Annotated in this window: 55 protein-coding genes (1 of these 55 running past the window's edge); 36 read left to right on the top strand and 19 right to left on the bottom strand. The window is 59.8% G+C overall.

Annotated elements, in window-relative coordinates; genetic code table 11:
• Window positions 1–485: 485 nt before the first annotated feature.
• From ACO54Z_RS04410 to ACO54Z_RS04430, 5 genes are all read right to left on the bottom strand, one after another.
• Entirely contained in the window at window positions 486–1,121 is a 636-nt protein-coding gene (locus tag ACO54Z_RS04410; protein ID WP_485995930.1) for a hypothetical protein, read from the bottom strand.
• A 56-nt stretch (window positions 1,122–1,177) separates the two neighbouring features.
• Complete coding sequence (locus ACO54Z_RS04415) at window positions 1,178–2,413, bottom strand: DUF819 family protein (RefSeq protein WP_485995931.1); 1,236 nt, start codon at window positions 2,411–2,413, stop codon at window positions 1,178–1,180.
• Window positions 2,410–2,991 (bottom strand): RdgB/HAM1 family non-canonical purine NTP pyrophosphatase, encoded by a 582-nt coding sequence (rdgB, locus tag ACO54Z_RS04420; protein ID WP_485995932.1) that lies wholly within the window; start codon window positions 2,989–2,991, stop codon window positions 2,410–2,412. Before rdgB ends, ACO54Z_RS04415 begins: the two co-directional genes overlap by 4 nt.
• A 100-nt stretch (window positions 2,992–3,091) precedes the next feature.
• Entirely contained in the window at window positions 3,092–3,805 is a 714-nt protein-coding gene (dnaQ, locus tag ACO54Z_RS04425; RefSeq protein WP_485995933.1) for a DNA polymerase III subunit epsilon, read from the bottom strand.
• Window positions 3,806–3,815: 10 nt separating this feature from the next.
• Window positions 3,816–4,265, bottom strand: coding sequence for a tetratricopeptide repeat protein (locus tag ACO54Z_RS04430; RefSeq protein ID WP_485995934.1), 450 nt, complete (start codon window positions 4,263–4,265; stop codon window positions 3,816–3,818).
• Between the two features lie 126 nt (window positions 4,266–4,391).
• Between ACO54Z_RS04430 and ACO54Z_RS04435 the strand changes: the two genes are divergently transcribed.
• Complete coding sequence (locus ACO54Z_RS04435) at window positions 4,392–4,652, top strand: type II toxin-antitoxin system RelB/DinJ family antitoxin (protein WP_485995935.1); 261 nt, start codon at window positions 4,392–4,394, stop codon at window positions 4,650–4,652.
• On the top strand, window positions 4,645–4,929 hold the full coding sequence (locus ACO54Z_RS04440) for a type II toxin-antitoxin system RelE/ParE family toxin (RefSeq protein ID WP_485996009.1): 285 nt from the start codon (window positions 4,645–4,647) through the stop codon (window positions 4,927–4,929). The genes ACO54Z_RS04435 and ACO54Z_RS04440 overlap by 8 nt, the downstream gene beginning before the upstream one ends.
• A gap of 82 nt (window positions 4,930–5,011) precedes the next feature.
• On the opposite strand, the gene ACO54Z_RS04445 is transcribed toward ACO54Z_RS04440, so the two are convergent.
• The 5 genes from ACO54Z_RS04445 to ACO54Z_RS04465 are packed head-to-tail and all read right to left on the bottom strand — an operon-like array spanning window position 5,012 to window position 9,615.
• A complete protein-coding gene (locus ACO54Z_RS04445) occupies window positions 5,012–5,383 on the bottom strand; it encodes a hypothetical protein (RefSeq protein ID WP_485995936.1) in 372 nt (123 codons plus the stop codon).
• Between the two features lie 15 nt (window positions 5,384–5,398).
• On the bottom strand, window positions 5,399–7,099 hold the full coding sequence (locus tag ACO54Z_RS04450) for a hypothetical protein (RefSeq protein WP_485995937.1): 1,701 nt from the start codon (window positions 7,097–7,099) through the stop codon (window positions 5,399–5,401).
• 51 nt (window positions 7,100–7,150) lie between these two features.
• Window positions 7,151–8,947 (bottom strand): aspartate--tRNA ligase, encoded by a 1,797-nt coding sequence (aspS, locus tag ACO54Z_RS04455; RefSeq protein ID WP_485995938.1) that lies wholly within the window; start codon window positions 8,945–8,947, stop codon window positions 7,151–7,153.
• Window positions 8,917–9,243 carry a hypothetical protein gene (locus tag ACO54Z_RS04460; protein WP_485995939.1) on the bottom strand — a complete coding sequence of 109 codons (327 nt, stop codon included), beginning with the start codon at window positions 9,241–9,243 and terminating at the stop codon, window positions 8,917–8,919. Before ACO54Z_RS04460 ends, aspS begins: the two co-directional genes overlap by 31 nt.
• A 9-nt stretch (window positions 9,244–9,252) precedes the next feature.
• The gene (locus tag ACO54Z_RS04465) at window positions 9,253–9,615 is read right to left on the bottom strand and encodes a dihydroneopterin aldolase (protein ID WP_298079217.1); all 363 of its coding nucleotides are present in this window, start codon (window positions 9,613–9,615) and stop codon (window positions 9,253–9,255) included.
• Window positions 9,616–9,661: 46 nt separating this feature from the next.
• Between ACO54Z_RS04465 and plsY the strand changes: the two genes are divergently transcribed.
• Window positions 9,662–10,330, top strand: coding sequence for a glycerol-3-phosphate 1-O-acyltransferase PlsY (gene plsY, locus ACO54Z_RS04470; RefSeq protein WP_485995940.1), 669 nt, complete (start codon window positions 9,662–9,664; stop codon window positions 10,328–10,330).
• Window positions 10,331–10,375: 45 nt separating this feature from the next.
• Here the strand turns inward: plsY and ACO54Z_RS04475 are convergent, their stop codons facing one another.
• Window positions 10,376–10,561: a (2Fe-2S)-binding protein gene (locus tag ACO54Z_RS04475; RefSeq protein ID WP_298079215.1), complete on the bottom strand. Its 186-nt coding sequence runs from the start codon at window positions 10,559–10,561 to the stop codon at window positions 10,376–10,378.
• A 122-nt stretch (window positions 10,562–10,683) separates the two neighbouring features.
• Here ACO54Z_RS04475 and ACO54Z_RS04480 point away from each other — a divergent pair, with 122 nt between their 5' ends.
• Complete coding sequence (locus ACO54Z_RS04480) at window positions 10,684–11,271, top strand: RNA pyrophosphohydrolase (protein WP_366916254.1); 588 nt, start codon at window positions 10,684–10,686, stop codon at window positions 11,269–11,271.
• Window positions 11,272–11,314: 43 nt separating this feature from the next.
• Here the strand turns inward: ACO54Z_RS04480 and mnmC2 are convergent, their stop codons facing one another.
• Window positions 11,315–13,129, bottom strand: a complete 1,815-nt coding sequence (mnmC2, locus tag ACO54Z_RS04485) for a tRNA (5-methylaminomethyl-2-thiouridine)(34)-methyltransferase MnmC2 (RefSeq protein WP_485995941.1) — start codon at window positions 13,127–13,129, stop codon at window positions 11,315–11,317.
• Window positions 13,130–13,381: 252 nt separating this feature from the next.
• A complete protein-coding gene (locus ACO54Z_RS04490) occupies window positions 13,382–14,398 on the bottom strand; it encodes a nitronate monooxygenase (RefSeq protein ID WP_485995942.1) in 1,017 nt (338 codons plus the stop codon).
• A gap of 62 nt (window positions 14,399–14,460) precedes the next feature.
• Between ACO54Z_RS04490 and ACO54Z_RS04495 the strand changes: the two genes are divergently transcribed.
• From ACO54Z_RS04495 to ACO54Z_RS04505, 3 genes are all read left to right on the top strand, one after another.
• A complete protein-coding gene (locus ACO54Z_RS04495) occupies window positions 14,461–15,111 on the top strand; it encodes a hypothetical protein (RefSeq protein WP_485995943.1) in 651 nt (216 codons plus the stop codon).
• A gap of 33 nt (window positions 15,112–15,144) precedes the next feature.
• Window positions 15,145–16,773, top strand: a complete 1,629-nt coding sequence (locus ACO54Z_RS04500; RefSeq protein ID WP_485995944.1) for an NAD(P)-binding protein — start codon at window positions 15,145–15,147, stop codon at window positions 16,771–16,773.
• 523 nt (window positions 16,774–17,296) lie between these two features.
• The gene (locus ACO54Z_RS04505) at window positions 17,297–18,049 is read left to right on the top strand and encodes a DUF6636 domain-containing protein (protein ID WP_485995945.1); all 753 of its coding nucleotides are present in this window, start codon (window positions 17,297–17,299) and stop codon (window positions 18,047–18,049) included.
• Window positions 18,050–18,116: 67 nt separating this feature from the next.
• Here ACO54Z_RS04505 and ACO54Z_RS04510 read toward each other — a convergent pair whose 3' ends face one another.
• Window positions 18,117–19,463, bottom strand: a complete 1,347-nt coding sequence (locus ACO54Z_RS04510) for an anaerobic C4-dicarboxylate transporter (RefSeq protein ID WP_485995946.1) — start codon at window positions 19,461–19,463, stop codon at window positions 18,117–18,119.
• Window positions 19,464–19,991: 528 nt separating this feature from the next.
• Between ACO54Z_RS04510 and ACO54Z_RS04515 the strand changes: the two genes are divergently transcribed.
• The 15 genes from ACO54Z_RS04515 to ACO54Z_RS04585 all read left to right on the top strand — a co-directional run bounded on the left by ACO54Z_RS04515 (window position 19,992) and on the right by ACO54Z_RS04585 (window position 32,632).
• A complete protein-coding gene (locus tag ACO54Z_RS04515) occupies window positions 19,992–20,861 on the top strand; it encodes a serine hydrolase (RefSeq protein WP_485995947.1) in 870 nt (289 codons plus the stop codon).
• Window positions 20,862–20,905: 44 nt separating this feature from the next.
• Window positions 20,906–21,451 carry a YceD family protein gene (locus ACO54Z_RS04520; RefSeq protein WP_485995948.1) on the top strand — a complete coding sequence of 182 codons (546 nt, stop codon included), beginning with the start codon at window positions 20,906–20,908 and terminating at the stop codon, window positions 21,449–21,451.
• On the top strand, window positions 21,429–21,632 hold the full coding sequence (gene rpmF / locus ACO54Z_RS04525; RefSeq protein ID WP_298079201.1) for a 50S ribosomal protein L32: 204 nt from the start codon (window positions 21,429–21,431) through the stop codon (window positions 21,630–21,632). The genes ACO54Z_RS04520 and rpmF overlap by 23 nt, the downstream gene beginning before the upstream one ends.
• 13 nt (window positions 21,633–21,645) lie before the next feature.
• Window positions 21,646–22,692: a phosphate acyltransferase PlsX gene (gene plsX / locus ACO54Z_RS04530; protein ID WP_298079199.1), complete on the top strand. Its 1,047-nt coding sequence runs from the start codon at window positions 21,646–21,648 to the stop codon at window positions 22,690–22,692.
• Complete coding sequence (locus ACO54Z_RS04535) at window positions 22,689–23,657, top strand: beta-ketoacyl-ACP synthase III (protein ID WP_485995949.1); 969 nt, start codon at window positions 22,689–22,691, stop codon at window positions 23,655–23,657. Before plsX ends, ACO54Z_RS04535 begins: the two co-directional genes overlap by 4 nt.
• Before the next feature lie 12 nt (window positions 23,658–23,669).
• Window positions 23,670–24,608, top strand: coding sequence for an ACP S-malonyltransferase (gene fabD, locus ACO54Z_RS04540; RefSeq protein ID WP_485995950.1), 939 nt, complete (start codon window positions 23,670–23,672; stop codon window positions 24,606–24,608).
• The gene (fabG, locus tag ACO54Z_RS04545; protein WP_485995951.1) at window positions 24,605–25,342 is read left to right on the top strand and encodes a 3-oxoacyl-ACP reductase FabG; all 738 of its coding nucleotides are present in this window, start codon (window positions 24,605–24,607) and stop codon (window positions 25,340–25,342) included. Before fabD ends, fabG begins: the two co-directional genes overlap by 4 nt.
• A gap of 86 nt (window positions 25,343–25,428) precedes the next feature.
• Window positions 25,429–25,671, top strand: a complete 243-nt coding sequence (gene acpP / locus ACO54Z_RS04550) for an acyl carrier protein (protein WP_004143495.1) — start codon at window positions 25,429–25,431, stop codon at window positions 25,669–25,671.
• 96 nt (window positions 25,672–25,767) lie between these two features.
• Complete coding sequence (gene fabF, locus ACO54Z_RS04555) at window positions 25,768–27,036, top strand: beta-ketoacyl-ACP synthase II (RefSeq protein WP_485995952.1); 1,269 nt, start codon at window positions 25,768–25,770, stop codon at window positions 27,034–27,036.
• On the top strand, window positions 27,033–28,046 hold the full coding sequence (gene mltG / locus ACO54Z_RS04560; RefSeq protein WP_485995953.1) for an endolytic transglycosylase MltG: 1,014 nt from the start codon (window positions 27,033–27,035) through the stop codon (window positions 28,044–28,046). Before fabF ends, mltG begins: the two co-directional genes overlap by 4 nt.
• Complete coding sequence (gene tmk / locus ACO54Z_RS04565) at window positions 28,043–28,660, top strand: dTMP kinase (protein ID WP_485995954.1); 618 nt, start codon at window positions 28,043–28,045, stop codon at window positions 28,658–28,660. Before mltG ends, tmk begins: the two co-directional genes overlap by 4 nt.
• A gap of 9 nt (window positions 28,661–28,669) precedes the next feature.
• A complete protein-coding gene (locus ACO54Z_RS04570) occupies window positions 28,670–29,608 on the top strand; it encodes a DNA polymerase III subunit delta' (RefSeq protein WP_485995955.1) in 939 nt (312 codons plus the stop codon).
• A 2-nt stretch (window positions 29,609–29,610) separates the two neighbouring features.
• Window positions 29,611–29,976 (top strand): PilZ domain-containing protein, encoded by a 366-nt coding sequence (locus tag ACO54Z_RS04575; RefSeq protein WP_298079191.1) that lies wholly within the window; start codon window positions 29,611–29,613, stop codon window positions 29,974–29,976.
• 197 nt (window positions 29,977–30,173) lie between these two features.
• A complete protein-coding gene (gene agp / locus ACO54Z_RS04580; protein ID WP_485995956.1) occupies window positions 30,174–31,469 on the top strand; it encodes a bifunctional glucose-1-phosphatase/inositol phosphatase in 1,296 nt (431 codons plus the stop codon).
• Window positions 31,470–31,720: 251 nt separating this feature from the next.
• Window positions 31,721–32,632 (top strand): hypothetical protein, encoded by a 912-nt coding sequence (locus ACO54Z_RS04585; RefSeq protein ID WP_485995957.1) that lies wholly within the window; start codon window positions 31,721–31,723, stop codon window positions 32,630–32,632.
• Window positions 32,633–33,105: 473 nt separating this feature from the next.
• Here the strand turns inward: ACO54Z_RS04585 and ACO54Z_RS04590 are convergent, their stop codons facing one another.
• Window positions 33,106–33,498, bottom strand: a complete 393-nt coding sequence (locus ACO54Z_RS04590) for a diacylglycerol kinase (RefSeq protein WP_485995958.1) — start codon at window positions 33,496–33,498, stop codon at window positions 33,106–33,108.
• 65 nt (window positions 33,499–33,563) lie between these two features.
• The gene (gene rpsT / locus ACO54Z_RS04595; RefSeq protein ID WP_298081174.1) at window positions 33,564–33,833 is read right to left on the bottom strand and encodes a 30S ribosomal protein S20; all 270 of its coding nucleotides are present in this window, start codon (window positions 33,831–33,833) and stop codon (window positions 33,564–33,566) included.
• 170 nt (window positions 33,834–34,003) lie between these two features.
• Here rpsT and hemL point away from each other — a divergent pair, with 170 nt between their 5' ends.
• From hemL to ACO54Z_RS04660, 13 genes are all read left to right on the top strand, one after another.
• Complete coding sequence (gene hemL / locus ACO54Z_RS04600; RefSeq protein ID WP_485995959.1) at window positions 34,004–35,296, top strand: glutamate-1-semialdehyde 2,1-aminomutase; 1,293 nt, start codon at window positions 34,004–34,006, stop codon at window positions 35,294–35,296.
• Complete coding sequence (pdxH, locus tag ACO54Z_RS04605) at window positions 35,296–35,934, top strand: pyridoxamine 5'-phosphate oxidase (RefSeq protein WP_485995960.1); 639 nt, start codon at window positions 35,296–35,298, stop codon at window positions 35,932–35,934. The genes hemL and pdxH overlap by 1 nt, the downstream gene beginning before the upstream one ends.
• Window positions 35,931–36,818 carry a methylenetetrahydrofolate reductase gene (locus ACO54Z_RS04610; protein ID WP_485995961.1) on the top strand — a complete coding sequence of 296 codons (888 nt, stop codon included), beginning with the start codon at window positions 35,931–35,933 and terminating at the stop codon, window positions 36,816–36,818. The genes pdxH and ACO54Z_RS04610 overlap by 4 nt, the downstream gene beginning before the upstream one ends.
• A 151-nt stretch (window positions 36,819–36,969) precedes the next feature.
• Window positions 36,970–37,116 carry a hypothetical protein gene (locus ACO54Z_RS04615; protein WP_485995962.1) on the top strand — a complete coding sequence of 49 codons (147 nt, stop codon included), beginning with the start codon at window positions 36,970–36,972 and terminating at the stop codon, window positions 37,114–37,116.
• Window positions 37,113–37,574 carry an addiction module antidote protein gene (locus ACO54Z_RS04620; RefSeq protein ID WP_485995963.1) on the top strand — a complete coding sequence of 154 codons (462 nt, stop codon included), beginning with the start codon at window positions 37,113–37,115 and terminating at the stop codon, window positions 37,572–37,574. The genes ACO54Z_RS04615 and ACO54Z_RS04620 overlap by 4 nt, the downstream gene beginning before the upstream one ends.
• Window positions 37,575–37,599: 25 nt before the next feature.
• Window positions 37,600–37,965, top strand: coding sequence for a hypothetical protein (locus tag ACO54Z_RS04625; RefSeq protein ID WP_485995964.1), 366 nt, complete (start codon window positions 37,600–37,602; stop codon window positions 37,963–37,965).
• 164 nt (window positions 37,966–38,129) lie between these two features.
• Entirely contained in the window at window positions 38,130–38,483 is a 354-nt protein-coding gene (gene rpoZ / locus ACO54Z_RS04630) for a DNA-directed RNA polymerase subunit omega (protein ID WP_485995965.1), read from the top strand.
• 2 nt (window positions 38,484–38,485) lie between these two features.
• Window positions 38,486–40,696, top strand: coding sequence for a RelA/SpoT family protein (locus tag ACO54Z_RS04635; protein WP_298081159.1), 2,211 nt, complete (start codon window positions 38,486–38,488; stop codon window positions 40,694–40,696).
• Complete coding sequence (locus ACO54Z_RS04640) at window positions 40,693–41,070, top strand: RidA family protein (protein WP_485995966.1); 378 nt, start codon at window positions 40,693–40,695, stop codon at window positions 41,068–41,070. Before ACO54Z_RS04635 ends, ACO54Z_RS04640 begins: the two co-directional genes overlap by 4 nt.
• A 92-nt stretch (window positions 41,071–41,162) precedes the next feature.
• Complete coding sequence (gene dcuC, locus ACO54Z_RS04645; RefSeq protein WP_485995967.1) at window positions 41,163–42,542, top strand: anaerobic C4-dicarboxylate transporter DcuC; 1,380 nt, start codon at window positions 41,163–41,165, stop codon at window positions 42,540–42,542.
• Window positions 42,543–43,219: 677 nt separating this feature from the next.
• Window positions 43,220–44,269 carry a hypothetical protein gene (locus tag ACO54Z_RS04650; protein ID WP_485995968.1) on the top strand — a complete coding sequence of 350 codons (1,050 nt, stop codon included), beginning with the start codon at window positions 43,220–43,222 and terminating at the stop codon, window positions 44,267–44,269.
• A gap of 162 nt (window positions 44,270–44,431) precedes the next feature.
• Complete coding sequence (gene recG / locus ACO54Z_RS04655) at window positions 44,432–46,492, top strand: ATP-dependent DNA helicase RecG (protein WP_485995969.1); 2,061 nt, start codon at window positions 44,432–44,434, stop codon at window positions 46,490–46,492.
• Window positions 46,493–46,928: 436 nt separating this feature from the next.
• Entirely contained in the window at window positions 46,929–49,244 is a 2,316-nt protein-coding gene (locus tag ACO54Z_RS04660; protein WP_485995970.1) for a transferrin-binding protein-like solute binding protein, read from the top strand.
• A 475-nt stretch (window positions 49,245–49,719) separates the two neighbouring features.
• On the opposite strand, the gene ACO54Z_RS04665 is transcribed toward ACO54Z_RS04660, so the two are convergent.
• The 3 genes from ACO54Z_RS04665 to ACO54Z_RS04675 all read right to left on the bottom strand — a co-directional run bounded on the left by ACO54Z_RS04665 (window position 49,720) and on the right by ACO54Z_RS04675 (window position 55,653).
• Window positions 49,720–51,033: a replication-associated recombination protein A gene (locus ACO54Z_RS04665; protein ID WP_485995971.1), complete on the bottom strand. Its 1,314-nt coding sequence runs from the start codon at window positions 51,031–51,033 to the stop codon at window positions 49,720–49,722.
• A 660-nt stretch (window positions 51,034–51,693) separates the two neighbouring features.
• Window positions 51,694–52,626 (bottom strand): outer membrane lipoprotein periplasmic chaperone LolA, encoded by a 933-nt coding sequence (gene lolA, locus ACO54Z_RS04670; RefSeq protein ID WP_485995972.1) that lies wholly within the window; start codon window positions 52,624–52,626, stop codon window positions 51,694–51,696.
• 204 nt (window positions 52,627–52,830) lie between these two features.
• Complete coding sequence (locus ACO54Z_RS04675) at window positions 52,831–55,653, bottom strand: DNA translocase FtsK (RefSeq protein ID WP_485995973.1); 2,823 nt, start codon at window positions 55,651–55,653, stop codon at window positions 52,831–52,833.
• 179 nt (window positions 55,654–55,832) lie between these two features.
• On the opposite strand from ACO54Z_RS04675, the gene ACO54Z_RS04680 reads away from it, so the two are divergent.
• On the top strand, window positions 55,833–56,342 hold the 5' portion of the coding sequence (locus tag ACO54Z_RS04680) for a hypothetical protein (RefSeq protein ID WP_485995974.1). Its footprint extends 186 nt past the window's final position; the window shows 510 of its 696 coding nt (coding positions 1–510); the start codon lies at window positions 55,833–55,835; its stop codon lies off the right edge, out of view.

Raw genomic sequence — 56,342 nt, forward strand, 5'->3', positions numbered from 1 at the left:
TCCGTTGCTTTTTGTTTGCCCGCCGTTTATCAGCATACATTTTAGGACACCACCTCAGATTGTTGGGTCTCTCTCGCTGCGCGAACAATACTTGTCGCTGCGCGAGCTGTTCCAGTCGCTCGTCCCTCGCTCACCCAACCTACGAACAAAATCATCGTGTTATGACCCATTATAGCCATCCACCGAAAGCCTCATACTGTGTTGCGTCGCCTCGCCGTACAAATGCGTACTGCCTTCGGCGACGCGCCTTGTCTGAAACTTTCGGTGGATGGCTATACTATCGTTCGGGCGGTTACGGACTTCGTCCTAACCGCCCCTACGGGCTTTGCCCTGCAGAAAACACCGCTGCAAGCGGCGTTTTTGTAGATGGTGCGTAGGGTGTGTGGCGGCGTAGCCGACACGCACGCGGGAATTTGACATCGGCAAACGCGTGCGTGCCTGCGGCACACACCCATAAGGTGCGCCGCGGTGGAGAGAAACACCCCCTAACCCTCAAAGCGGCGGATGCCGCGCGACTGCCCGGCGAAGGTGCGTACAGTCTGGCGCAGCGCTTCGCGCGCTTCGAGGATTTCTTTGTCGCGGTCGTGGCTGAAGAGGTTGAGCAGGACGTGGTTGAGTAGGGCGATCAGAAAAAATGACATCCCGATCAGCACCATAACCGCGCGCGGTTTCCACAGTCCCAGTTTGAGGACGAGCGCCAGCGAGAGAATCAGCCAGAGAAACCAGAGCAGGCTGCAAAAGGTGACGAGCGCCACCGGTTTGTGGATTTGCAGCGCTGCCGGTAGCTGGTTTTCCGCCCAGATTTCTTCGCCGAGGCTGTAGTTGTAGATGGCGACCGGGCGCGCGTCCGCTTCTTTTCGGCCCTGTATCCAGACGATGGCGACGTCGTGTCCTTCGCGCAGCGACAGGTTCCAGTTTTCCAGCTCAATCGCTTCTTCTTTGCCGCTGGCCTTGTCACGCAGGAAAAATTCGTTGTGGATACGGGTGTGGCTGCTCGCCGCCTCGCCGCTGATGTGGGTGTGGACGGTGCGGTTTTTCTGGGTGCTGATGACCGTGCCGCGAAAGACGGTGATGGTGCAGCGATAGCGTTTTTTGTACTGGAACGGCAGGGTGCGGCGCATGGTGTTGTGAATATTCAGACGGGCGGTTGCGGCTTCGCCTAACCGCCCCTACTTTTTTAGGTGCCGACGATATGCCGCAGGATTTCGGCGGTGATGTAGCCGCCGATGGTGCCCAAGGTGTAGCCAAGGATGCCGAGCAGCACGCCGACCGGGGCGAGTGCCGGGTGGAAGGCGGTGGCGACGATGGCGGCGGAGGAGGCGCCGCCGGTGTTGGCGTTCGAGCCGACGCAGAGGTAAAACAGCGGCGCGCGGATGAGGCGGGCGACGGCGAAGACGATGGCGATATGGATGCCCATCCACAGCGCGCCGACCAGCAGCAGCCGCCATTGTTCGTGGATGCCGTTCAGGCGGATTTGCATACCGATGGCGGCGATGAGGATATAGATGAGCGCGGTGCCGAGTTTGGAGGCGCCCGCGTGGTCGAGTTTGCGCGCCGGGGTGAAGGAGAGGGCGAGGCCGATGAGGGTGACGAGCAGCACTTGCCAGAAGAAAGCACTGTTCAGGCTGTATTCGGCGGCGAGCGGGTACTGGCCGAACCAGGCGGCGAGCGCGTTGCCGAGGCTGTAGCTCACGCCGACCACGGCAAAGGTCAGGCCGAGCATTTGCATGATGTCCGCCAGGGTGGTGATGCGCGCGTGTTCGCGTTCGTAGGTTTCCACGGTTTTGATGACTTGTTCGATGCCGCTGGTGTCCGCTTTCAGCCAGCGGTCGATGCGCGGCGCGTGGCGCGCCATGGCCAGTATCGCAAAGAGCCAAACGGAGGCGAGTGTCGCGTCAATCAGCAGCATGGTGCCGAACAGTTCGCCATCGACGTGGTACAGCTCTTTCATCGCCGCCTGATTTGCCGCGCCACCAATCCAGCTGCCGGCAATGGTGGCAAAGCCGCGCCAGATGCGGTCGCCATCGACCCATTCCGGCGCGATGAGGTGGAAGATGGTGAGGCTCAGCACGCCGCCGATGATGATGGCGAGGCTGGCGGTCAGGAACATCGCCAGCACTTTCCAGCCGAGGCCGAGCAGTTTCGGCACATCCATCGAGAGGGTCATGAGGAAGAGGCTCGCCGGGAGGAGGTAGGTAGCGGCGAAGCGGTAGATTTGCCCGCCGAGGTCAGGGGCGAAGACGCCGGCGCTGTTCAGCCCTGCCGGGATGAAGCAGCATAGGACGATGCCGGGGAGGATGGTGTAGAAGCGTCGCCAAAAGGGATGGGCGCTGTTGCCGGTGTAGAAGATGGCGCCGACGACGCCCATGATGAGGCCGAAGGCGGCAGGCAGGGTGGTGATGAGCGGGTTCATGCGAGGTCTGTATAAAGTTCGGCAAAGGTCGCGAGGGCGCGGGCGCGGTGGCTGACGGCATTTTTTTCGTCCGCCGTGTATTCGGCGGCGGTGCGCGTGTCGCAGGCGGGGATAAAAATCGGGTCGTAGCCAAAACCGCCGTTGCCACGCGCATCAAGGGCAATGGTGCCGTGCCACAGGCCTTGCGCGACAAGCGGCAACGGGTCGTCGGCGTGGCGCAGGTAAACGATGAGGCAGACGTAATACGCGCGGCGGTCGGCGACGTTTTCCAGCGCGGCGAGCAGTTTGCGGTTGTTGCCATCGTCGCCCGCGCCGCTGTAGCGGGCGGAGTAGATGCCGGGCGCACCGCCGAGCGCGGGGACGCACAGGCCGGAATCGTCGGCAATCGCGGGCAGACCGCTTTGTTTGGCGGCATGGCGCGCCTTGATGAGGGCGTTTTCAACGAAGGTCAGCCCGGTTTCGGCGACTTCGTCAATGCCGTAATCGCGCTGCGGCCGGATGGTGATGCCGAAGCGGGCAAGGATGGGGGTGAGTTCGGCGATTTTTTTCGCGTTGTTGCTGGCGAGGATGGTGTGCATGGGTTGTGCTCAAGTGAGAAAACAGGATACCGCCCTCCCCTGCCCTCCGCGTCAGATACAGTCAGCATCAGCGAAGCGGGAAATGCGGCAATGAAGACGACTATTTGCGTAGGCCGGCCATGATGGCGCGGTGGGCGGCGGCTTCCTCTTCCGGCACTTCAACCGTCTGCCAGTCGGCGGGACTGCCCGCTGCGGCGGAGACGGGCGCAGCGGTGGTGGCGTTTTCCGCCGGTTGCGGCGCGGGGGCAGGTTCGGGCGCGGCAAAGTTGAAGCCGGACTGTTCGGTGGTGAGCTTCAGATAGACTTCGGCCAGCAGTTGCGAGTCAAGCAGCGCGCCGTGCAGGGTGCGGCTGCTGTTGTCGATGCCGTAGTATTTGCAGAGGTTGTCGAGGCTGAAACGGCTGATACCGCTGATTTTTTTGCGCGCCAGCTCCAGCGTGTCGAGCAGGCGGAAGCGGTCTTCCAGCTTGTAGCCGACCCCGGCGAGGTCAAATTCGCGGTTAAAAAACGACTGGTCGAACGGCATATTGTGGGCGATGAGTTCGTCCGCGCCGTCGAGGTATTCCAGCAATTCCGGCAGGACGGCGGCGAAGGTCGGCTCCTTGGCGACGCGCTCATTGGTAATGCCATGGACGCGCATCGCATCCGGATCAATCGCCTGCTCCGGGTTGAGAAAGCGGTGGAAATAACGCTCGGTCGGGCGGCGGTCAATCAGCTCAACGCAGCCGATTTCAATGATGCGGTGGCCTTCGGATTTGTCGCGGCCATTAAAATTCATGCCGGTGGTTTCAGTATCGAAGATGATTTGGCGCATGGGGTTTCCTTTATTGCAGCGGATGGGAGATTTCGATGTCGTCGGCAACGGTGCCGAGGTATTGCAGATATTTCGGCGCTTCTCCAACGAATATTTCTGCCCCGGCGCCCATATAGGCACGCATCAATTCATCGGCGGCACGGTCTTTGTTATCCAGTTCAAATTGGGTTTGGCCGAGGCGCAAATGGATAAAAGGATTGCCAATGGCATCGGGGCAGCGCATCGCCTGCTCCAGCGCGGTCAGCGCGGCTGCGTAATTGCCGTTGAGAAAATGGGCATCGCCAATGGCGGTCTGTATCCATGTTGCCGCTTCCCAGTTTTCTTTGGGGTCGGGCAGCAGGTTCCAGGCGTACTGGTAAGCGGCGACGGCATCGCTGTATTTGCCTTCTGCGGCGAGGGTATCGCCAATTTCGCAGAAACGGTTGATACGGGTGTGCAGGTGCGGTTCGAGTTCGGTCATGGGGTTGCTTGTATTGGAAAAGGTGCGAATTGTAGCAGCATGGCTGCGGGCGTGCGCGGGCGCGTGGACAGGGCGGCAGTGCGATGGGATAATCGCCCCGTTTTCGGTATCCAACGGAGTATTTTTATGGCAAACAGCGTGATACAAACCAGCATTGATGAAAAAATCAATGCGGAAGCCGCCTCGGTATTGGCAGAGATGGGAATGACGGTATCGCAGGCGATTCGCCTGATGTTGACCCGCGTCGCGCAGGAAAAACGTCTGCCGTTTGATCCGGTACTGACGCCACGGGAAGAAACACTGGCGGCCTTGCAGGAAGCGCGTTCGGAATCGTTAAAAAGCTATGCCAATATGGCAGAGTTATTGCAGGATTTGGATGATGCGTAGGGTAGTGCCAACATCGCGTTTCAAGCGGGATTTGAAACGCGAGTTAAAAGGGCAATACCGGCAGCTTCTGCTGGCGGATGAATTTAATGCCGTGCTGGAAACATTGCAGAAAGATGAGGCATTGGCGGAAAAATACCGCGACCATAATATGAGCGGCGATTTTGCCGGTTGCCGCAACTGCCATATTCGCCCTGATTTGGTGCTGCTTTATGAAAAAACGGAGGCGGACAAACTGTTGCTTGTCCGCCTCGGTTCTCATGCGGTGTTGGGAATTTAGCCACGTTTTGCTATAATCCGCCGCATCAATCCCCCCGGTTTTGCCTGATATGCGTATCAGGAGTTCAAGGCCGGGGGCTCTTTTATTTCATCAAGCGCAAAAACTGCGGATTTTTCATTTTTATCTGCAAACGCTCGTTATATTCTTCAATTTTTCCTCTAGCACAGAATTTTGCACCAATATAATTTTCCAGTTTACCTAACCGTTCTTCAAAAGGTAGATAATCACTGTCAAAAATAACAATGGTTAGTGTCTGCTCCGGATACCTTTTGTCAAAATTCAGGAAATGGATGCTCTCCTGATGGCTGACTTCTGCCAATATCCCGCAAGCCATAACAGTCTTGCCAACATGGAAGGGAGCTTTGCCTGCATCAATGCGCGGTTCTCCATCGGCAAGAGCGGGGGAGCAAAGGATGACTGCCAGCAAACTGGCAATAAAGGTTTTTCTTTTCATGGTGTACTCCAAAAATTAGGGGTTAATTTGAGATGCAGATTTGATGATTATTTGCGGCTTCTTGCGGTATTCTTCGATTTTGCCAGAAACACAAATGTATTCATCGCTAAATTGTACAGACTGGCGGGCAAGAGTTTTGTTACTTTTCCAAATAACAGCAGTAAAAGGTTGGTTTGGATATTTATCTTCAAAATTAAGATAAAAGCCTTTATTAAATTCTTTAACTTCTGCAATATTGCCACAAACTTTATGATTTTCGCCGATGTGGCCTTTTGCATCATAAGGCGTAATATAGTCTATGGCAGGTTGTGTAACATATGCTGTTTGCGTAGATGCGGTTCGTATGGGAGCAGGCTGCTGTTGTTGTACTGCTACCGGTCTTGGTACGGATGTTGTAGAAGTGGTAGTAGCGGTAGCCGGGGTAGATATTGTTGCTGCTGGCACAGGTACAGATTGCGGCGCGATTTGCTGAGGTGCAGTATTCATCCTGTCGCTGTTTGTGTTTTGTGCAATACGGGGGAGCGTGGGTGCAGGCTGTCTATCGAAGAAATACACTATTGCCGCCGTAATGGATATTCCGGCAAAGAGAAAACATCCTGCGTATAGCCATTTATTGTTATTAGAAGGTCTGTCGTAAAGTTCATCCTCAAGGTTTTCTTCTATTAGTTCTCTTCTTCTTTTCTCTTCATTATATTTTTGTTCTGCTTCCATCGCAATAAGTGTGGCTTCTCGCCATTCGGTTTCTGCTGCAAGTTGCTTTTGTAGTGCCTCTTGCCTTTCTCGTTCTACTCTCTGTCGTTCACGTTCAACTTCTTTCTGTTTATGTTCAGCTGCTATGCGTTTTTCTTGCTCTTCTCGCAATTTTTCTTGATGATTACGCTCTTTTTCTTCAAATATTTTTATTTGTTTTTCGTGGTTTTCAATTATCTTTATAATCTTTTTATCGCTTTCTTGTTTTGTCTTGGCTAAAAACTGCTTAAGCTTTTCTATCTCTTCATTAAGCCGCTCAATAGCGGGTCTGGATATAATTTTTCCTTGCTGTTGTAGTATTAGAGTTTCTTTAATCTCTCTAATTACTAAAGTTGGGTAATCACGGAATTTGTTATTACTATATCGTAAAACTATACTAAAACGTTTAATTAGTGCATTTTGACGAACAAGAAAATCATCAAACTTTTCATATCCCATTTGCATTTTTGAATAACCATCCAGCTCAATAGGTAAAAGCCAATTCTTGGATTTATTCTCTATGACAAAATCTATATATCTATTCTTGCCACTGTCATCACAAAAATGATATTGAGAGATAACATCTGCTGGCTGGATTTCACCAATTTGCATAAGCACCATATTAACGAACATTTCTTCATAGCCATAAGGATGTTCATTCAGTTTTGCACGATTGCGCTGTTTCCATTCATTCCACGCATTCATTTTCTTTGTCTCCGGTCCATTTTTATTTCCATAACGTGATGCTTTATTGTTTATTTCTATTTGCGTTATACCTTCTCGTTCTGCCTGTCTTTTTCTTGCCCATTCAGAAACGTTTTTTTCCATTTCTGATGCAGCTTGATTCATTCCTGATGCAATTTTTTCAAGGGTATCTAAAACATCGTTGGTTATCTTGCCTGCCTTAGAGTTGTTAAATTTATCTGTTGCCCAAGAGATAAAAGACAAAAACAGAGATAAAATAATTATAAAGATGAATACTTCCATTATTAAGCTCACATTTTTTAGGGCGGTTTACACCGCCCTTTATTTTTGGCTTTACTCGCTCTTTTCCACTTGCCGTTTACGGATATGCAATTCGCGCAGTTGGGCTTCGGAGGCTTCGGACGGCGCTTCGGTGAGCGGGTCGTAGGCGGTTTGGGTTTTCGGGAATGCCATGACGTCACGGATGGATTTGGCGCCCGCCATCAGCATGATGAGGCGGTCAAGGCCGAAGGCGATGCCGCCGTGCGGCGGGCAGCCGTATTTGAGCGCGCTCAGCAGGAAGCCGAATTTTTCTTGTGCTTCGGCTTCGCCGATGCCGAGGCTTTTGAAGACGCGCTGTTGCATATCGTCGCGGTGAATGCGGATGGAGCCGCCGCCAACTTCGGTGCCGTTCAGCACCATGTCGTAGGCGCGCGAGAGGACGTCGCCGGGGTTGGTGTCCAGTTCGTCAAGGTTCGCGGTTTTCGGCTGGGTGAAGGGGTGGTGCATGGAGTACCAGCGGCCGTCTTTTTCGTCGTATTCAAACATCGGGAAGTCCACCACCCACAGCGGTGCCCAGTCGCAGGTGAGCATTTTGAGGTCATGGCCGATTTTGATGCGCAGCGCGCCGATGGCGTCGTTGACGATGCTGGCTTTGTCTGCGCCGAAGAAGATGAGGTCGCCGTTTTGCGCGTCCACCCGTTTGATGATGTCCAGCGCAATCGCGCCTTCTGCGCCGCCTGCGGCGGTGAGGAATTTGACGATGGGCGATTGCAGGCCTTCGACGCTCGTGGCGTCGTTGACTTTGATGTAGGCGAGGCCTTTGGCGCCGTAGCGGGCAACGTAGGCGGTGTAGTCGTCAATTTCTTTGCGGGTGAGTTTGGCGCCGCCGGGGATTTTCAGGGCGACGACGCGGCCATTGTCTTGCGCGGCGACGCTGGCAAAGACTTTGAAGCCGCTGTTTTTGACGAGGTCGTCAATGTCCACCAGTTCGAGCGGGATGCGCAGGTCGGGTTTGTCGGAGGCGTAGCGGCGCATGGCTTCGCGATAGGTCATGCGCGGGAAGGGGTCGGCGAGTTCGACGCCGAGGTGTTGTTTGAAGATGCCGCGCACCATTGGCTCCATGATTTGCAGGATGTCTTCTTCGTCAAGGAAGGAGGTTTCGATGTCAAGCTGGGTAAATTCGGGCTGGCGGTCGGCGCGCAGGTCTTCGTCGCGGAAGCAGCGCACGATTTGGTAGTAGCGGTCGAAGCCGCTCATCATCAGCATTTGTTTGAAGAGTTGCGGCGATTGCGGCAGCGCGAAGAATTTGCCGGGGTGGGTGCGCGAGGGGACGAGGTAGTCGCGCGCGCCTTCGGGGGTGGCTTTGGTCAGCATCGGCGTTTCGATGTCCATGAAGCCGTGCTCGTCAAGGTAGCGGCGCAGGCTGGCCGCGACTTTGCTGCGCAGGATGAGGTTTTTTTGCATCACTTCGCGGCGCAGGTCGATGGTGCGGTATTTGAGGCGGATTTCTTCGGAGACGTTGTCTTCGTCAAGCTGGAACGGCAGCGGTTCGGATTTGGAGAGGACGGTGAGCTGTTTGCCGAGGATTTCGATTTTGCCGCTGGCGAGGTCGGGGTTTTCGGTGCCAGCGGGGCGCAGGCGGACGCGGCCTTCGATGGCGAGGCAGTATTCGTTGCGCACTTGTTCGGCAAGGGCAAAGGCGTCGGCGGTGTCCGGGTCGATGACGATTTGCACGAGGCCGCTGCGGTCGCGCAGGTCGATGAAGATGACGCCGCCGTGGTCGCGCCGACGGTGTACCCAGCCGGCGACTTTGACGGTCTGTCCGTCCAATGCTTCGGTTACGTCTGCCGCATAGTGTTGTCTGTACATGGTTTTTTCCTTTTTTGGTATGTATGGTAGAGGGCATACGCGGTGAGTGCGCCGAGGGCAGCGCCCGCGAGTTTGGCGTGCAGGATGGTGTTCCTGATGCCCGGTGGAAAGTCGGTTTGCAGGAGGCGCGGGATTTTGGCCGCGTAATCCAGCCAGTTGAGTTCCAGCCGCATGATTTCCGGGACGAGCCAGTAGCTGATCAGGCCGCCGCTGCGATCGCCGAGGAGCAGGCCGAGGGCGATGGCGAGCAGCGCGTGCCAGGGGCTGGTGCGCCGTGGTTTTTCAGGCGTCCGCATTATAGTGCTTCAGTTTCGCTCGCGGTATATGCGCAGGCCGACCTCACGGGTGGCTTCGAGTGCGCCCGGTTTCTGGATGGCAAGGCGGATGTTTGCGGCCGGGTATTGTTCGAGGAGGGTAGCGGCGAGTGCTTCGGCGAAGGCTTCCAGCAGTTGGTAGTTGGCGCTTGCGGCGAATGCGCTGATGCTGTCGCAGATGGCGGCGTAATTGAGGGCGTCGGCAATGTCGTCGCTTTTGCCGGCGGCACGGGTATCGGTGCCCAGTTCGCAATCTATAATCAGGGTTTGCTTCATGGCGCGTTCATGGGGCAAAATGCCGATGACGGTTCGTACCTTGATGGCATGGATGTAAATGATATCTTGTGAGTTCATGGGGTTACGGGCTGAAAAACGGGAATTATCGCATTCGGAGGTTTTTATGCAACATCTTCTTTTTTGGATTGTGGGCGCATTCGCCGGTTATTTTTGTGGCTCTTTGTCGTCGGCGGTAATTGTTTGCCGCGCTATGGGTTATGGCGATCCGCGCACGTTGGGCTCAATGAATCCGGGCGCAACCAATGTGTTGCGTATTGCCGGAGAGAAAGCAGCGGCATTGACGCTGGCAGGCGACAGTCTTAAGGGTTTTTTGCCCGTCATTGTATTCAAGTATGTTTTGTATCCGATGTTCCCGGCGAGTATTGATAATTTGACGATTATGCTGGTCGGACTGGGTGCTTTCTTTGGTCATTTGTATCCGTTCTTTTTTGGTTTCAGAGGGGGCAAGGGCGTTGCAACGGCTTTCGGGGTATTGCTCGGCTGGACGCCGGTGGTGGCATTGCTTTCTGCCGGTATTTGGGGGGCGGTATTCTGGAATACGAAGATTTCTTCGCTTTCGGCTTTGAGCGCCGCCGGCTTTGCCGTGATTGCGACGATTTTTTATGCGCCGGGCGATTCCGGCACCTGGTTGCGTCCGGCGGTATTCGTTATGGTCGCCATTTTGATTTATCGCCATCGCAGCAATATTGAGCGTTTGATTAAGGGCGAGGAAATTCCTTTCGGGCAGAGCAAACCGCTTAGCGATGATGACGATGATGACGACGAGGATTGATTCATGAAAAAAGCCCCGGCAAGCGGGGCTTTTTTGTGGGCGATTTCAGGCGGCCTGCCAAACTTTCGGTCTGGCGTGGGTTTGTACCAGTGTTTCCACGGTTTCCTGACAGCGTCCGCAACACGTTCCGGTACCGAGGGTTTCCGCCAGCGCCGCGCTGCTGGCGTGGCCGTTTTCGATGGCGTCAAGGATTTGGCGATCGGTAATGCCCTGGCAAATACAAATGTACATGGTGATGGTGTTGAGAAAGGTTGTTAATGGGTTTTAATGTAACGTGAATCCGTGATGGCGTCAAAACCTTTTTGCCGGGCGGCGCGTTGTACGCAAGCAGTGTTTATGAAACAATAGATTGCATGAACAGAGATTTAGTGGATAACAATATTTTTGATGCGCAGGGCTACCGCTTCAATGTCGGCATTGTGCTGCTCAATGAGCGCAATCAGGCGTTCTGGGGGCGGCGCAGCGGGCAGGATTCGTGGCAGTTTCCGCAGGGTGGCATCAATGCGGGCGAGTCGAGCGAGCAGGCGATGTGGCGCGAGCTGTTCGAGGAGACGGGGCTGCAACCGGCGGATGTGACGCTGCTCGGCGAGACGGCGGACTGGCTTTATTACCGCCTGCCGGTGCGTTATCGCCGCAAGCGTCGCCCCGGCATGGTGCAGTGTATCGGGCAAAAGCAGAAGTGGTTTTTGCTGCGGCTGGAAAGCGGTGATTTGGCGGTGAATCTCAATGCGTCAAACCAGCCGCCGGAGTTCGATGACTGGTGTTGGATTGATTATTTTGTCCCACCGAGTGAAGTAGTGCATTTTAAGCGCAAGGTGTACAAGCAGGCGCTGGATGAATTGGCGCGATTGTTGCCATCAGACGTATTAGTAAAAACGGCTCCACCATTACAAACAGCACGCAAACATGGCAAGGCGCCGTCTTTTGCGACAAAGTGTTAGTTGAAACCCCGGCAACGGGGTTTTTTCTTGCCTGTTTGCCGGGTCAAAGTTGCCCGCGTTTGAGCGCGCGGATGAGGTAGCGGGCGGGGGTGATGCGTTCCAGTTGCGGTGCGGGTAGCGGGATGGGCGTGCCGTTGAGCAGCGCGGCGAGGATGTCGGCGTTGAGCCAGCTTTGCGTGCAGCCTTTGCTGCCGAGGCCTTGATGCAGGTAGTGGCGCGGGTGGTGGGCGATGTCGCGCGCGATGGAGCGTCCCGCGTCGTGGCGCAACGCGCCGTATTTTTCGGCGACGTCGGCGGCGTCCGGCACCGCACCAACCAGCGGCAGGTAATCGCGGCTCGCGCCGCGGATGCCGATGTAGTGGTCATAAAAGTGCAGCGCCGCGCCGGGGTAACGGGCGGTGATGGCGTCGCGGTTCACGTCGTCGTCCGCCGCGCGCGGGGTGAGGTCGCTGTCGTTCGCGCCGAAGCTAGCGCCGCTGTAGATGCGGTCGCCGTCGGGGATGAGGGTGCGCGCGCCGCAATGGATGGCGTCTGGCACGGTGTCGCTGGCAAAGCGGCTGCCCTGGCCGCGTACCGGGCGGATGGCGTGATGCAGCGCGGTTTCGGGGATGAGCGCGGTTTGCCAGCCGCAGCAATGGATGATGGCGGCGTATTCGCCGAGGTCGCGCAGGCCGGTCAGCGTCGCCTGCCGCCGTTCGATATTGGGGTGGTCGGTGAGCGCCGCGAGCAGCGCGGGCAGGCGGATGACGCCACCGCGCGGGTAGTACAGCGTCGCCGCGTCGCCTTGCAGTTCGGCATCGTTCAGGAGTTGCGCGTCCAGCACCGCCTGCTGGCGGCGGCGCTCGCCGTCGTCCGCCGCGTGGCAGTACACGCCGCAGGGGTGGTAGATGTCGCGCGGGTACTGGTGCAGCGCGCGCATGGCGTGGTGCCAGGCGGCGATTTGGTAGGGGCGGTTCGGCGTTGCTTCGCTGTCGGGGTTGAGATAAGGCACGGCGACGGGGACGGTGCTTGCCGCCGGGTGCGCGTCGCTGTGATAGAGCACGACGTGGCGACCGCTTTCGGCAAGCGCGCGCGCGGTGGTGCTGCCCGCGATGCCCGCGCCGATGACAGCGATGCGCCCGGATGCGGCGGCGGGGGCGTTGGTCCAGTGCGGCTCGCGCGCGGGCGCGGCGGCGAGGGTGGCGGCAATCATGTCGCGTTTCGCGCCGTAGCCGGGGATTTTTTCCACCTGGAATCCGGCTTGCGCGAGGGCATCGCGCACGCTGCGCGCGGCGCTGAAGGTGGCGGCGGTCGCATTTGCCGCGCTGTGGCGGGCGATTTCGGCGATGAGTTCCGCCGTCCAGCATTCGGGGTTTTTCGCCGGCGCAAAGCCGTCGAGATACCAAGCGTCCACCTGCGCGCGCAGTTGCGGCAGGGTGGCGCGGATGTCGCCCTGGATGAGGTGCAGGTGGATGCGCTGATGCACTTTGAGCAGGTGGTGGCCGGGATGGTTGTGCGGGTTTTGCGCGAGGATGGCGGCGCGGATGCCGGGCTGCGGCCAGTCGCGTTGCAGCGCGGCGAGGGTTTCGGCGGTGATGGGGTAGCGTTCAAAGCTGATGTAGTGCAGCCGCGCCTCCGGTGGTGCTTCACGGAGGAAGGTGTCGGCGGTGTGGATGAAGTTCAGCCCGGTGCCGTAGCCGACTTCGCCGATGGTGAGGCTGCGGGCATGGGCAATGCGCGCGTGCAGGCGGTTGCCGTTGATGAAGACGTGCTCGCTTTCGGCAAAACCTGCACCGGGGTTGTAGTAGATGTCGTGGTAGTGGTCGCTGCGGGGTTGGCCGTCGGCGTCGAGGGTGAGGTGGGCGTAGTCAAGAAGCATGGCAGGGTTCCGGTGGGTGTTTATAGCCATCCACCGAAAGCCTCATACGGTGTTGCGCCGCCTGACCGGGCACCCTAAAAAATGGCAAAGCCATTTTTTAGGGAAACCCGCGCCGTACAACCGCGTACTGCCTTCAGCGGCGCGCCTTGTCTGAAACTTTCGGTGGATGGTTATACATACAGGGTAGCGGGAGGGTGTATGTAAAAAAACGGGCGGTTATGCACCGCCCCTATGGTTCTGGTTGCGGCAGGGTCAGGCAATCATCTGCCGGATGTGCTGTGCCTGCTGGTTGAGGTAATGGGTGAGGTTTTGCGGGTCGTCAATAGCGCTGATGGCGACCGGTAGCGGGCGTTCTTCCGGCTGTTGTGCGAAGGCGGCGGCGTAGAGGTTTTCCTGGCCGCGCAGCGCGGCGTCGTCAATGGCGCTGGCGCGGTGATGCAGGCAGCGCATTGGCCGGGTGGTGTACTGGTCGCTGATGTGGCTTTGGTATTCGCTGCCGTGGATGGCGCGTTCGCGCAGGTCGGGCTCAAGGCCGTTTTCGGCGCAGGCGAGGAAGGGGCGGTCAAGCATCACCGCCTGCGCGCCGCTGATGATGGCGGCAACGGTATCGGCCGGGCCGGTGAGGTCGCCCCAGAGGACGAGCGGTTTTTTGCTGTAAGCGCGGACTTGTTGCAACAGCGACAGCGCGGTTTGTTCGACGTGCGGCAGGTTGTTGGTGAAGGCCGCGCGTTCGCCCCCCGCTTCCATCCCTTGTAGGACAAGGACGTCAATGCCGAAGTCGTCCGCGCTCAGCGCTTCGAGCAGGTTGCCGACGATGGCGAAGGTGAGAATGCCCTGCTCGCGGATGAGGGCGAGGGTTTCGCGGTCGGGCAGCCCCTGGGCAAAGCCGATGGCGCGCGGTTGGGCGGCGATGGCGGTGTCGAGCAGGTCGAGGAAATGGTCGCCGCGTTGCAGGGCGAGCGGTTCGCTGTTGAGGCGGGTTTGCAGCAGTTCGGCAGCGGCGGTGTCGGGTTTGTCGCCCTGCGGCTGGTGCGGCAGGAGGTGGGCGAAGCAGTAGCTGGGCGCGGCGTGATGCTGGCGGTAGGCGGCGGTTTTGGCTTCGAGGCTGTCGCGGGTGTCGTGGGCGGCGATGCGGATGATGCCGTGCGCGCCCTGGGCGCTGATGCGGCCAGACATTTCGGCGCTGATGAGGTTGAAGGGAAGCGGCGCCTGCCAGAAGGGATATTGGCTGCCGAGGCGTTCGCTGAGGGCGTTGCTGACGAGGTACATTTGCTGTTCCCGATGTTGAATTTGCGGGAATTATAGCAATCCACGCAAAGCCCTGTACGGTGTTGCGCCGCCTCACCGGGCACCCTGAAAAATGGCTGCGCCATTTTTCAGGGAAACCCGCGCCGTACAAAGGCGTACTGTCTTCAGCGGCGCGCCTGGTACAGGGCTTTGCGTGTATCACTATCGCGGTATTCGCCGCCGCCCCGCCGGGATTTGGGCAAAAAAAGTGCCGGGTCTTTCGACCCGGCAAACAACCACCAAAGGAGGATATAGAGGAGATAACATCAATGATGTCGGGGCGGATTATAGGGATGGGGGCAGGGTGTGTCAAGCAACTGCAAGTTTATTTTATTTTGCCGTCGTTATTAGTTGTTTTTGCATCGTTTTTTTATAAAGTTTTTCGGTTTTCCCGTGTGTTTACCGACACTTTTTTGTGTTCTTTTTTTGCTTTTTTGAGGTTTTTTGTGAAAAAGACGGATTTAATTCCGTGTGTTGTTGTGGGTTTTTGTGTTTATCTCGTGAATTGGCAGGGCGATGTGGTTTTTTGGGGCTGCAAGCGAGTGCGCAGGTTAGAAAATTTTTGTTTTAATTCTTTGGTTGGTATTGTTTTTTTCGGACAGCACCCGACGGAGTGGCGTGTCATCTGGGCGAAAGCGGGTGGGTTGCTGTGGTTTTGTCCGTGGGCAGTTGTGGTTTTGCCTGTTAATTGGTGAGGTTTAGCGCCCGCGACTTATTATAATGTCGGTATGAACAACCGCCGTCGTTTTCTCGCCCAATCCGCCGCCATCAGCGTCGCCGCTGCCGCATCGTGGCTGACCCATCGCCACCTCAACCGCCCGCCACCGTTGGCGGTACGCCGCATTGGCTTGCCGCTTGGGCACCAACTGCGCGACGCCGCCTTTACTAACGCCAAACCGCAGCGCGTCTGCGATTGCAACGTCCTCATCCTCGGCAGCGGTGCGGCGGCGCTGTCCGCGCTGTGGTTTTTGACGCGGCAGGGGCAGCGCGACGTGCTGCTTGCCGAAGGGATTGAGCGCAACGGCAACAACGCCGCCTTCATCAGCGGCGATTTGCGCGCGCCAAGTGGCGCGCATTATCTTGCTTTGCCGTCGCGGGAAAGCGTCGCGGTGCGCGAAATGCTCGCCGACCTCGGCATCCTTGAAAGCGGTGCAGACAGCGACACGCCACGCTACCGCGAGACGGATTTGGTCTATGCCCCGGCGGAACGGCTGCGTTTTCGCGGGCGCTGGCAGGAGGCGCTGTTGCCGCAGGAGGATGACGACAGCCGCCGCTTTTTCGCCCTCATCCAGCGGCTGAAACGCGCGCGCGGCGGCGACGGGCGCAAGGTTTTCGCCATTCCCGTCGCCCTCTCCTCGCAGGATGCGGAATGGCGTGCGCTCGACCACCTCACCTTCGCCGCCTGGTTGGCGCGTGAAGGCTACCGCTCGCCAACGCTGCTGTGGTACCTCGATTACTGCTGCCGCGATGATTACGGCGCGGGTGCGGCGCAGGTTTCCGCCTTCGCCGGGCTGCATTACTTCGCCGCGCGCGGTCACGACGACGACGCCGTTTTGACTTGGCCGGACGGCCTCGCCCACCTCTCGCAGCTGTTGCGGGAACGCAGCGGGCTGCAACCCCTCGCCGCCCTGCCGCAGGGCGACACGCTGCACTTCGCCCAACCCGCCGCGCTGGACGCCAGCGCCGTGCGCATCCGCGAGACTGCCGGCCGTGTCGAAGTGCTTTTGCGCGACAACCACAGCGGCGCGCTCACCTTGCTTCGTGCGCACCAAGTGATTAGCGCGATGCCGTTGATGGTCGTCGCCCGCATCGTGGGGGACGCCGACCGCTACGGTCTCCTTGCCGGACACGGCCATTACGCGCCGTGGCTGGTCAGCAACTTCGTGCTGCACCGCTTCCCCGCCGAACCCGACGGTACGCAGCTCGCTTGGGACAACGTCATCCACGGCAGCCCCGCGCTCGGCTACGTCGCCGCCAGCAACCAGCTCATCCGCGTTGCCAAGCCGGCGCGCACCGTCTTCACCGCGTACCACGCGCTCAATCACGCCGACCCCGCCGTACTACGCACCTGGCTGCTGGACGCGCCCGATGCCGAACTGCTGGCGTTCGCCGCGCAAGACCTCGTCGCCGCCTACGGCAAACGCTTCTGGCGTGCGGTCGATGCAGTTGAAATCAGCATCCGCGCCCACGCGATGCGCATCCCGTTGCCCGGCTATCTGGACGACCCGCAACTCGCCGCTGTGCGCGCGCACCGCTCCCGCCTGCACTTCGCGCACAGCGACATGAGCGGCTATTCCGTGTTTGAAGAAGCGGCGTACTGGGGCGTGGAAGCGGCGCGGCGGGTGCTGGCAAGGTGACACGCCCTGCCACCCGTTTTACATACACCTTCCCCGCTATCCTGTATGTAAACGAATATGGTACCCCGTAGGGTGGGACTTGCCCCACCGCTGACGCGCTGGCGGGAAACCCGGTCAGCACGCACGCTTTTCCCGCTTTCCTACGTCCAGAACTCGCCACAGGATGTGTCCCGGTGCACCATCCAGGTTATGGCGGTTGTACACCGATCGACTCCCTCCCGTGGGGGAGAGCCGGGGCGGGACAACATTTGTACGGTTAAGCGGCGCAACACAGTATGAGGCTTTCAGTGGATGGCTATACAATTGCGCCTGCAACGAGCGCCATTATGTGGGCATACGCCGGACGGCTCCCTCCCCCGTGGGGGACTGGAACAGCTCGCGTGAAGTGCGAGCGAGGTGAGGTGGGGCAGCAAACTATTCGCGTAGTAGCCACATCCAAAACAACATAAACCGCCCTAAAATGCGCCCGACGCTCCGCTTCCCGTATTACCAAAGCAACCCATTTTCCCCATCGGAACCCGCCATGAACAAAACGCTCCTTCTCCTCGCCCTCCTCGCGGTCACCAGCGCCAACGCCCAAACCGTACCGCGCCTTGATGCCGACAGCATCAAGGCTGCCATTGACGCCAAAAAAGGCGAAAAACCGGCGCCCGAAACCAAAACGGCAGACGTCGCCGAAGCGCCACCCGCGCCCAAGCCTCAAGCAACAGCCGTCGCCGAAGCACCGCCCGCCACGCCAAACGACAACGCGGCTGACGACCCGCTTCCCGCCAGCGCCATCATCACCGAAGCGGCATCGCCTGCCGCCCCGGCACGCCAAACAGAAACCTCGAACCTAACCACGGAAGACAACGGCGCAGACAGCGCCCCCGGCAGCTTCGCCCAACGCTTCAATCTGCCCGGCAAGGGCCAAAACGGCGACTACCTCGCCTACTGCGGCGGCGACGTGCGCAATGTCGCCTTCATCGCACCGCCTTATGACAGCGTGCGCTGCCAGATAGACGTCCCCGTGCAGGGCAAACTCGCACAAGAACGCCCCGCCGACTGCCAGCAGGCCTGGGTGGCAACCCTCGTCCTGCCCGCACAAGGCAACGCGGAAATCCGCTGGGAATGCCGCGGCGATACTGACATGGACGGCACCCCGACCGACCTTGCCGAAGGACAAGCCATCAGCGGCGAGGGCTGGCAATGCCGCCGCAAGGCGGGAAACATCCTCTGCCAGAACGGCGAGCAGCACGGCTTTGTCGTCGGCAAATCATCGCCCAAAATCTTCTGACGCCGCAGCGTCGCCCACAAAAAAACCGGAGCAGGACTCCGGTTTTTTCTTGAATACCCGCGCGGGATTACAGCAGCATTTTCGCAAAGGCGAGACCCAGCACGAGGCTGAAGGCGAGGCTGAGCAAGCCCGGTATCATGAAGCTGTGGTTGAGAATGTAGCGGCCGATGCGGGTCGTGCCGGTGGTGTCGAAGTCGATTGAGGCGATAATCGGGCCGTAGTTCGGGATGAAGAAGTAGCCGTTTACCGCGACGAAGGTGCCGACCATGATTTCCGGCGGGATGCCGAGCGAGACGCCGAGCGGGAACAGGGTGGCGACGGTCGCACCCTGGCTGTTGACCAGCACGGAGAAGGCGAACAGCGCGAAAGCGAATGTCCACGGCGCGGTTTCGACCAGGCCGGAGACCAGCGTTTTCAGTTCTTCGTGGTGGGCACTAAACAGCGTGTCGCCGAGCCAGGCAACGCCGAAGATGGCCATTGCCGCACGCATCCCGGCGTGGAAGACCGAGCCACGGGTAATGGCGGTGCCGTCCGGTTTGCAGAGCATGATGATGAGCGCGCCGGCGGTGAGCATGATGATTTCAATGGTATGCGGCATGGTGAGCACTTTCATCGTGCCGTCTGCCTGGGCAAAAGAGGGACGGAAGTCGTTGGACGAGCCGAGGATAACGACGAGGATGGCGGCAAAGATGAAGATGGAGAGGGAGATTTTCGCCGAACGTTCGCCCGCGCCGCTTTCCATTTCGCTTTCAGAGACCTGGGCGGCAAAGATTTCCTGATAGGCCGGGTCTTTCAGACGGCGCTGGTATTCCGGGTCGTCCTTCAGTTCTTTGCCCATCTTGTTGACGAAGATACAGGCGATGGCGATGCCGAGTATCGTGGACGGCATGGTCACCATCAGGATTTTCCCGATGTTGAGGTGGTACGGTGTGAGGTAGGAAACGGCAGAGGTGACGGCAGCGGCAATCGGGCTGGCGACGATGGAGAATTGCGAGGCAATGACTGCCATTGACAGCGGGCGTTCCGGGCGGATGCCGTTACGGCGCGCCACTTCGGCAATCACCGGCAGCACGGAATAGGCGACGTGGCCGGTACCGGCGAAGATGGTGAAGATGTAGGTGACGGCGGGCGCCATGAAGGTGATGTATTTCGGGTTCTTGCGCAGGATGCGGGTCGCCGCCTTGACCATCAGGTCGAGACCGCCGGCGGCCTGCATCGCCGATGCGGCGGCAACGACCGCCATCATCATCAGCATGACGTCAATCGGCGGGCTGGTTGGTTCCAGACCAAAGCCGAAGGTGAGGATGGCGAGACCGAGACCGCCGAACACACCGAGGCCGATCCCGCCCGCTTGCGCGCCGAGCAGAATACAGACCAGCACGATGATGAACTGTATGAGGAATAGTCCAGACATAAAATGCTCCAAATTTGTGAGTAATCAACCGGTTCAGACGACGCGGACGGTACATTGCCTCATCCGGTCGTGGCCGGTCATGCGCTGTGCCGTGTCGCCAGAGACGGTTATCAACGGGGTTCCGCCTGTTTTACAAGGGGAAAGGCGCGATGCGTCTAAAACGTTAATAACGATCTGCGGCGCATTGTAGTACAGATTGCAAGGCGGTAACACAGGAAAATCCACATTTTTCGCAGGCAAGCACGTTCTCTAAATTTATGCTTTTCATTCATTTGGTTATGGTTAAAAACGCAAAGTGTTAGCCCGGTTTTGCAGCGCGATGGGTGTGATTTTTTGTGTTTACCATGAGGGATAAAAGCGCTTTTCAGGCCGTGATGTGACCATAATTCCACAGAAAAACACAGCAAACCGCAACATTATCCCCAAAATCACTGGCGTCCAGCGGCGCAAAATCAGCCACTGCATGGAAATACTATTTCCTTACGGTTTTGTTAAAATGACGGCTTCAACTCCTCACCATTCATAACCATGTTGCTGAATAAAAGACAATTTCTCGGTCGCGGCTGCGCGCTTGGCCTCGGTGCCGCCCTGCCGCTCACCGCCCAGGCGGCGACACCGCTGGAAAATTCCATCAATGAACGTGTGCGCCAGTTGCACAGCGAAGGACGTCTGGCCGGGGACGAACGCACCGCCTGGCTGGTGCATGACCTGGTCGCCAACCGCCCGCTGGCGCAAATCAACGCGCAGGTGCCGTTGCAATGTGCCAGTCTGGTCAAGCCGTTTGTCATTCAGGCCTATCTGCTCACCCATTATCTGAAGGATTCCAGCCTCTACCCGATGAGCCAGCGCGTGCAGGACGAAATGCGCGGCATGGTAGTCGCCAGTAATAATGAATTTACCAACCACCTGTTCAAACGCCTCGGCGGGCCGCAGGGTGTGCAGTGGATGCTGAAAAAGCAGGCACCGCAGATTTTCCGCAATATTCAAATCGTTGAAAATATTCCGGCGCAGGGGCGCACCTACCGCAACCGCGCCTCCGCCGCCGATTACGACCGCTTCCTCCGCGCCCTCTGGGCGAACCAGCTCCCCGGCGCGCAATATCTGAAGCAAATCATGTCCATCCCCAACCCCGACCGCATCCGCTCCAAAACACAATTCGTGCCGCAAAGCGCGACGGTGTACGACAAGACCGGTTCGACCGCGATGCTCTGTGGCAATTTTGGCATCATCGAATGCAAGGCGGGCGGACGCAGTTATCCCTACACCATCTCCGCCATTATTGAAAAAGACAGCCCGGCGGGGAATTATTCCAGCTGGATTACCAGCCGTAGTAATGTCATCCGCGAAATCTCGGATATTGTCTATCTGCACTTCGCTCGCACGCACGGTATCGGCTGATTTTTCGCTGTTTTTCCGTTTTGACACTAAAAAATGTTGAGAGTATGATGCGCGCTCCCGCGACCCCCCCCCGGTCATTTGACCCTTGGGCCTTTGCCAAAAACCGTTGCCGCGACAGCGGCGTGCTGCCGCTGGCAGATACCGAAACGCTGAAACAATGGACGGGGTCGTGCGATGACGTCGTGCATTACACCCTCGAAGGAAACGTGGACAAAGACGGCCAATACCGCCTCGGCGGCAGCGTGCGTACTGTCCTGCATACCCAGTGCCAGCGCTGTCTGGAAACGATGACGCTGGAGGTTGCCCATTCCTTTGATTATGTGCTGATTCGGGATGAATCCCTTGAGGCCAATGTCACCGACGGCAGCGAAACCCTGATCTGCGCCGAAGACGAACTCAATCTGGCGTGGTTCATTGAAGAAGAAATCCTGCTGGCGATGCCGATGATTGCCAAGCATGAGGATTGCAGCCTGCCGCAGACCGGCGCGCGTGCCCCCCTGCCGCAGGCAGAAACGCAGAACCCGTTTGCGGCTTTGAAAGACTTACTGGAAACCAAGGAGAATTCTCATGGCCGTTCAACAGAATCGTAAAACCCCTTCCAAACGCGGTATGCGCCGCGCCCATGATGCCCTCAGCGGCAAAACCATCTCTACCGACCGTCAGAGCGGTGAACGCCACCTGCGCCACCACGTGACCAAAGACGGCTTCTACCGTGGACGCCTCGCGATTGTCCGCCCCCGTGTCGCCCAACAAATTGACATCGAAGAATAAAATCTGACACGCCATGAGCACGAGCAAGCCGCCAGTCATTGCCATTGACGCAATGGGCGGCGATATCGGTCTGGATGTTACGCTGGCCGCCATCGCCCATATTCAAAAACGCCACCACGACGTGCGCATGATTGTCGTGGGTGACGAGCAGGCGATTCGTGGCCACAAATCCTTTGGCGCAATTGACACACGCCGCATTGACATCCACCACACCACGCAGGTGGTGGCGATGGACGAAGCGCCCGCCAACGTACTGCGCCACAAGACCGATTCCTCCATGTGGAAAGCGATTGAACTGGTGCGCGACGGCAAGGCGCAGGCCTGTGTCAGCGCGGGCAATACCGGCGCACTGATGGCAAGCAGCCGCTACATTCTGAAGATGCTGCCCGGTATTTCCCGTCCGGCCATTTGCGCGGTCGTACCCTCACGCGGCGGTCATGTGCACTGGCTGGATTTGGGGGCCAACGTTGACGCCAAACCGGAGCAGCTGGTGCAGTTCGCGGTGATGGGTTCGGAGCTGGTCAAGGCGGTCGATGAAAAACCAAACCCGATAGTCGGCCTGCTCAACATCGGCGAAGAAGCGATCAAGGGCAACGACATGGTCAAAGAAACCAGCAAATTGCTGGAGAAAACTGACCTCAACTACTGCGGTTTCGTCGAAGGCAATGATATCTTCCTCAAGGAAAAACTGGATATCGTCGTCTGCGACGGCTTTGTCGGTAACGTCGCCCTGAAATCGGTGGAAGGCATCGCCAAATACATTCAGACCACGCTGGAGCAGGAATTTCGCCGCAGTATTTTCAGCAAAATTGCCGCGCTCTTTTCCCTGCCGGTATTGCACCGCACCAAGGCACGCATTGACCCGCGCCGCTATAACGGCGCGACCCTGCTCGGTTTGCAGGGCATTGTTATCAAAAGCCACGGCAACGCCGATATTTTCGCCTTTGCCAATGCCATCAACGTCGCCCGTCTGGAAATCACCAACGGCATCATTGACCACATCCGCTGCCAGCTTGACCGTCAGCAGAAGCGCAGTACAGCCGAAGAACCCACTGCATGATTTACAGCAAAATCCTCAGCACCGGCAGTTACCTGCCGCAGCGGATTATGACCAACCAGGAATTCGCCGAGCGGATGGACACCTCCGACGAGTGGATTCGCACCCGTACCGGTATTGAACAGCGCCATATTGCCGCGCCGGACGAAAGCAGTACCGATCTTGCCTTTTACGCGGCGCGTGATGCCCTTGAGAGCGCGGATATCGACCCGGCGACGATTGACCTGATTATCGTCGCCACCTCTACCCCGGAACACATCTTCCCCAGCAACGCCAGCCAGCTGCAAACCCGCCTCGGCTGCCCGGCCATTGTCGCCTTTGATATGCAGGCCGCCTGCTCCGGTTTTGTCTTCGCGTTGGCAACCGCTGACAATTTCATCCGCGCGGGCAACAGCAAGCGCGCGCTGGTCATCGGTGCGGAAGTCTTCAGCAACATCCTCGACTGGAGCGACCGCAGCACCGCTATCCTCTTTGGCGATGGTGCCGGTGCCGTTATCCTTGAAGCAACGGACAAACCCGGTATTCACGGCTCGGTGCTGCATAGCGACGGCCGTTACAAAGACTTGCTCTATGTGCCGCGTGGTAGCGGTTCGCCCGCGTCCACCCTCGGCGACCGTATGCCCTTCATCCACATGGAAGGGCGCGAAGTGTTCAAGGTGGCGGTACGCAGCCTGGCCGGACTCGTTACCGAACTGCTGGAGCAACAACAGATGCAGGCGGAAGAAATTGATTTCCTCATCCCGCACCAGGCCAACCTGCGCATCATCAAGGCGACTGCCGAACACCTCAACCTGCCGCTGGAAAAAGTCATCCTCACCGTCGCCGAACACGCCAACACCTCCGCTGCCTCCATCCCGCTGGCGTTGGATTACGGCATCAAAAACGGTACGATACAGCGCGGCCACAAACTGCTGCTGGAAGCCTTCGGTGGCGGATTCGTTTGGGGTGGCAGCATCATCACTTACTAAGAGGAGTTCAACATGGCGACCATCGCACTGATTTTCCCCGGACAGGGCTCACAAAGCCCCGGTATGCTCAAGGAACTGGCAGCAACTTACCCCGTCGTGCAGCGTCGCTTTCAGGAAGCCTCCGACGTACTCGGTCTTGACCTCTGGCAAATCGCCCAGAAAGACCCGAACAACCAACTTGACCAGACCGCGATTACCCAGCCCGCGCTACTTGCCGCTGGCATTGCCTGTGCCGATATCCTGCGCGACGAATGCGGTATCAACGCGCCTTATATGGCAGGCCACTCGCTGGGCGAATACACCGCCCTTTGTGCCGCAGGCGCCATGACCTTCGCCGAAGCCATCCAGCTCGTGCATATGCGCGGCAAAATCATGCAGGAAGCGGTCGCCCCCGGTGAAGGCGCCATGGCCGCCATCCTGGGCTTGGCCGATGAAGACGTCATCAGCGTTTGCAACCGCACCCCCGGCAAAGTCAGCGCCGCCAATTTCAACTCGCCCGGCCAGGTCGTGATTGCCGGTGAAGCCGCCGCAGTCGCCGCTGCGGTAGAAGCGGCGAAACAGGCGGGGGCAAAACGTGCCGTCCTCCTTGCTGTCAGCGTCCCCTCCCATTGCGCTCTGATGCGTGCCGCCGCCGGACAGCTCAGCCTGCACCTCGGCAAAGTCCATTGGCACCCCGCGAATGCGGTCATCATCCATAACGTGGATGCCAAAACCCATGAAAACACCAGCGGTATTGAAGCCGCGCTGGGTGCGCAACTGTACCAACCGGTGCGCTGGGTGGATTGCGTCAAGGCACTTGCCGCACGCGGCGTCAATCTCTTTATCGAAGTCGGGCCGGGCAAAGTCCTCACCGGACTGAACAAGCGTATCGACAAAACGCTGCGTACCATCGCCTTTGACCATCCCGACAGCGTCGCCGCTGTCCGCCAAGCCCTCACGGAGACCCCATGAACCTGCAAGAGCAAGTCGCCCTCGTTACCGGTGCCAGCCGTGGCATCGGACACGCCATCCTTGACGCCCTCGGCCGCGAAGGTGTAACCGTCATCGGCACCGCTACCAGCGACAATGGCGCGGATGCCATCAGCCAACACATTGCCGCAAGCGGCTTCAAGGGCTGCGGCAAAAAACTCTCCGTCAATGATAACGACGCGGTAGAAGCGCTGATTAAAGACATCGCCGGAGAATTTGCCCCGGTCGGCATCCTCGTCAACAACGCCGGTATCACCGACGACAACCTGCTGATGCGGATGAAACCGGAACAATGGGATCACGTCATTGATACCAACCTCAGCAGCGTTTACCGCCTGAGCAAGGCGGTATTGCGCGACATGATGAAAGCGCGCTGTGGCCGTATCATCAACATCACCTCGGTCGTCGGCATCATGGGCAATGCCGGGCAGACCAACTACGCCGCCACCAAGGCCGGACTTATCGGCTTCTCCAAATCGCTGGCGCGTGAAGTCGGCTCGCGCGGCATCACCGTCAACTGCGTTGCCCCCGGCTTCATCCAGACCGACATGACCGACAAACTGCCGGAAGAGCAGAAAAAAATGCTCGCCGAACAAATCCCGCTGGCCAAACTGGGGCGGGTGGAAGACGTCGCCGAAGCGGTCGTCTATCTGGCGCGCGCCGAATACATCACCGGCGAGACGCTGAATATCAACGGCGGAATGTATATGCTGTAAGGGCGCGCACCCGCCGCCGTGTGGCAATTGCCCCATAAACCTTTTACAATACGCCCCCTTCAATCACAACCCAGGAAAAACACACCATGAGTAATTCAATCGAAGAACGCGTCATCAAAGTGATCGCAGAGCAGTTGAGCGTTGATGAGGCGCAGGTCAAGCCTGAAGCCGCCTTCATTGACGACCTCGGCGCTGACTCACTCGATCTCGTTGAACTCGTCATGTCATTGGAAAAAGAATTTGACTGCGAAATTCCCGACGAAGACGCAGAAAAAATCACCACCGTGCAAACCGCTATCGACTACGTCAAAGCCAACAGCAACGGCTAAACGGGTCGGCAGGCAAGCCACGGTAGTTTAACGGACTGCTGTGGCTTTTTTGTATCCCCGCCCGCCACAAACCGGGCCAACCAACGGCAGGAACACATGACGCAAACAACCCGCAGCAGAGCCATACCTCGTGTCGTCGTAACCGGCATGGGCATCATCAGCCCGGTCGGCAGCAGCATCGCCAGCGCCTGGGAGAACATCCTCGCTGGCAAGAGCGGCATTACCCCCATCACCGATTATGACCCTTCGGACTTGCCCGTGCGTTTCCGTGGCGCCGTCCAGGGATTCGACCTTGCCCGCTACTTTGATGCCAAAGAAGCGCGCAAAATGGACGGCTTCATTCACTATGGTGTCGCCGCCGCAGTTGATGCCATCAGCGACAGTGGCCTCGAATTTACCAATCCCACCCTCGCCGAACGAACCGGCATCATCATTGGCTCCGGTATCGGTGGCCTGCCGGGAATGCTGGACGGCTACCGTGAATTTCTCGAACGTGGCGCGCGCCGCGTCTCGCCGTTCTATGTGCCGAAAAACATCGTCAACATGATCGCGGGCAACCTCTCCATCCGCTACGGCATCAAGGGGCCGACACTTGCGACCGTCACCGCCTGCGCCAGCGCCACCCACTCCATCGCCCAGGCCTACCGCATGATTCAAATGGGCGATGTGGACGTGATGATTGCCGGGGGCGCGGAAAGCGCGGGTAACGACATGGGCATCGCCGGATTTGCCGCTGCCAAAGCCCTCTCCACCCGCAACGACGACCCGCAGCGCGCCTCCCGCCCCTGGGACAAAGACCGCGACGGCTTCGTCCTGGGCGACGGCGCGGGCGTCATCATCCTCGAATCCCTCGAACACGCCCTGGCGCGCGGTGCCACCATCCACGGCGAAATCATCGGCATGGGCATGAGCTCGGACGCCTACCACATGACCGCACCGCTGGAAGACGGCTCCGGCGCGGCGCGCTGCATGACCCTCGCCCTCAAGGACGCGGGCATCACCCCGGACGCGGTGGACTACATCAACGCGCACGGCACCTCAACTCCTGCGGGTGACATCGCCGAAACCCGCGCCATCAAAAACAGCTTCGGCGAACACGCCTACCGCCTCGCCGTCAGCAGCACCAAATCCATGACCGGGCACGCCCTCGGCGCTGCCGGCGGTCTTGAAGCCATCTTCAGCCTGCTCGCCCTGCGCGACCAAATCGCACCGCCGACCATCAACCTCGACCAGCCCGGCGAAGGCTGCGACCTTGACTACGTCCCGCACAAAGCACGCCCGATGAAAATCGGCACCGCCCTGTCCAACTCCTTCGGCTTCGGCGGCACCAACGCCTGCATCCTCCTGCGACGGTACCAGCCATGAAACGCTTCCTCCTCAACCTCTTCCTTACCCTCATCCTTCTCGCCGCCTGGGCGGCGGGCGTCTTCTACCTGCAATACCAAAAAGCGCTGAACGAACCGCTCGTCACCGAAGGCGACGGCATCGTCACCGTCAAGCCTGGTGACACCCTCACCAGCCTCAACCGCGAACTGACCCGGCGCGGCATCATCCACAGCGACTGGGTACTGCCGATGTATGCCCGCCTCAACCCGCAAGCGGCGAACATCAAGGCGGGCGACTACCGCATTGACCCGAACGCCAGCCTGCCCTCGCTCATCAACGACATCACCAACGGCAAAGTGGTGGTGTACAACATCACCGTCGTTGAAGGCAAAACCTTCAAAGACCTGCGCGCGAGCCTCGAACAAACCGCCGGTATCGAACACACCCTGAACAACAAAACCGACGCGCAAATCGCCACCCTGCTCGGCATCGAAGGCAGCCCCGAAGGCTGGTTCATGCCTGAAACCTACCAGTTCCACCGGGGCACCAGCGACCTCGAACTGCTGAAACGGATGCACGGCGAAATGCAGCGCGTTCTGGAAGGCTCCTGGCCGACCCGCGCCGACGGCCTGCCGTTTACCACCCCCTACCAGGCGCTGATCCTCGCCTCCATCGTCGAAAAAGAAACCGGTGTCGCCAGCGAGCGTCCGCAAATCGCCGGCGTCTTCGTCCGCCGCCTCGAAAAAGATATGCTGCTGCAAACCGACCCCAGCGTCATCTACGGCGCGGCTGATTACCACGGCGACCTGACCCGCAAACACCTGCAAACCGACACCCCATACAACACCTACATCAACAAAGGCCTGCCGCCGACCCCGATCGCCCTGCCCGGCAAGGCGAGCATTGAAGCGGCGCTGCACCCGGCAGATGGCGACAGCTTCTACTTCGTCGCCGACGGCAAAGGCGGCCACACCTTCAGCGCCACCTACGAAGAACACCAACAGGCCGTTGCCCGCTACCTCAAACAACAACAACAGCCCAAACCATGAGCGGGCGCTTCATCACCCTGGATGGCAGCGAAGGCGTCGGCAAAAGCACCCAGCTCGCCAACATCCGGGCGTGGTGCGAAGCGCACGGCATCACCGCCCGCTACGGGCGCGAACCGGGCGGCACCCCGCTGGGCGAACGGCTGCGCGACATCCTTCTCGACCGCACGACCAACGCCGACCCGCTGACCGAACTGCTGCTGCTCCTCGCCGCCCGCCGCGCCCACCTGCAACAAACCATCCTGCCCGCCCTCGCCCGTGGCGAATGGTACATCTCTGACCGTTACCGCGACGCCACCCACGCCTACCAACACTACGGGCGTGGCATCCCGCAGGCGACTATCGCCGCGCTCGAAGCGGCGAGCGACACCGCCCGCGTCCCCGACCTCGCCCTCATCCTCGAATGCAGCCCCGCCACCGCCCGCGCCCGTCTCGCCCAACGCGGCGCCGACCAGGACCGCTTTGAGCGCGAACCCGCCGACTTCTTCGCCCGCGTCGCTGACGGCTACCGCGTCCGCGCGCAAGAACCACACTCTGTCCTCATCAACGCCGAAGATGACGCCGCAACCGTCTTCGCACGCATCCGCCCGCATCTGGACGCGCTGCGCCACCCCTGAACCGCCGCCATGCTCCCCTGGACCGACCTGCACTACCGTGGCCTTGACCGCCTCGCCGACCAACTGCCTGCGACCCTGCTCCTCATCGACCCGCAGCGCGGCAACGCTGACGACATGGCGCGCGCCATCATCGCCCGCGCGCTCTGCCTCAACGACACGCACCGCCCCTGCGGCCAGTGCAAATCCTGCCACCTGCTGACGCAAGGCACCCACCCCGACACCGCCAGCTACCTTGAACCCTGCAAAATCGAAGACATCCGCGCCATCGGCGACACCCTGCAAAACACCCCGGCGATTGGCGCGCTGCGCGTGACCTACCTCGGCGCCATTGACAACTACAACCCCTACGCGCTCAACGCCCTACTGAAAACCCTGGAAGAACCGCCGCAACACAGCCGCTTCATCCTGAGCGCCACCAACCGCCGCGCGGTCAAGGCGACTATCTTGAGCCGCAGCCACGTCGTCACCCTGCCGCAACCGACCGCCGAACAGGCACAACAGTGGCTGGTCAGCACCCACCAGTTCAGCGCCGAACAAGCCGCCGCCAGCCTCGCGCTGCACCACGGCAACCCGCATCAGGCGCTTGCCCACCCGGACGCGCCCGACCCGCTTGAGCACATCGATCTCCTCATCGCCTACCTCGCCCAACCGCAGCGGGCGACCGCCTACCTGCACCACCTCGACCGCCTCAAAGACAGCGACCTGAACGACTACCTGCAAAGCCAGCTGGAAACCCTCATCACCAGCCGCCAACTGGACAGCAGCGGCCAAACTTGGCACAATCGCCTGCGCCAACACGACGCAGACCTGCAAGGACTCGACCTGAACCGCCTGCATACCCTCTATGCACGCCTCAGCGAACTGCGCCGCCCGGACCGGCAACAAATCGGGCAAACCCTCAACATCAAAGCCCTGTTGCTGGAAACCTGCGACAAACGGAACCCCTAACCATGACAACCCCTGCTACCCCCCAATCCAAACTCAAACAAGGCGTTATCCGCCTCAACATCGAAGACCTGAAAGACCTCTACCAGGCATATATGCCCTTTGTGGACGGCTGCGGCATCTTCGTCGCCACCGAAGAACACTACGCGCTGGAGCAAGAAGTCTTCGTCTTCCTCAAACTGCCGGGCGACCTTGGCAAATTCGCCGCCTCCGGCCGCATCGTCTGGCTCAACCCGCCGAAAAAAATCTCGCGCCGCGTCCCCGGCGTCGGCGTCCAGCTACGCGGCAAAGAAGCACCGAAAATCCGTGAAGTCATCGAAGCCGGCCTCGGCAAAATGATGACCAGCGGCCTGCCATCCGCGACGATGTAACGCCCAAAACTGCCCTTTGCTTCTGACGGACATACTTTCGCGAAGCGGATGCTTCCGAAAATTCACACAAAACCCCGCCTTATGCGGGGTTTTCTGATAAAAATAAACACAAAAACACACAAAACCCACAACGGGGCGTACAATTATGCCCATTGCCACGCGATGACAATACCCGCAAACACACCCCGGAGATTCACATGAAAAAAACCCTCCTCCTCACCGCCCTCGCTGCCGCCTGCGCCGCCGCCCAGGCCGAAACCGCTTTGGCCGCAGCCACGCCCGAAGGCTACACCCTCGAAAAAATCACCATCCTGAGCCGCCACGGCATCCGCGCGCCGCTGATTGGCTACGGCAGTGCGCTGGCAGAAGCCACCCCGCAAACCTGGACACCGTGGAAAACCGAAGGCGGCCACCTCACCCCGCGCGGCGGCGAACTCGAAACCCGCCTCGCACACTACATGGACGAATGGTTCGACGACGTCGGCCTCGTCAAAAAAGACGCCTGCCCCGCCGCCGGAGAACTGCTCGTCTATACCAACAGCCTGCCGCGCACCATCGACACCGGCAAACACTTCGTCAAGGGCGCTTTCCCCGACTGCGACATCAAAGTCCATAACCTTGAAGAAGTGGGCAAAATGGACAACACCTTCAACCCCATCGTGCGCAGCCCGGTGGATGCCGCCTTCACCGAAAAAGCCGAAAAATCCATTGACCAAATGCTTGGCGACGGCGGCTTTGCCAAACTGAACGAACGCCTCGCCAAGAATTATCAAATCCTCGAAGACGTGCTGGATTACGACCACTCCGCCACCTGCGAAAAAGAAAAACAGTGCGACCTCGAAAAAATCCCGAACACCCTCACCTTCGCCCAGGACAAAGAGCCCGGCACCAAAGGCCCGCTGCGTAACGGCACCGGTGCGGCCGACAGCTTCATCCTTCAATACTACGAAGGCTACCCGGCGGGCGAAGTCGCCTGGGGCAAAATCCGGACACCGGAACAATGGCAGGCCATCGTTGACCTGAAAAACATCTACACCGACGTCCTCTTCACCTCGCCGGTACTCGCCAAAGAAACCGCCTCGCCGCTGCTCGCCTTCATCCAGAACAGCTTTGCCGACCACGGCTACCAGCACCCGCTGATCAAAGACGCGCAAAAGGCGAAAATCACCCTGCTCGTCGGCCACGACTCCAACGTCGCCTCGCTCTTGGCGCTGTTGCAGGCCGCACCGTATCAACTGCCCGACCAGTACGAAAAAACCCCGATTAGCGGCAAAGTGCTGTTTGAGCAATGGCGCGACAAAGACGGCAAGGCACTGCTGAAAATCGAGTACGTCTATCAGACCACGCAACAACTGCGCGAAGACCAGGAACTCAGCCTGAAAAACCCGCCGCAGCGCGTGACCCTCAAACTGGAAGGCTGCCCGACGGACGCCAACGGCTTCTGCCCGATGGACGACTTTAACCGCGTCGCCGATGCCGCGCTCAAGCCCTGAAGCCCCCGCCGCCCATTTGCGAAAAATCCCGCCCCGGCGGGATTTTTCATGCCATGCGATGCCTTGCCCGCTGTGGCAGAAGCTGCTACCTTCGCCAGCAGGCAAACCCATCAGAGGCAACCACAATGACCGCCCGCCAAAACCACCACGCCACCCGGCGCAACCGACAACCAGAACACCCAGCCAAACACCCCCACGGGCAAGCGCGTCCGTGGGGGTGTTTTGTTTTCATCCCTTGCCACGGATAAGCCATGATCACCCCACAGGACATCTTCCGCTTTATCTTCTTCGCCTTTTGGGGCGGGGTTCTTTTCCTGCTCGTCATCGTTTGGGGGGTGGTGTACAAATGCAGCGAACCCGGCAAGGCATGGCGCAACAACATCATTGCGACGGTTGTCGTTTTGGGGGGCGTTCTTGCCTGGATATTTATCCCCAGTGCAAATGAACGCAGGTTAAATCGTGAAGCAGAAATCCGCCGTCAAAATCGTCTGAAAAGTAGGGCAGTCTTTGAAGAGCTTTGCAAGACAGCAGGTGAGAAAATTTACCGGACAGCGGACAATGTGGAAGGCGTTACCTTATTGAAGGTGTGGGATAGAGAATCCATCCATAAAGAGGATAAGCTATGGAAGTATGCAGGGTTGCCAGAACAATATGGTAAAGATAGTTATATCGAAGGATTTTTGAAATGGAGAGTTAAAATAATAACAGAAGGAAATGAGAAATATGATGACGTGTTATTTTCGCCAGAAGATCAGAATCACCCTTATATCTTGCAAGGCAGATATTCTTATGTAGATGTCAAACAAAAAAATGGAACATTTTTACGCTATACATTAGGCGATAACCTTAATCAAAATTATAGAATGATTTCTAATTTTACTAAAAGTCCTGCCCGCTATACGGTTACTTTCGAGAATCCTGTTGTTCCGGAAGAACGGGAGCACTGGATTGCGCATACGCGCGCTACGGTAATAGATTTACAAGACAATACGGTGATGGCGACCAAAGACTGGTACAGTTTTGAAAGTCAGCAGGGCTATGGTAGTTATACCATGTGGGCAACCGCAGCCACCTGTCCGGATCCGGGCAAGTCATCAACCGCTTATCCTATCCGTCTCTTTATTGGAGATGTGCTTAAACCCAAACCAGAAGAGCGGCAATGAGCAATATAGCCACCCACCGAAAGTCTCATACGATGTTGCGTCGCCTCATCGGGAACCTTAAAAATAGCGGCGCTATTTTTAAGGGAAACCCGCGCCGTACAACTGCGTACTGCCTTCAGCATCGCTGTCGCATTCAATGATGGGGGGTACTGACTGAATGCTGCGCCCAAGATGACTGACTAGCATTGGCGGCCATGCCATGGACGCTACCCCCACCCCAGCCGTTTCTCTCGCTTCGCGAGCAAGGCTTACTGTCTTCGGCAGCGCGTCTTGTCTGAGACTTTGGGTGTATTGCTATGCTACGAATGACCGGGTCGTCGCGGAATTTTGTTAAAAATGGCCATATTGGCAATGGCAAACGGACAGGTGCGTAGGGCTTTCTTATCGTGCTGAATGGTGCACCATGTGCGCTGCATCTTTTGAAGCGACTTTCTTTTCTTATGACGTAAATTCGGACTGGAGGATTTCGCGTTTTATGCAGCAAGCCAGCCATAGAGCGCCATGCCCCAGAGGAGGGCGATGAAGGTGAGGCAGGTGTATTGTGCGGCGGAACCCGCGTCTTTGGCGCGTTTGGCGAGCGGGTGGATTTCGAGCGAGGTGTGGTCAACCGCCGCTTCCAGCGCGGTGTTGAGCAGTTCGGTGATGAGCGACATCCCGGAGGCGAGGACCAGCAGCATTTTTTCGGCAAGCGGGAAGGGCAGGAAGATGAGCAGGGCGAGCAGGATGCCGTGCAGGCAGAGCAGTTCGCGGAAGCCTGCTTCTTCGATTGCCGCCCTGATGCCGTCAATGGAGTAGCCGAGCGCCTTGCGGATGCGACCCAGGCTGCTTTTGCGGCCTTTGTATTGTTCGGATGGGTTGTTTTGCATGGTTTTCTCTTGTTTTGGGCAAAGAAAAACCCGCCGGGGCGGGTTGGTGTGCGTCAGGCGTTGTTTCAGGCGGCGGTGGCTGCCTTGATTTTGGCGCTGAGGCGGCTTTTCAGGCGGGCGGCCTTGTTTTTGTGAATGAGGCCTTTGCGCGCGGCGCGATCCAGTGCGGATGAGGCGCTGACGTAGATGGCTTGCAGGCCGCTTTTGTCGCTGCCTTCGAGGGCGCGCAGGACTTTTTTGACGGCGGTGCGCATACTGGAACGCTGGCTGGCGTTGCGGGCGCGGGCTTTTTCGGCTTGTCTGACGCGTTTTTTTGCTTGTGCTGTGTTAGCCAATGTATTTCTCCTGATTGGAATCCGGGTGTTTTTGAGGGCGCGGATAATGCCGTTTTTTGGCTTTGTTGTCAATGTGTTTCGCGGTTTTGGGGTGTGCTTGACCTGGGTGATTGTTTTCCGTCTGCCGGGCTTGGATAATGCAGCCTTTCCTGTTTTTCAGAGGTTTTTTTATGTTGTCGCAACAGGCTTTTCTGGCCGCGCAGAAGGTAATCCCCGGTGGGGTCAATTCACCGGTGCGCGCGTTTCGTGGGGTCGGCGGTACGCCGCGCTTTATTGCCCGTGCCGAGGGCGCTTTTATTTTTGATGTCGATGGCCGCCGTTATGTTGATTTTGTCGGCTCGTATGGCCCGGCGATTGTCGGCCACGCGCATCCGGGGATTGTCCACGCGGTGCAGCAGGCGGCGGAAAACGGCCTGAGCTTCGGCGCGCCGACAGTGGCAGAGACGCAGTTGGCGGAAGCCATTGTCGCCCGTATGCCGGGGGTGGAGATGGTGCGGATGTGCAATTCGGGGACGGAGGCGACGATGAGCGCCATCCGCCTCGCCCGCGCTTTTACCGGGCGCACGGATTTTTTGAAGTTCGCCGGCTGTTATCACGGCCATAGCGATGGCCTGCTGGTCGCTGCCGGCTCGGGTGCGCTGACCATCGGCGTGCCGGATTCGCCCGGCGTGCCGCCCGCTTATGCGCAGCACACGCTGACCGCGCCGTACAACGACATCGCCGCGCTGGAGCAGGTGTTTGCCGCGCACGGCGAACGGCTGGCGGCGGTGATTGTCGAGCCGGTCGCGGGCAATATGAGCTGCGTCCCGCCTGACCCGGCGTTTTTGCGCGCGCTGCGCCATTTGTGCAGCAAGTTCGGCACGGTGCTGATTTTTGACGAGGTGATGACCGGCTTCCGTGTTGCCCGTGGCGGGGCGCAGGAGCTGTTCGGCATTGAGGCCGATTTGGTGACGCTGGGCAAGATTATCGGCGGCGGGATGCCGGTCGGCGCCTTTGGCGGGCGGCGCGAGATAATGGAGCTGCTCGCCCCGCTCGGCGGCGTTTATCAGGCGGGGACGCTCTCCGGCAATCCGGTGTCCATGGCGGCGGGGCTGGTCAGCCTGCGTCTGACCGATGACCCGGTGTTTTACAAGAATCTGGCGGAAATCACCACTGCCCTTGCCGATGGCCTGCTTGACCGCGCCAGGGCGCACCGGATCCCGCTGGTGGTCAATCACGTCTGCGGGATGCTCGGCCTCTTTTTCACGAAAGAAGACCGCATCGACAATCTCGACGCGGTGAAACGCTGCGATGCCGCCCGCTTCGCCCGCTTCTTCCACCTGATGCTGGATGAGGGCGTGTACCTTGCGCCGTCGCCGTTTGAAGCCATCTTCACCGGCAGCCAGCACAACGCGGCGGTGCTGGACGACACCCTGCGCGCCGCCGACCACGTCTTCACCCGGCTGAAAGCGGAGGAACACTGATGGACATCGGCAACATCCGTCACGATTTCGACGCCCACCCGCCGCTCGAACGCGAAGACCTGCTCGACGACCCGATTGCGCAATTTGAGCGCTGGTTTAACGAAACCCTCGCCGCGAAAATCGCCGAGCCGAACGGCTTCGTTCTCTCCACCGTCGCCGCCGACGGCCTACCCTCGCAGCGCGCGGTACTGCTCAAATACTTCGACCGCGACGGCTTCGTCTTCTACACCAACTACGACAGCCGCAAGGCGCAAGAAATCGCGGGCAATCCCAAAGTCTCGATGCACTTCCCCTGGTTTGCCTTGCAGCGGCAAATCAAAATCGAAGGCGAAGTGGAAAAAGTCTCGCGCGAACAAACGCTCAAATACTTCCTCTCGCGCCCGAAAGGCAGCCAGCTCGGCGCGTGGTGCTCGACGCAGAGCAAAGTCATCAGCTCACGCCAACTGCTGCTGCAACAATGGGAGCGGATGAAGGCCAAATTCGCCGACGGCCACATCCCGCTGCCCGACTTCTGGGGCGGCTACCGCATCCGCCCGCAGGCAATCGAATTCTGGCAAGGCCAGCCGAACCGCCTGCACGACCGCTTCCTCTACCGCAAGAGCGGCGACGGCTGGACGATAGAGAGACTCGCGCCATGACCGTCCGTATCGAAGACCTGCAAGCGCTCATTCGCGGCTACAGCATCGAAATCACGCCGAAAGCGGCGCAAAAAATCGGCGACTTCCGCCCGTGGCTGGCGGCGGGTACCCAAGTCTATGTGCCGCACCTGCGCGGCAGCGACATCGGCGACACCCTCGCCGCCTGCGAACAGCTGCAAAGCCAACAAATGCAAGCCGTGCCGCACATCGTGCTGCGCAACTACCGCAGCGAAGCCGAACTGCGGCAAACGCTCGACCGCGTGCGCGCGCTCGGCATCGATCGCATCCTGCTGCTCGCCGGTGCGGCACCGCAGCCGCAAGGCCCCTACGACAGCGTGATGAGCATGCTCAAAACCGGGCTGCTGCAAGACTACCCCTTCGCCCACATCGGCTTTGCCGGTCATCCCGAAGGCGCGGCGGACATTCCCCGTGCCGAACAGGAAGCGGCGGAGGCGCAAAAACAGGGCTACGCCCTGACCTACCCGGCGGATTACGCCTTCATCACCCAGTTCTGCTTTGAAATGCCACCGATTGCCGCCTGGCTGGAACAATTACAGGCGCGGCAAATCACCCTGCCGGTACACATTGGCATCCCCGGCGTCGCCAGCCTGCAATCGCTCATCCGCCACGCGCAGGCCTGCGGCATCGGTTCCTCGATGAGCTTCCTCTGGAAAAACGCGCGCAACATCCGCAAACTGATGCGCCTCAGCACCCCGGACAAACTGCTGTGCGACCTCGCCGCCTACCGCCGCAACCACCCGGACAGCGCCCTGCGCCAACTGCACTTCTACCCGCTCGGCGGCTTTGAATCCACGATTCACTGGTTGCGCGCCATTGAAGCGGGCGACATCCGCCTCAGCGAAGACGGCTTTATCGCCTCATGACAGCTTATACCCTTAAAACCACAAACACCTACCGCAGCTGGTTGGCAAACCTGAAAGACCGGCAGGCCAGGGCCGGTATCGAACTGCGGATGCGCCGGGCAAAAGAAGGCAATTGGGCGACCATAAAAGCGTGGGACACGGCACCAGCGAAATGCGTGTACACATTGGCGCGGGCTACCGACTCTATTACACCGTGCGCGATAGACAAATCATCTTCCTGCTGCTTGGTGGCGACAAAAGCAGCCAGAAAGCCGACATCGCCGCCGCGCAAAAAATCAAAAAGGAGCTGTTTCCATGACCAAGACCAAAATTGTCCCCTACGACCCCACCTACTACTTTAAGGACGACGAAGACATCGCCGTTTACCTGCAAGTTGCGCTGCAAGAGTCCATCGCCGACAACGACTACAGCCTGCTTGCCCACGCCATCGAAACCTCCGCCAAGGCACGCGGCATGACCGCACTGGCAAACGCGGCAGGCATCCCGCGCAACGAACTCTATGACCTGCTCGAGGCTGATGCGCCGATGCCTTTTGCCACCCTGCACAAACTGCTGACTGCGCTGGGCGTACAAGTCTCGCTCACACCCGCCGCCCCCGGCAAAACTGAAGCCGCTACGGAAGCAACCACCAACGGCGCCGCCGCCGAAGCGGTGCATGAACCCGCCGAACTGGTAGCACCCGCCAAAAAAACGGGGAAAAAGCCCTTGCCCAAAACCGCCCGCGACAAAAAAGCCCCGGCGCGGGCAGAAGCCTGATTCACACCATAAACAAGGACACCCCATGCACAAACTCCCTGCCCTCGCCACCCTGCTCCTCGCCGCCTGCACCAGCCAAACCGCCTTCCTCACCGGCGTCCCCGAACTGCCCGCCGGGGATGACATCTTCTGGGCGTACTACTGCGACAGCGGCGCCGAACTCCAAATCAACTACGCCAACATGGGCGGCGAATACAGCGCCACCCCCAAACTCAAAGAAGGCAAGCGCGTGCTGCCGCGCCGCAGCGCATACGACTTTGACGACGGCGTATACCGCTGGACGAGCAACGACGGTGGCCGTTCCTTCCGCCTCAGCCACGGCGACCAGACCGTGTACGGACAATGCAGCGCGCGCCGCCAGCTCGACAAGGACGCGATGTATATCCGCTAACTACGCGTAAAAATACATACATCACCCCCGCTACCTTGTATGTAAACCGCGGCCCTCGCCTGCAAAAAAAACCAACCGTTGCCGCGCCACTGCACCCCGCCAGAGCGCGGCAACTTTGCTAAAATGCAGCCCTTTCCCCATACCAGCACACACACGGAGAACCCATGGCCCGCGTCACCATCGAAGACTGCCTCAAAGACGAAAACAACCGCTTCCGCCTCGTACTCGCCGCCTCCCGCCGCGCGCGACAAATTGCCGACGGCCACCAGGCCCTTGTTCCCGCAGAAGGCGACAAGGTCACGGTCATCGCCCTGCGCGAAATCGCCGAAGACAAAACCACCATCGACGCCCTGCTGCGCGGCCACAAGCCCGTCCCTGTCCCGCCCGTTGCCGAAGAAATCCCCGCTGCCGAAGGCGATGGCGATGCCGAAAATGACATTGACCTTGACGATGAAACCGATGACAGCGATGACATTGACGAAGCCGAAGACCATCCCGAAGACACCACCACGGAATAGCCATGAACCCTGCGCCGCTTGCCCTCGAATACCAACCGTTCGCCGTATTCAGCGGCGCCCAAACCCTGCAAGCGGCGTATGACGACCTCGCCGCCGAACTGAAAAAATACCTCGACCCCGAAGACATGGAAAAAATGCTGCGCTGTGCCGTCTATGGCGCCGCAGCCCATGAGGGGCAAAAACGCCAGAGCGGCGAACCCTACTTCATCCACCCCATCGCCGTCTGCCGCATCCTCGCCCGCCAGCGCTTTGACCTGCCGGTGTTGCAGGCGGGGCTTTTGCACGACGTCCTCGAAGACACCATCGTCAAAAAAACCGACATGGCGGCGGAATTTGGCGAAGAAGTCACCCGCCTCGTCGATGGCGTCAGCAAACTCGACCGCCTGAAAAAAACCGCGCCGCAAGCTGCCGTCGCCGACAGCTTCCGCAAAATGTTCCTCGCCACCTCGGACGACCCGCGCGTCCTCATCATCAAGCTGGCCGACCGCCTGCACAATATGCAAACCCTCGGCGTGATGCGGCGCGACAAGCAGTACCGCATCGCCAAGGAAACGATGGAAGTGTACGCGCCGATAGCGAGCCGCCTCGGCCTCTACTACTTCAGCATCCAGCTGCAAGACCTCGCTTTTTCCTACCTGCACCCGTGGCGGCACGCCGTGCTGCGCAAACGCTACCTCGAACACTTCGCCCGCAACGAAACCCTCGACCGCGTCAAGGGCGCGCTGCAACCGCGCCTGCAAGCGCTCGGCGTCAAGGCCTCCATCAACAAGCGCCAGCGCCACCTCTGGGGCGTGTACGAACGCATGGGGCGCAAACAAAGCTTCCGCGAAGCCATCCGCACCGTCCCCATCCGCATCATCACCGACAACGAAGACAACTGCTACCGCATCCTCGGCAGCCTGCACGGCCTCTACCGCCCGGTACACGGCAAATTTGAAGACTACATCGCAGCACCCAAAAGCAACGGCTACCGCTCGCTACACACCAGCGTCCTCATGCCGGACGGCATCATGCTCAACGTACAAATCCGCACGCGCGACATGCACACCCTGGCAGAGGCGGGCATCATCTCCGTCTGGCACCAATACGCCAAACAGCGCGCCGTGCAAATCGAAGCGCACAGCATCGAAGCCGAAAAAAATATGCGCGAATGGCTGTCGCGCCTCAAAGAAATCCAGAACCTCACCGACGACCCGCTCCAGTTCTACGACACCATCAAAAAAGAGCTCGTCTCCAACGACATCTCCGTTTACACCCCGCAGGGCGAAGTCATCGACCTGCCGCGCCACGCCACCCCGGTGGATTTTGCCTACGCCATCCACACCAAAATCGGTAACCACTGCATCGGTGCCACCGTCAACGGCAAGCCTTACCCCATCTACAAACCGCTGGAAATGGCGCAGACCGTCGAAATCCACACCAGCCCCGATGCCCGGCCACACGCGGGCTGGCTCCAGTTCGTCGTCTCCCGCCGCGCCCGCGAAGCCATCAACAAATACCTCAAAGAGCTGGCGCGCAAAGACGCGCGTACCCTCGGCCAGCGCCTGCTCGGCAACGCCCTGCGCCGCCTCGGCCACAACATCGACCACATCGACGACGCCCGCTGGCAACACTACCTCGAACAAAGCGGCACCGACCGCAACACCCTGCTCACCCAAATCGGTCAGGGACTGCAACAACCGGCACTCGTTGCCAGCGCGCTGATTGAAAACGGCGACCCGGCTGCCCCGGCGATGGCCGACGACAGCACCAACACCCGCCAGCTCGAAGTGCACAGCGCCTTTGAAAGCGGCATCACCCTCGCCGAATGCTGCCACCCGCTGCCGCAAGAGCCCATCATCGGCCAAATTGTGCCGGGCATCGGCATCCACATCCACCGCCGCGAATGCCCGATGCGCGGCATCGTTGGCGGCGAAGAATGGATCAGCGCCACCTGGGCGGCAGAGCGCAAAGGCCTCTTCCCTGCCGCCATCGAAATCGAAGCCTACGAACACCCGCGCCTGCTCGCCGACGTCTCCAGCGCCATCGCCGACGCCGACGCCAACATCACCGACTTCCAGATGAACCCGGCCGCGCACGACACCCACCGGCGCATCCTCACCGTGTGGATTGAAGTACGCGACCGCGAGCACCTGACGCAAATCACCCGGCATTTGCGCCTGCTGGAAGACACCATCGAAATCCGCCGGGTAGAAAGGAGCCAAAATCCATGACCAAACAAATCATCCACACTGACAAGGCACCGGCTGCCATCGGCCCGTACTCACAAGCCGTACGCACCGGCAACCTCGTCTTCCTCTCCGGGCAAATCCCGATAAACCCGGCCACCGGCGAACTCGAACACCACTTCGACGTCCAGGTTGAGCGCGTCTTCACCAACTTGCTCGCCGTCTGCCAGGCCGCCGGGGGCGATTTCAGCAACATCGTCAAACTCAACATCTTCCTCACCGACATGGAGCGCTTCGCCGAAGTAAACGAAGTGATGAAACGCTACTTCACCGCGCCCTTCCCGGCACGCGCGGCGATAGCCGTACGCGCCCTGCCCCGCGACGCCCAAATCGAAATCGAAGGCGTGATGGCGCTGTAAACCGCACCACATCGCACACACTCGCGCAGGGCTTGCCCTGCGCGAATGCCATCTGCCACCCACATATCGCGATACCAGCCAGGACAACAACCATGAACCCCGCATACCTCAGCATCCTCCTCGGCGTCCTCGCCCTCACTGGCGCGGGCATCCTCATCATCCGCGGCTACAACGCCAAGGGCATCCTGTTCAGCATCGGCATCACCCTGATGATCCTCGCCTACGCCCTCGGCCAGGACATCACCAAAACCCCCGGCGGCGACCCCGTGGCCGACCTCACCAACCACATCTACGGCCTCTTTGAAAACCGGGGCGGCGGCCTCGGCATGATCATCATGATCCTCATCGGCTTCTCCGCCTACATGAGCCACATCGGCGCGAACGACGTCGTCATCCGCGTCCTCTACAAACCGCTGCGCCACATCCGCTCGCCCTACATCCTCCTTGCCGGCGGCTTCCTCCTCGGTGCGCTGATGTCGCTCGCCATCAACTCCGCCACCGCCCTCGGCGTCTTCCTCATGGCGACCCTCTTTCCCATCATGGTGCGCCTTGGCATCAGCGCCCCCTCCGCCGCCGCCATCTGCTCCAGCACCACCCTGGTGAACCTCTCGCCGACCGCCGCCGACCTCATCCTTGCCGCCGAAAAAGCCGAGGCCGACTTCGTCCACTTCAGCTTTGAAATCATCATCCCGATGTCCATCGTCGCCCTCATCTGCGTCGCCATCGCCCACTACTACTGGCAACGCTACTGCGACCGCCGCGAAGGCCTCGGCCAAAACACGCATGACGCCCTCGAAACCGCCGAAGCCACCGCGCTCAAAACCGACGCGCCGGTGTACTACTTCATCCTGCCCTTCCTCCCCATCGCCGGACTCTTCCTCTACAACGGCAACATCCTGCCGGAAATCGAACTGGGCGGCCTGGTCGTCCTCACCATCCTCATCTCCGCGCTGATCGAATACCTGCGCAGCATGGACGCGCGCAAAGTCTATGACGGCCTCGAAATCTGCTACCGCGGCATGGCCGAAGGCTTCTCCAGCGTTGTCGTCCTCCTCGTCGCCGCCGGCATCTTCGCCCACGGCCTCGAAACCATCGGCTTCGTCAAGGCACTGCTCGGCGCCATCCAGGGCGACAGCGCCGCCACCATCATCATGCTGGCGCTGGTCGTCATCACCCTCGTCGTTGCCATCGCCGCCGGCTCCGGCAACGCCGCCTTCTTCGCCTTCGTCGAACTCGCCCCCAAACTCGCCGCACAAATGGGCATCAACCCCGCCTACCTCATCGCGCCGATGATGCAAGTCTCGAACATCGGCCGGGTTGTGTCGCCCATCTCCGGCGTCATCGTCGCCGTCTCCGGCGCGGGCAAAATCTCGCCGCTGCTGCTGGTCAAACGCAACGCCGTCCCGGCGCTGGTCGGCGTTATCGTCGTCGTCGCCTACACCATGCTGTTCGTGCCGAAAATAACCCCGTAACCGCGCAGCGAACACATCCAAAACCCACGACAAGACACCGGGGCTGTTTACCATTTGAATCCCCTGGGGTGTCCCGAAACGTATGCTGACAACCAGCAGAGCAGCAAACATCAGCTGTTGCCAATATTCCGCCGGTTCGCCCCCTCCCCTGCAGGGCGAAGCCCGCAGCGGGCGGGTACCCACGCAAAATGCGGACGCATTTTGCGTGGGGCCCGGGGGAGGGCTGGGGAGGGGGTGAGCGATATGATTGATGAGCCGAAATTCCAATTTTTCAATTGTTTGCCGCCCTCACCCCAACCCCTCTCTCTTGCTTCGCAAGCAATGCTTGTCGCTGCGCGAGCTGTCCCAGTCCCAGAGGGTAGAGGGGCTTATCCGCCGAATTGCAAACAGCGCCTGGCCAGATTTCCCGCCGATGCCCAACAAATAGCCCGCGCAAGTCGGCCATTCATGGCTGACCGCAAAAATATCGGGCTGCATCGCAACAACCGTTGCCGAAACGCCTGCCGATCCGCCCCCTCCCCTGCAGGGCGAAGCCCGCAGCGGGGGAGGGTTGGGGAGGGGGTAGCGTCCGTAACTTTACCGCCAATGCAATTCAGACACCCTCTGAAACAGCATACCTTTCAGGACACCACCAAACCGCTTCTACAAGACAGCCGTATTTTGGAACCTTCCCCCACATGACCCTCACCTTCCCCCGTCACATCCCCCGCTTCCTCGCCGCACTCGCAACCGCGCTTGCCGCCGCGTGCTACCTCCACTTTGCCTTCAGCTTCCACAGCATGAAATGGGCGTACTACCTCAGCAACCTCGTCCTTGCAGGCGGCGTCATCCTCATCGCCCTCTGGCGCGCCCTGCGCCGCGCGCGCTACCTCCTCCGCCCCGAAACCCTGCAACTGGACAGCCGCGTCCTCACCATCCGCCATCGCGACGCCGAAGCCTGGCAAACGCTGCAACTGCCGCTTGCCCGCCTGCTTGACGTTTGGACAGACGGCGACACCCTGCACCTCGTCTGGCAAGAGCGCCGCCTGCGCCACGCCGCGCTCAACCTGCAACACGCCCGCTACCGCGACGCCAGCGGCAAAACCCGCCCCGGCAGCGCGGATGCCATCGCCCAACGCCTGCGCGGCCACCTGCCGCCCGCCACCGCCTGGCCGCCCGCGCGCGTGCCGGACGGCATTGAGCGCCGCTGGACATTCAGCCGCGCCCCCGGCGCCAGCCTGGAAGACTACTCTGCCCTCCTCGTGCCATTTGGCACCCCGGTCGTCGCCGTCATCGCCTGGAGCGCGCTGCGACTGGATCAACTCCTGCAACAGCTCGGCGTCCCGGCGACCATCCTCGTCACCACCGTGCTGATACTCCTCGCCTTCTGCGCCGCCTTTCTCGCCATCAGCAACTACTGGCTGCGCCAACCACAGCGCCCGCCGCTGCCCGACCTCATCCTCGCGCGCGACGGCATCCACCACGGCACGACGCACATCCCCTGGGCGGGCATCCGCGCCGTGGAAGAAGACCGCTGGCACAGCAGCGACGACAAACCGCGCCGCGCGCTGAACCTCTACTGGCAGCCCCACGCCAACGCACGCTACCTGCGCCACCGCCGCATTGACACCAGTTACCCGGCCAACAGCGACGATTGCGACGCCGTCACCCGGCAAATCGCCGCACACATCCGCCTGCACAGCCCCAACCTCAGCACGCGCCGCGACCTGCCCGCGGTGCGCCTGTAACCGTCCTTGCAAAGCCCTGTACGGCGTTGCGCCACCACACACGCTACGATTGCCGAACGCATTTATAGAGCCGCAACCCGTCGCCCCGCCGCTGAAGCGCAAAGATGCAGCCCGCCGCGTGCTGTTGCACAATAACGCCCTTTCCGGCCAAACCCCGCACCCATGCCCTTCAACCAGCCCCTGACCAATCTCGCCGCCCACGGCGAAAAAACCCTCACGCTCTTCGCCCGCAGCGGCGTCGAAACCCTGCGCGATCTCCTCACCCACCTGCCGCTGCGCTACGAAGACCGCTCGCACATCACCCCCATCGCCGCGCTGCGCGACGGCGCCACCGTGCAAGTCCACGGCGAAGTGCTGCACGCCGACCTCGTCCAGCGGCGCAAGCGGATGCTGCTCGTCACCCTGCGCGACGCGGCGGGCGACTACTGCAAGCTCGTTTACTTCAACTTCTACCCCAGCCAGCAAAAAGCCTTCGCCCCCGGCCGGCGCGGCCTCTTTTACGGCAAGGCGGTGTGGACAGTGCAGGGCTACCAAATCCACCACCCCGAAGTGCAATGGCTGGCCGACGGCGAAACGCCGCACCTTTCCGCGCAACTCTACCCCGTTTACCCCACCGTCAAAGGCTTGGGGCAGGCGCGCTGGCACGAACTGATGTGGCGCGCGCTGGCGCTGGTTCTGCCGCAACTGCCCGCACAAGACCCGCTCACCGAAGCAGGATACTGGCCGCTGCCCGCCGCGCTGACCGCGTTACACCAGCCGGACGAATCCACCGCGCTGGACGCATTGCTCGCGCGCGATCATCCGGCGCGACGCCGCCTCATCATCGAAGAACTGGTCGCGCACCAACTTTCCATCCAGAACGCGCGCCAGCGCCTGCGCGAACAGCGCGCCACTGCACTACCCGCCGAACCGCCGCTGTTACAACAATTCCGCGCCGCCTTACCTTATACGCTCACCGCCGCGCAAAGCCGCGTCTGCGCCGAGATCGCCGCCGACCTCGCACAAACGACGCCGATGCTGCGCCTGGTGCAGGGCGACGTTGGCAGCGGCAAAACCGTGGTAGCGCTGTCCGCCTGTCTGCAAGCCATCGCCGCCGGACAACAGGCGGTGTTCATGGTGCCGACCGAGCTGCTCGCCGAGCAGCACGCCGCCAACATCCGCCGCTTGCTCGGCGACCTCCCGGTGCGCGTGGAAACGCTGACCAGCAAAATGCCCGCCGCCGACAAACGCGCCTGCCTGCAAGCAATTGCCGACGGCAGCGCCGACCTCATCATCGGCACGCACGCCGTCTTTCAAGAACAAGTCCGCTACGCCCGCCTCGCCCTTGTCGTCATCGACGAACAGCACCGCTTCGGCGTACACCAGCGCCTGCAACTGCAAGACAAAACCGCGCCCGGCGCGAGCGTGCATCAACTTGTCCTCACCGCCACCCCCATCCCGCGCACCCTCGCCATGAGCCACTACGGCGAGCTGGATTGCTCCATCATCGACGCCCTGCCCGCCGGGCGCCAGCCGATACAAACCAGCGTCGTCTCCAATCAGAAGCGCGACGCCGTCATCGCCCGCGTCGGCGAAAACTGCCGCGCCGGGCGGCAAGCCTACTGGGTCTGCCCGCTCATCGAAGAATCCGACACCCTCGAATGCGAAAACGCCGAAGCGACGGCGGCGCAACTGCAAGCCATGCTGCCGGACATCCGCGTTGCCCTGCTGCATGGCCGCATGACGAACGACCAGCGGCAGGCGACGATGAACGCCTTTGTTGCGGGCGAAGCGCAACTGCTTGTCGCCACCACCGTCATCGAAGTCGGCGTCGATGTCGCCAACGCCACCCTGATGATTATCGAAAACGCCGAACGCTTCGGCCTCGCGCAACTGCACCAACTGCGCGGCCGCGTCGGCCGGGGCAGCGCACAATCGTACTGCCTGCTGATGTACCAGCCGCCGCCGGGCGAAACCGCCCAACGCCGCCTGCGCATCATGCGCGAAACCACCGACGGCTTCCGCATCGCCGAAGAAGACCTTGCCATCCGTGGCGCGGGCGAACTGCTCGGCACAAGACAAACCGGCGACGCCACCTTCCGCGTCGCCCGCCTGCCGCGCGACGGTGATTTGTTGGGCGAAACCGAACGCCTCACCCGCGAACTGCGCGAACGGCATCCCGACTTCTGCGAGATACTGCTCGCACGCTGGACAGCTTCGCGCGAGAAATATCTGAACGCCTGAAGCCATTAGCCATTTACATACACCTTCCCCGCTACCCTGTATGTAAACCGCCGATTTCCCCTCCCCCGTGGGGGAGCGTGTATAGACCGGACACATGGGTAACAGGTGTGCGAGGACATACTGCAAATGCGCAACCTCGCTATAACGGCCAGGACTAGACGCATCTCCCCGGTGCGGAGCAGCTTCCGTCCGTCTGTTGTCTGAATGACACATCATTACCAAATGCACACCGCTACCATCCCCTGGCATATCCCCAAAAATCCCCTGAAAAACAAAACATCACATCCGACACGGCCCGCCCGCAGCGTGTGGTGTGTGTACAACCCGGTGTGAAAACTTGCAAAGCACAAACATTACATTAAGATGCCAACCAGTCATGCGGCTGTAGCCAGTGGCTATATCCTTATCAGTCTTCAACACAAACGGAGATCCAAAAATGAAACTAACCAACCTCTCATTGGCAATCATGGTGGCCGTTGGCGTTGCTGCCTGCGGTGGCAGCGATGACAACAACAGCAACAAGCCCGCTGACCCGCCCAAGCCCTCTACCCCCAGCCAGCCCCAACAGCCGGAACAACCCAAACAGCCGGAAGCCCCCAGCAGCCAGCAAACCGTTGACCCGACCGGCACCCAGGTCGTAGATGACAAAGACCTGACCAAACAAAACACCGTCGGCACCCTGAACTACATCCGCCGCGACGGCTCCAAATACGACCGCACCCTGAACCCGACCAAGCGCGCCTCCGCCTCGCCGCTGCTCGGCACCAGCCTCGACGAACAAAACCCGCAGCTGACCAACATCGTCCTTGCCCGCCAAGAAATCACCCGCGCCGACGGCACCCCGGTCAAGGCACAATTTGCCGGCAGCGACAACCCGATGCCGCTCAAGGCAGACGGCACCCCGATTCCGGACTCCGTCACCAACGATAACAGCCTGCAACAGGAAAACTTCGCCAACGTGGACGTGCTGGCAGGAATGTACAAGCGCAACGTGGACAACACCGATGCCTTGCACGCCGATGAAGCCAACAACGTGGATGACAAGAACAAGATTAACCGGGTCATCAACGATACGATGTGGTGGGGACCGCTTAATACACCTAACCCTAATGAACACGGAAAAAATCAGGTAACACAGCATCCCACCTACAACACAACTCCCTATGTAATTTCCTATGGTGACGTCAATGGTAAAGGGGAACGTGTTCTCTCCAATGGCTATCACTATACGACTATTAAAAATCGTCTTGATTTGAAGCCAGATGAGAACAATGCTGGCTTAACAACCGATAACGTCGGAAGACATGAGCTTGACATGACCCAGCGTGATGGGGGGTTAACCGCAATTATCGACCCGCTGAAATGGCAAGAAAAAGGCAGAACCGGAACTGGTACACCTGCCGATCCTTATGTTTATACCGGTATTAAACACACCGGCAAGGATATTAATGGCAAAGACGTCTATACCTATCGCGGTTTTACCCCACCGGCGGATGAAAATTCCACTATCGATTTTGGTAAATATACAATTTCTGCCCGGGCTGCCCATACGGGTACAGTTTATGACGGCAGATACAACAGTGCCCGCTACGGCAAGGGGCTGGTGTGGTGGTCTGCGCCGGAAACCGCTTTCGAGAACTCCGTTTCTCGTGGCAAAACAGAAACCGATGACATTACAACAGCGGTTACTACCAGCACGACCAATAATGGCGTTACCGAACTGGCCAAAGAAAACGGCAATGCCGCTACCAACGGTCTGATCCGTGTCGGCGGTGGTTTCTCTACCTTGGGGCAGGAGCTGACCTACAACAAAGAAGAGAAGAAATGGGAAGACCACCACAATACGACTACCCGTATCTTCGGTCGTTATCACCTCGCCTATGCCGGAACCGGCGAGAAAAACAAGGGTATCCATCCGGTTGCCATGAACAGCTTCAAGGGCGCCCGCTCTTTCGTTGCCGAAGTAGAAAATACCGCTTGGGACAAGACTACTTACCTCGGAACCCCCGGTACCAAAGCAACCCAATACAGCATCGGCGCCATCCCGACGACGCTGAAATACGTCCAGTATGGCCGCGTTTCCACCCAACTGGATGTTGATGAAGGCACCAAAGGCTACGCCGACAACTTCATCCGCAACCCGTTCAAGGCGAAAAACGCCGACGATTCCGTCGATGATTACTTCTACCGTGGTACCAATGCCACCACCATCGAACAGATGGCGGCATTGCCGAGCGATCAGAAAGCGGTGTATCAGGGACACGCGCTGATGTACGGCATTGACAACGACTTCCACAATGCCGGCAAACGCAACCTGCCGAACGCCTTTGCCGGCGCGACCAACGGCCTGGGCCTGGGCAACTTCGTCGAAGCCCGCGTGGATTTCGGCAAGAAGCGCGTCCTCGGCGACGTCTATAACGAATGGCTGCTCGACCCGACCAAGGCGACCACCACCCGCGACAACCTCGTCCGCTTCCAGGGCAATATCGTTGGCAACACCGTGGTCGGTACTGCTGACCGCACCTACGTCGCCGGTGATGACTGCGCCACCTTCAAGGCATCCTTCTTCGGCGAAAAAGCGGAAGAAATGGGCGGCTCCTTCAACTCCGTACAAGACCCGCAAAAATACGGCGATGCCTACGGCCAGAACGACTGGGGCGGCGTCTTTGGCGCGAGCAAGGGCGATGGCGGCAACACCTTCCAAGGTGATGACGGCAACAACAATTACGGCAACAACAACCCCACGCCGTAAGCATTCCCCGCTTGAGCATCAAAACGGCCACGCAAGTGGCCGTTTTTTATTAGGGCTGTTTATAGCGATACTTACAAAGTTCTGTACAAGGCGCGTCGTTGTATAGCCATCCACCGAAAGCCTCATACTGTGTTGCGTCGCCTCGCCGTACAACCGCGTACTGCCTTCGGCGACGCGCCTTGTCTGAAACTTTCGGTGGATGGCTATAGCCGCAAAATCGTCGCCATCACCCGGATGGTGCGCCGAGGCGCACCTTATGGCGGATTCCGTGCGTAGGGTGTGTGGCGGCGCAGCCGACACGCACGCGGGAATTTGACATCGGCAAACGCGTGCGTGCCTGCGGCACACACTCTGCGAGGGAAGGGCGAACCGGCGAAATATTGGCAACGCTGGTTTTTGCCGCTTTGCTGATTGTCAGCATACATTTCAGGACACCACCGGGATTTTTACGGTGGGGCAAGCCCACCCTACAGAGCTACGGTGATGGTTTGGGCGGGGATGTCGCCTGTTCGTCCAGCGCTTGCAGCTGTTCGAGTTTGTCCGCCAGTTTGATTTCAAGGCCACGGCGGTTCGGGTGGTAGAAGCGGATGCCGTGCATTTCGGCGGGCAGGTAGCTTTGTCCGGCGGCGTAGGCTTGCGGTTCGTCATGAGCGTAGCGGTAGCCCGCGCCGTAGCCTTCGTTTTTGTGGACGGCGGTTGGCGCGTTGCGCAGATGCAGCGGCACCGGATGCGACGGGTTGTCGCGCACGTATTGGAAGGCGGCTTTCATCGCCTTGTAGCTGGCGTTGCTTTTCGGTGCCAGCGCCAAATAGGTGATGGTCTGCGCGAGTGCCAGGTAGCCTTCGGGCGCGCCGAGGCGTTCATAGGCTTGGTAGGCGTTCAGCGCAAGGTTGAGCGCGTTCGGGTCGGCGTTGCCGATATCTTCGCTGGCGACGCAGAGCATCCGCCGCGCGATGGTGAGCGGGTCGGCGCCGCCGTCAATCATCCGCGCGAACCAGTACATCGCGCCGTCCGGGTTGGAGCCGCGCAGCGATTTGTGGAAGGCTGAGAGGAGTTCGTAGAACCAATCGCCCTGTTTGTCCAGCGCTTTCGGCTGGTCAGCGAGTGCCTGCGCCAGCGCCGCGTCGCTGTCGATGCCCTGGCGGCGCAACAGCGCCCATTCTTCCAGCCAGCCGATGGCTTTGCGCGCGTCGCCGCCCGCCTGGTAGGCGAGGGTGCTGATAATGTGCGCATCCGCTTCAAGGTTGAGCGCGGCAAGGCCGCGCTGCAGTTTTTCGGCCAGTTCTGCTTCGCTGAGCGGTTGCAGGTGGTAAACGCGCAGGCGCGAGAGCAGGGCGTTGTTGAGGTTGAAGGCGGGGTTTTCGGTAGTGGCGCCGATGAGGATGAGGGTGCCGTCTTCGACGTAGGGGAGGAAGGCGTCCTGCTGTGCCTTGTTGAAGCGGTGGATTTCGTCGATGAAGAGGATGGTTTTGCGGCCAACGGCGCGCTCTTGTTGTGCCTGGGCGACGGCTTCGCGCACTTCCTTGACGCCGGAGAAGACGGCGGAGAGGCGGATGTAGCGCGTGTCGAAGGCGTCGGCCAAGAGCAGCGCAAGAGTAGTTTTGCCGCAACCGGGCGGCCCCCAAAGGAGCATGGAGTAGGGCTGTTTTTGGGCGATGGCGACCGCGAGCGGCATTCCGTCGCCGAGGATGTGGCGCTGGCCGATGTAGTCGGCCAGTGTTTTGGGGCGCAGGCGGTCGGCGAGCGGGGCATCGTTGCTGCGGTTAAAGAGCGAGGGTTGGCCGCTCATAGGGGTGTATCTCTGTTTGGGGTTTGGATTGGGTTTACATACAGGATAGCGGGGAAGGTGTATGTAAATGGGCGGTTGATGGTTTGCTTTGACAGTGAAGTGCTTTTGATTCGGTAGGGTGGGGCTTGCCCCACCGTGAAAGCTAGATGTTTCGTGGTGGTGGGTCAAGACCCACCCTACGTTACTCCACGGGGAACAGGTTTACATACAGGGTAGCGGGGAAGGTGTATGTAAACGGGTTTTGCGCTTAATGAAATTGCGGTATGCGGACTAGATGCTGTTTACAATGGGTCATAACATGATGATTTCATTAGCAGGTTTGGTTAAGGCCTATTTACCATTCAGCCGTAAACACGCCCAAGCCAATGTGGTTGCGTGGCGACGATTTTGTGAGCTACACCATTAGTTTGTAGGGTGTGAGCCACAGGCACGCACGCGTTTGCCGATGTCAAATGTCCGCGTGCGTGTCGGCTACGCCGCCACACACCCTACGCACGGAACCGCCCGCTGCGGGCTTCGCCCTACGGGGGAGGGAGAATGGCTGCGCCATTTGTTTTGGCTGTAGGGTGGGGCTTGCCCCACCGTGAAAGCCAAATGGTTCGTGATGGTGGGTCAAGCCCACCCTACGTTTAGTCTGCGGTGAAGGGGGCAGGCGGCGGGTTATTTGCCGACGATGTCCACGCCGGGCGGCGGGGTAAATTCAAATTGTTTGGCGGGGATGCCGGCGTTGCGTTTCATGTTGCTGAAGGTGAGGACGGTTTGGCTGCTGCCACCGTCGATCATCACCGCGCTGATGGTGTTGCCGTCCAGCACGATCCAGAGGCTGTCGTATTCTTCCTGGTGTTTTTTCGGTTTGAGGCGGTAGGCGACGCCGTTTGCCGCGTATTTTTGCAGGCGCGCTGGAACGAGGTTTTTCACGGTGCGGTTGGTCTGGAAGTTGCGCGAGATGTTGTCATCGCCGTTCAGGAGTTCGACGGCGACGTCGCCAACGAGTTCGCTGCGGTCGCGCACGCTGATTTGTTCGAGGTCGATGTCGTAGTGGTAAACCTTTTTGCCGTTGCTGATGATTTTTTGCGGGTTCGGGCGCTGGTAGTCCCAGTAGAATTTGCCCGGTTTGGCGACCCACATTTGGCCTGAGCTCGTTTCCTGGCCGCGTTTGTTGTATACGGTTTGGGTGAAGCTGGCTTGCAGGTCTTTGGTGCCGCGCATGAAGGATTCCAGCGCGTTCGCGTCGTTGGCGGCAGGCGCGGCGGGTTGTTGGGGTTCGGGCGCGGTGGCAGCGGCGGTGGTTGCAGCCGCTGCCGGAGCGGTGCGGGTGGCAGCGCCGAAGGGGCGTTCGCGGGTGGGCTTGTCGGCGGCGGGTTTGTCGTTGGTCGCTTTGGTCGCGGGTTGTTTGACGGCGGCGGCGAAGGGTTTTTCTTTGGTGGTAGCGGGCGGGTTGGTTGCCGGTTTTTTGGCGGGTTTGTTACCGCTGTCTTTTTTGGCGGTCGCCGCCGGTTTTTTGGGTTCTTTGGCGTTGTCGCCAGGCGCAGCGTGGGCGGCGGGCAGGGCAAGGGCGAGTGCCAGCAGGGCGGCGGTCAGGGGTTTTTTCATGGGGTATTCCTTGTGGGTTGGTTTGGGGCGGGACTATACGGGGACGCGGTTTGCGCAGGTTTTGGCGGGGGATGACGGGGCGGTAAGGGTTGGGTCGCGCTGGTATCGCCAATTTTCATCAGTGGTGATTTCACGGACGCTACCCCCTCCCCAGCCCTCCCCCGCTGCGGACGCTGCGCGTCCTGCGAGGGAGGGAGCGTCCGCTTAGTATTCTTCGCCGCCACCGCCGGGAGTGAGGACTTTGCGGATGCCTTTGTTGTCCGGGCGGGAGACGAGTCCGGCGCGCTCCATCACGTCCACCATGCGCGCGGCACGGTTGTAGCCGATGCTGAGGTGGCGTTGCAGGCCGGAGATGGAGGCTTTGCCGGATTCGATGACGACTTGTACGGCCTGGTCGTAGAGCGGGTCGAGTTCGCCGTCTTCGTCGCCACCGCCACTGCTGCCGTTGCCGCCGGGGGTGGCGGCGGCCGGGTCGGTGATGTCTTCGTAGTGCGGTTCGCCCTGGGTTTTGAGGTAGGTGGTGAGGCGATCCACTTCTTTGTCGTCAATGAAGGCACCGTGGACGCGACGCATACTGCTGCCCGGTTCGAGGTAGAGCATATCGCCGTTGCCAAGCAGCGATTCGGCACCCTGGCTGTTCAGGATGGTGCGTGAGTCGATTTTGGAGGAGACCTGGAAGGCGATGCGCGTCGGGATGTTGGATTTGATGAGGCCGGTGATGACGTCCACCGACGGGCGCTGCGTCGCCAGTATCATGTGAATCCCGGCGGCGCGCGCTTTTTGCGCGATGCGGGCGATGAGTTGTTCGACGTTTTTGCCCGCGACCATCATCATGTCCGCCAGTTCGTCGATGACGATGACGATGTGCGGCAGCGGTTTCAAATCCGGCACGGGATTGGCGAGGCCGACGTAGAGGGTGGGGTCAACCAGCGGGTCGGGGATGTGTTCGCCGCGCGCTTCGGCTTCGCGGATGATTTTGTTGAATTCGTCCAGTTTGCGCACTTTCAGCGCCACCATCAGTTGGTAGCGGCGTTCCATTTCGGCGACCGCCCAGCGCAGCGCGTTTTCGGCGTCGCTCATGTCGGTGACGACCGGCGCGAGCAGGTGCGGGATGTCGCGGTACATCGCAAGTTCGACGGTTTTCGGGTCAACCAGGATGAGTTTCAGCTCGTCCGGTTTGGCCTTGTAGAGCATACTGGCGAGGATGACGTTGATGCCCACCGATTTGCCGGAGCCGGTGGTACCGGCGACGAGCAGGTGCGGCATTTTGCCGAGGTTGGCGATGACCGGTTTGCCGCTGATGTCGGCGCCGAGGACGACGGTGAGCGGTGAGCTTTCTTTTTGGTATTGCGGCGATTCGAGCACGCCACGCAGCGGCACCATTTCGCGTTTGCGGTTCGGGATTTCGAGACCGATGAAGGGGCGGCCAGGGATGACTTCAACCACGCGCACGCTTTGCACCGAGAGGAGGCGGGCGATGTCGCGCTCCAGGTTGGTAATCGAGCTGACTTTGATGCCGGGGGCGAGCGAGAGTTCGATGCAGGTGACGACCGGGCCGACGATGATGTTTTCGACGCGCACGCTCAGTTTGTAGTTTTTCAGCGCCTGCTCAACCTGCATCGCCATTTCGTCGAGCTCCTCGTCGCTGTAATTGGCGACGGCGGTCTTGCCGGGGTTCAGCAGGTCGAGTGCGGGCAACTGGTAGGTTTTTTCGATGCGCGAGGGGGCGATGAACGGCGCGCGGTTGCCCGCTACCGCCACGGCGGCACCAGCGGCGCCGCTGTTGAGGCGGACGCGCAGTTGCGGTTCATTGCGGTCGCCGCTCTCTTCCGCCGGGGCGACGGGTTCGCTGACCGCCGGGGCGTCGTAGTTGTCGTCGAGTGCGGCGAAATCGTCTTCATCCACCGCGCCGAGGTCTTCGTCGTTGGCAGCATCGTTGGCAGCGGTGAGCCAGGTGCTGTCTTCGCCTTGCAGCGGCAAGCCCGCCTCCTGACGGCGGGCGAAGTAGTCGCTTTTCGGGCGGTAATCGTCGCCGTCTGCGGGCGGCGGCGGGACTTCTTCCGGCTCCGGTGCGATTTGCGATTTGTAGTGCGCCCAGCTCAGGTTGGGCTCGCTGCGCACGGGCGGCGCTTCTTCGCCCGGCTGGTGGCGCGGCGGCGCGCGGAAGGCGAGGTGTTCGCCCTCTTCCCGGTCGGGTGGCAACACGGGCGCGCGGTTGTAGGTTGGGGTACGTTGTGGACGCGGCTTGTTCCGTCCTTTTTCGGCGCGATATGCCCGGTATTTGTCCAGCGCCGCCAGGGCGCGTTCACGCAAGGCCGCACCGAGGCCGCTCCCGGCCGGTGCGTCGTCGCCGTCCCCGCTTTCCGGGTCGCGCAGGCGGCTGCGGCGCGGGCCGTCGCTCGCCGGCGGCTGGTGCGCCTGGCCATCCACTTTGCGCCAAAGCCAGTAGTAGGCATTGACGCCGTGTTGCCCGATCCATTCCAGCACGCGAAACCAGTTGGCTTCCAGCAGCAGGGTGATGCCAATGGAAAGCAGCAGGGTGTAGATGCTCATCGCCACTTGTACCGGCCAGATGCGCAGCAGTTCGATGGTAATTTTTTGGCCGACGATACCGCCGCCAGTGACAGAAAGCGAGTTGATCGGGGTGGTGAAATGCAGCGACAGCACGCCGCAGAGGGAAATCAGGGTAATCAGCAGGGCGAGGCTTTTCCAGATGACCATTTCGGTATCAAATTCGGTGTGCCGCATTCCCTGCCAGCCGATGGCGCCAAGGCCGACCGGCAGCAGGTAGGCGCCGTAACCGAGGGCAGAAAAAAGCGCGTCGGCGACGTAAGCGCCGAGAATGCCGAAGAAATGCTGGGTATCCTGGGCGCCGCCGGAGGTACTCCAGCCGGGGTCGGTGTTGTGGTAGCCGAAGAGGTCAAGCAGCAGCAAGAAGGCGAGGATGATCAGAATGATGTACAGCACGTCGGAGACGCCACGACGCAGGTGATAGTGCCAGCTTTCGCTCGGATTGGGAGGAGACATGGTGTGATGGTTGAGTGCTTGTAAAAGGCCGACATTGTAAGGAAATACAGGGCGTTTTGCACGTCTGGCAGGCGGTGCGGTGGCCTTTCCTGCCGCTTTTCGCTCTGGCACGACGGCATTGCCCGCCCCGGCGGAAGCTGCTACCTTCACTGCCAGCAAAACCCGTCAGGAAGGACAATATGACAAACGAAAACAACAACCCCGCCCTTGCTGCCCTGCGCCGCCAGATTCATGCGCAGGAAAAAGAAAACCCGCATATTGCGGCACAAATCGCCAGCCGCATCATCCTCGACAAACTGCTTGCCCTCCTCAAGGACGACAGCGGCGTACACGTCGAAAGCGCCTTTGCCATGCTCGGCGCGCTTGCGGGCTATGCCTGCCAGCAAAGCGCGCTGTACGCGCTGGCACACGGCGACAGCAGCCATACCGTGATGGTGGTTGACGGCGCAGACGGCAAACAATACCTCTTTGGCGATGCCATCAACCAGCCGCTGGTAGAAGCGCCGCTCTCGCTTTGGGCATTGCTTGGCGGACAGGCGCAACACCTCGGCGACCACGAACTGCCCGACCTTGACGCCATTATTGCGCACGTCAGTCAAAGTGTCGGCACACCGGCGTTTGGCAAACCGCGCCTGCCACCGGGACACGACGAAATCCGCTTTACCCCACAAGAAAGCCTGGAGTTGCTC

The sequence above is a fragment of the Cardiobacterium sp. genome (assembly GCF_057314735.1).

Excerpts from the sequence above, each read along its gene's own strand:
- ACO54Z_RS04640 (WP_485995966.1), top strand. The coding sequence starts at position 40,693 with ATGACCAAACAAATCATCCACACTGACAAGGCACCGGCTGCCATCGGC.
- ACO54Z_RS04510 (WP_485995946.1), bottom strand. The coding sequence starts at position 19,463 with ATGTCTGGACTATTCCTCATACAGTTCATCATCGTGCTGGTCTGTATT.
- ACO54Z_RS04465 (WP_298079217.1), bottom strand. The coding sequence starts at position 9,615 with ATGAACTCACAAGATATCATTTACATCCATGCCATCAAGGTACGAACC.
- ACO54Z_RS04415 (WP_485995931.1), bottom strand. The coding sequence starts at position 2,413 with ATGAACCCGCTCATCACCACCCTGCCTGCCGCCTTCGGCCTCATCATG.
- ACO54Z_RS04610 (WP_485995961.1), top strand. The coding sequence starts at position 35,931 with ATGACCGTCCGTATCGAAGACCTGCAAGCGCTCATTCGCGGCTACAGC.
- pdxH (WP_485995960.1), top strand. The coding sequence starts at position 35,296 with ATGGACATCGGCAACATCCGTCACGATTTCGACGCCCACCCGCCGCTC.
- ACO54Z_RS04590 (WP_485995958.1), bottom strand. The coding sequence starts at position 33,498 with ATGCAAAACAACCCATCCGAACAATACAAAGGCCGCAAAAGCAGCCTG.
- ACO54Z_RS04635 (WP_298081159.1), top strand. The coding sequence starts at position 38,486 with ATGAACCCTGCGCCGCTTGCCCTCGAATACCAACCGTTCGCCGTATTC.
- ACO54Z_RS04445 (WP_485995936.1), bottom strand. The coding sequence starts at position 5,383 with ATGAAAAGAAAAACCTTTATTGCCAGTTTGCTGGCAGTCATCCTTTGC.
- plsY (WP_485995940.1), top strand. The coding sequence starts at position 9,662 with ATGCAACATCTTCTTTTTTGGATTGTGGGCGCATTCGCCGGTTATTTT.
- acpP (WP_004143495.1), top strand. The coding sequence starts at position 25,429 with ATGAGTAATTCAATCGAAGAACGCGTCATCAAAGTGATCGCAGAGCAG.
- ACO54Z_RS04535 (WP_485995949.1), top strand. The coding sequence starts at position 22,689 with ATGATTTACAGCAAAATCCTCAGCACCGGCAGTTACCTGCCGCAGCGG.
- fabF (WP_485995952.1), top strand. The coding sequence starts at position 25,768 with ATGACGCAAACAACCCGCAGCAGAGCCATACCTCGTGTCGTCGTAACC.
- ACO54Z_RS04430 (WP_485995934.1), bottom strand. The coding sequence starts at position 4,265 with ATGACCGAACTCGAACCGCACCTGCACACCCGTATCAACCGTTTCTGC.
- fabG (WP_485995951.1), top strand. The coding sequence starts at position 24,605 with ATGAACCTGCAAGAGCAAGTCGCCCTCGTTACCGGTGCCAGCCGTGGC.
- dcuC (WP_485995967.1), top strand. The coding sequence starts at position 41,163 with ATGAACCCCGCATACCTCAGCATCCTCCTCGGCGTCCTCGCCCTCACT.
- ACO54Z_RS04450 (WP_485995937.1), bottom strand. The coding sequence starts at position 7,099 with ATGGAAGTATTCATCTTTATAATTATTTTATCTCTGTTTTTGTCTTTT.
- ACO54Z_RS04570 (WP_485995955.1), top strand. The coding sequence starts at position 28,670 with ATGCTCCCCTGGACCGACCTGCACTACCGTGGCCTTGACCGCCTCGCC.
- ACO54Z_RS04620 (WP_485995963.1), top strand. The coding sequence starts at position 37,113 with ATGACCAAGACCAAAATTGTCCCCTACGACCCCACCTACTACTTTAAG.
- ACO54Z_RS04660 (WP_485995970.1), top strand. The coding sequence starts at position 46,929 with ATGAAACTAACCAACCTCTCATTGGCAATCATGGTGGCCGTTGGCGTT.
- rpoZ (WP_485995965.1), top strand. The coding sequence starts at position 38,130 with ATGGCCCGCGTCACCATCGAAGACTGCCTCAAAGACGAAAACAACCGC.
- ACO54Z_RS04665 (WP_485995971.1), bottom strand. The coding sequence starts at position 51,033 with ATGAGCGGCCAACCCTCGCTCTTTAACCGCAGCAACGATGCCCCGCTC.
- aspS (WP_485995938.1), bottom strand. The coding sequence starts at position 8,947 with ATGTACAGACAACACTATGCGGCAGACGTAACCGAAGCATTGGACGGA.
- ACO54Z_RS04675 (WP_485995973.1), bottom strand. The coding sequence starts at position 55,653 with ATGTCTCCTCCCAATCCGAGCGAAAGCTGGCACTATCACCTGCGTCGT.
- rdgB (WP_485995932.1), bottom strand. The coding sequence starts at position 2,991 with ATGCACACCATCCTCGCCAGCAACAACGCGAAAAAAATCGCCGAACTC.
- plsX (WP_298079199.1), top strand. The coding sequence starts at position 21,646 with ATGAGCACGAGCAAGCCGCCAGTCATTGCCATTGACGCAATGGGCGGC.
- recG (WP_485995969.1), top strand. The coding sequence starts at position 44,432 with ATGCCCTTCAACCAGCCCCTGACCAATCTCGCCGCCCACGGCGAAAAA.
- ACO54Z_RS04500 (WP_485995944.1), top strand. The coding sequence starts at position 15,145 with ATGAACAACCGCCGTCGTTTTCTCGCCCAATCCGCCGCCATCAGCGTC.
- ACO54Z_RS04460 (WP_485995939.1), bottom strand. The coding sequence starts at position 9,243 with ATGCGGACGCCTGAAAAACCACGGCGCACCAGCCCCTGGCACGCGCTG.
- ACO54Z_RS04435 (WP_485995935.1), top strand. The coding sequence starts at position 4,392 with ATGGCAAACAGCGTGATACAAACCAGCATTGATGAAAAAATCAATGCG.
- ACO54Z_RS04480 (WP_366916254.1), top strand. The coding sequence starts at position 10,684 with ATGAACAGAGATTTAGTGGATAACAATATTTTTGATGCGCAGGGCTAC.
- agp (WP_485995956.1), top strand. The coding sequence starts at position 30,174 with ATGAAAAAAACCCTCCTCCTCACCGCCCTCGCTGCCGCCTGCGCCGCC.
- ACO54Z_RS04650 (WP_485995968.1), top strand. The coding sequence starts at position 43,220 with ATGACCCTCACCTTCCCCCGTCACATCCCCCGCTTCCTCGCCGCACTC.
- ACO54Z_RS04575 (WP_298079191.1), top strand. The coding sequence starts at position 29,611 with ATGACAACCCCTGCTACCCCCCAATCCAAACTCAAACAAGGCGTTATC.
- ACO54Z_RS04440 (WP_485996009.1), top strand. The coding sequence starts at position 4,645 with ATGCGTAGGGTAGTGCCAACATCGCGTTTCAAGCGGGATTTGAAACGC.
- ACO54Z_RS04475 (WP_298079215.1), bottom strand. The coding sequence starts at position 10,561 with ATGTACATTTGTATTTGCCAGGGCATTACCGATCGCCAAATCCTTGAC.
- mnmC2 (WP_485995941.1), bottom strand. The coding sequence starts at position 13,129 with ATGCTTCTTGACTACGCCCACCTCACCCTCGACGCCGACGGCCAACCC.
- ACO54Z_RS04515 (WP_485995947.1), top strand. The coding sequence starts at position 19,992 with ATGTTGCTGAATAAAAGACAATTTCTCGGTCGCGGCTGCGCGCTTGGC.
- ACO54Z_RS04520 (WP_485995948.1), top strand. The coding sequence starts at position 20,906 with ATGATGCGCGCTCCCGCGACCCCCCCCCGGTCATTTGACCCTTGGGCC.
- lolA (WP_485995972.1), bottom strand. The coding sequence starts at position 52,626 with ATGAAAAAACCCCTGACCGCCGCCCTGCTGGCACTCGCCCTTGCCCTG.
- ACO54Z_RS04615 (WP_485995962.1), top strand. The coding sequence starts at position 36,970 with ATGCGTGTACACATTGGCGCGGGCTACCGACTCTATTACACCGTGCGC.
- rpmF (WP_298079201.1), top strand. The coding sequence starts at position 21,429 with ATGGCCGTTCAACAGAATCGTAAAACCCCTTCCAAACGCGGTATGCGC.
- ACO54Z_RS04585 (WP_485995957.1), top strand. The coding sequence starts at position 31,721 with ATGATCACCCCACAGGACATCTTCCGCTTTATCTTCTTCGCCTTTTGG.
- tmk (WP_485995954.1), top strand. The coding sequence starts at position 28,043 with ATGAGCGGGCGCTTCATCACCCTGGATGGCAGCGAAGGCGTCGGCAAA.
- dnaQ (WP_485995933.1), bottom strand. The coding sequence starts at position 3,805 with ATGCGCCAAATCATCTTCGATACTGAAACCACCGGCATGAATTTTAAT.
- ACO54Z_RS04410 (WP_485995930.1), bottom strand. The coding sequence starts at position 1,121 with ATGCGCCGCACCCTGCCGTTCCAGTACAAAAAACGCTATCGCTGCACC.
- ACO54Z_RS04490 (WP_485995942.1), bottom strand. The coding sequence starts at position 14,398 with ATGTACCTCGTCAGCAACGCCCTCAGCGAACGCCTCGGCAGCCAATAT.
- hemL (WP_485995959.1), top strand. The coding sequence starts at position 34,004 with ATGTTGTCGCAACAGGCTTTTCTGGCCGCGCAGAAGGTAATCCCCGGT.
- ACO54Z_RS04505 (WP_485995945.1), top strand. The coding sequence starts at position 17,297 with ATGAACAAAACGCTCCTTCTCCTCGCCCTCCTCGCGGTCACCAGCGCC.
- fabD (WP_485995950.1), top strand. The coding sequence starts at position 23,670 with ATGGCGACCATCGCACTGATTTTCCCCGGACAGGGCTCACAAAGCCCC.
- mltG (WP_485995953.1), top strand. The coding sequence starts at position 27,033 with ATGAAACGCTTCCTCCTCAACCTCTTCCTTACCCTCATCCTTCTCGCC.
- ACO54Z_RS04625 (WP_485995964.1), top strand. The coding sequence starts at position 37,600 with ATGCACAAACTCCCTGCCCTCGCCACCCTGCTCCTCGCCGCCTGCACC.